The sequence below is a fragment of the Pedobacter sp. GQ55 genome (assembly GCF_059758925.1).
The window spans coordinates 113,001-170,671 of the sequence record NZ_JCAXEI010000010.1 but is presented as its reverse complement, the minus strand read 5'-3'; the positions used below and the strand labels follow the sequence as shown (position 1 = coordinate 170,671).

The window sequence follows — 57,671 nt, the reverse complement described above, 5'->3', positions numbered from 1 at the left end:
CAGAATTAATTAATAAAACTGCGATCAAACTGATTTTTATAAAATTTTTCATAGCAAAACTATTTAAATTGAACAATTAATTTATAGCTCAAAATTACCGCTGTTTTTAATCAAAAATTTATTGCATATTTCCATATATCTATGCTATATTAACCTTCAATTTGACATTAACTTCGGAAATCATATTTTATTCACTAAAAAAACGAATAAAAAGAAAATGAGGAACACAAAACCAGGCTTTGAAATCATTGAATCTTCTTTCGGAAGCTCCTTTTATTATTCAAAATATGCAGAGAACCTAAACAATAAGGCGCATGTATGGCATTACCACCCCGAAATAGAAATGGTCTTTGTAAACGGGGGATCCGGTAAACGGCAAATCGGAAGTCACCTTTCTTATTATACAGATGGAGATTTAATACTAATCGGTAGCAACCTACCCCATTGTGGTTTCACGGATACCACTACAGCTAACAAGAATGAAACGGTCATTCAAATGAGACCAACCTTCCTGGGGACCGATTTTTTAAACCTACAAGAAACAAAATATATCTCAGAGCTCTTTAATAAAGCAAAGGGAGGTATTGCTTTCGGAGCTGAAACAAAAAAAACAGTTGGCGAAAGAATCGAAAGTATGGATAACCAGCAACCATTTGACAGACTTCTGACATTGTTAAGTGTTTTAAAAGAATTGGAAAATGCTAAAGACTACAAAATTTTAAATGCCTCAGGCTTCTCCATGGAAATGCAAGTTCAGGACAATGACAGAATCAATATGATTTTTAACTACGTTAAGGATCATTTTCAGGACGAAATTAACCTGGCGGCTATAGCGGAGATGGCCAGCATGACTACCCCATCTTTCTGCAGGTATTTTAAAAAAATAACAAAAAAAACTTTTACCAGATTCGTAAATGAATATCGCGTGGTACATGCTGCCAAGCTTTTAGCAGAGAAGCAGATCAGTATAGCAAATATCAGTTACGAAAGTGGATTCAATAACTTCAGTCATTTCAATAAGCTATTTAAAGAGTTTACTGGCAAAAGCGCTTCGGAATACAGAAAAGAACTGAAATCCGTTTTCAAATAAGCAGCTTCCTACTTTTATAGTCAATTTTTCAACATTTCCAACTTACCACATTCCAACCTCAACAAAAATTCATATTTTCGTTGGCGAATGGAAAATTTTATAGTATCGGCCCGTAAGTACCGCCCGGCAACATTTGAAACCGTTGTTGGACAGCATCATATTACAGGTACGCTAAAAAATGCCATTAAAAACAATCAGCTAGCCCAGGCATTTTTATTCTGTGGACCTAGAGGTGTAGGTAAAACTACTTGCGCCCGTATTTTAGCTAAAACTATAAACTGTACTAATCTAACAGAAGATCAGGAAGCCTGCGGAACATGTGATTCATGTGTCTCATTTCAAACTGGTCATTCATTTAATTTTCATGAGCTCGATGCTGCGTCAAATAATTCTGTTGACGATATCCGCAGCTTAATTGAGCAGGTGCGCATTCCCCCACAGGCCGGGAAATATAAAATCTACATTATAGATGAGGTACACATGCTATCTGCAAATGCATTTAATGCATTTCTAAAAACGCTTGAAGAACCACCATCTTATGCTATTTTTATATTAGCTACCACAGAGAAGCATAAAATACTACCGACTATCCTATCGAGATGCCAGATTTTCGACTTTAATAGAATCCAGGTCGATGATATATCCAGCCATCTGAATAAAATTGCACAGCGTGAGCATATTTCAGTTGAAGCCGATGGATTACATATTATAGCCCAAAAAGCTGATGGTGGCTTAAGAGATGCACTCTCTATGTTTGACCAGATTGTAAGTTATACTAACAAAAACTTAACCTACAAATCTGTAATAGACAACCTGAATATTCTTGATTACGATTATTATTTTAAGCTTACTCAAAACCTAACCGGTGCTGATGTTAGTAATGCATTGATCTTATTTGACGAGATTTTAAATAATGGTTTTGATGGAAATAATTTCATAAACGGGCTGGCAGGTCACCTGCGTAATTTATTAGTGGCTAAGGACCCTCAAACTACAAAACTTTTAGAAGTAAGTGAAAATATTAAACAGAAGTACATTTCGCAAAGTCAGCAAACACCTGTTTCATTTATACTTACTGCGCTAAATCTCGCCAATCAATGTGATCTTAATTATAAAAACAGTAAAAATCAGCGATTACAGGTAGAACTGGCTTTAATAAAAATGTGCCACATCCCTTCGGTACTTCAACTCGCCCAGCAGCCTAATAACAACTCCGCCACTGACACAGATCAGATTAAAAAAAAAACTAATGTAAGTTCGTCTGCATCTACAAACACGGCCCCAGCAGAGGCCCCAAATAAAGTAGCTGAACAGGATTCATCTACTCTACCATCAATTCCAGCAGCAAAAGTAACCAACCCCGCACCTGCCACGAAGATTGTGCTGAAACCTCTTGCCGACGTTAAAAAAGTAGCTTCACTAATACCCTCGTTAAATGACATTGGCCGTGTAGCGGAGGGTGAGGAAGGTGACGAGCCGAAATACATAAGCGGGGATGCAAGAGAGGCTTTTACCTATGAACAGCTATCAGCGTTATGGACCCAGTATGCAAATAAGGCAAAAGATGATGGCAAAATAAACATATACACCCTGCTTAGCAGTTCAGCTCCAATACTTGATTCTCCTGAGGAAATTACTGTACACGTAGAACACAAACTACAGGAAGGCTTGTTACAGGAAGAAATGATAGATTTTCTTAATTTCTTAAGGCCAAATCTGAAAAACTTTAACCTAACCATTAAGGCTAAACAGGTAGCAAGAACTGTAGTCAACAGACTTTATACCAATACTGAAAAATACCAGTACCTGATTGAGAAGAACCCTAAACTGGAAGAAATGCGTAAACGCTTTAATCTCGACGTTAATTCTTAATGAGGTTTCGCAGGTGGCGTGTCATTAACAGGATACCCCTCTTCGTCCAAATCATCCCTTTCATCTTCAGGAGTGCGGGCCAGCAACTGATCTTCCGGCTCAAGCTCAAGGCTCTCTAAGGTGTCGATGTGCATAGCAGCACTTTCCAGGTTTTCTCCAATTTGTTGATCCTCATCATAAGCTGAACCATTATACGGATTTGCTTCATCATATGTAGAAATACTATCCTCACCATTTGGCGCAGAGGTATCATATGGCAATGGGTGATCATACTCACTATCTTCCCCCCTTACGTCAAATTCAAAACTGTTTCGGCTCTTATCATATGACAAATTATTAAAATCTTTAGTCTCTCCTAATTCGGTAGGATGAAGTTTGTCGAGTGCTTTTCTTGGTCCGGGAACATTGTTTTGGTCTGCGCTCATAATGGTAATTTTTATATAAACTTAGATAAAATTGTTTTTATATACAATAAGGTCTTCGTGGATATGATTTGTAAATAAAACCTAAAAAAACCTCGAATTGTTTTCGGTTTTTAAGTTAAAATAAGAAGCCCGTTTGCATTCACAAACGGGCTTCTTATTTTAACTTTTTTATCTTATAAGTTTGCCAAAGTAGCATTAAATGTTTCACTCGGACGCATTGCTTTAAATGCTAAATCGTCATTGGGATGATAGTAACCTCCAATATCTTGTGGTTTACCCTGCGCTCCTATCAATTCTCCTGAAATCTTTGTTTCATTTTCAGTTAAAGCCTTAGCTAATGGCGCAAATCTAGCCTGCAATTCTGCATCCTTAGTTTGCACAGCTAAACCCTCTGCCCAATATAAAGCCAAATAGAAGTGCGAACCTCTATTGTCTATCTGACCTACTTTACGAGCTGGAGATTTATCATTAGCAAGGAACTTCTCAGTTGCCAAATCTAAAGTTTCAGCAAGTACCAAAGCTTTTGGATTATTTTGAGTTTGCCCTAAATGCTCCAGGGAAACAGCTAATGCTAAAAACTCTCCTAATGAATCCCAACGCAAATAGCCTTCATGAATGAACTGCTCAATATGTTTTGGTGCCGAGCCACCTGCCCCGGTTTCGAACAAACCACCTCCGTTCATTAATGGAACTATAGATAGCATTTTTGCTGATGTACCTAATTCCAAAATCGGGAATAAATCAGTTAAATAATCACGCAACACATTACCAGTTACCGAAATGGTATCTTCTCCTTTACGAATTCTGTTTAGCGTAAACTTAGTTGCTTCAATTGGTGATAAAATACGAATGTCTAAACCAGTGGTATCATGATCCAATAAGTACTTATTTACTTTTGCAATAATCTCTCTATCATGAGCCCTATTTTCATCTAACCAGAAAACTGCTGGTGTAGCCGATAAGCGAGATCTGTTTACAGCAAGTTTTACCCAGTCCTGAATTGGTGCATCTTTGGTTTGACACATCCTGAAGATATCTCCTTTTTCAACTTTTTGATCAAAGAAAACTTTACCATTCGCATCTGTCACACGGATTGCCCCGTTGGCTGTTGCCTGGAAAGTTTTATCATGAGAACCATATTCTTCTGCCTTTTGTGCCATTAGGCCTACATTTGGTACAGAACCCATTGTAGTCACATCAAAAGCACCATGAGCTTTACAATCATCAATAGTAGCGGTATAAACACCAGCGTAGCAGCGATCTGGAATGATGGCAATCGTATCTTGTTGTTTGTTATCCTTATTCCACATCTGTCCTGAAGTACGGATCATAGCGGGCATCGAAGCATCAACAATTACATCAGATGGCACATGAAGGTTGGTAATTCCTTTATCTGAATTTACCATGGCTATTGCCGGGCCGTTTTCAATTGCCTGGGCAATTGCAGCCTCAACTTCTGCCTGTTTAGGATTTCCTGCAATTTTAGCATAAACATCTCCTAAACCATTGCGGGTATCTACATTTAGTTCTTTAAATAAATCTGCATATTTAGTAAAAACATCTGCAAAGTAAACTTCAACTATAGCCCCAAAAATGATTGGGTCAGAAACCTTCATCATCGTAGCTTTTAAATGCGCCGAAAGTAGAACTCCAGCCGCCTTTGCTTCTTCTATAGCTTTAGCCACGAAAGATTTTAATGCAGAAAGACTCATTGCAGAACTATCGATAACCTCACCGGCTTTTAATGGCGATAACCCCTTTAGTTCAGTAACAGATCCATTAGCATCTACAAATTCTATCTTAAATTGAGAGGCTTCTGTTAAAGTAACTGATTTCTCAGATCCATAAAAATCACCCTCACTCATGCTTACAACTTGGGTTTTCGAATCTGCAGACCACGATCCCATTGAATGTGGATTGGCCTTTGCATAATTCTTAACCGCTTTTGGTGCCCTACGATCAGAGTTACCCTCACGTAAAACCGGATTAACTGCTGAACCTAAAACTTTTGCATATTTTGCTTTGGTTACTTTTTCTTCCTCTGTTTGCGCATTATCAGGATAATTAGGAATAGCAAATCCTTGCGATTGTAATTCGGTAATCGCACCAACCAGTTGTGGAATAGAAGCCGAAATATTAGGCAATTTGATAATATTAGCCTCCGGTGTGGTTGCTAGCTGGCCCAATTCTGTCAACGCATCTCCAACTTTTTGGTCTTCCTTTAAAAACTCAGGAAAGTTTGCCAAAATTCTTCCGGCCAAAGAAATATCTCTGGTTTCTACATCGATACCTGCCGAGGCTGTAAAAGCTTGTACAATTGGTAATAATGAATAGGTTGCCAACATTGGGGCTTCATCTGTTTTGGTATAGATAATTTTTGATGTATTTGACATATTTTTATAAATACGATTATATGAATAAAAAAATAAAGCAGTATTGTTTATGATAAACGTGCTTTCTATTAAAATCGCCTAAAGATATAATAAACAGATGAATTTCATGGTGTTTAACTGAATATATTCAATAGTAAATAGCCAACAGATGATGGTAATTATTAGCGGGTAAATTTTAGCTTTGTTAAAGAATGAAAACATTTTTAACAGGACTATTTGCCCTCATAGGAGTTACAAACTTTGCTCAGGCACAACAGGATTCTACCAGAAGATTAAATGAGGTTACCATAAGACCTTATTTTTCCAACCAATCTTTAATCAGATCTACAGGCACAATTGGCCTGATTGATAGTGGAACCCTTACCAAACAATCTGGCAACTCATTTGTCTCAGCTGTAAATACAATTCCGGGGGTTAGAATGGAAGAACGTTCTCCTGGAAGCTACCGGTTATCTATAAGAGGCAGCTTACTAAGATCGCCTTTTGGAATAAGGAATATTAAAATTTACCTGGACGACTTCCCTTTAACTGATGCAGGGGGTAATAGTTATCTAAATGCTCTTGATGTTGCAGGTGCATCACAACTTCAAATTTTAAAAGGCCCACAGAGCAGTATATATGGGGCTAACTCTGGCGGTGTCATCTTGATACAACCTCAAGGTACTAACGCGGCAACCGATAGCACCTCTGTTGCATTAAAACTGGAGGGGGGATCATTTGGAGCTTTTCATCAAAATGCATTATTACAACATCAATCGGGAAAGTATAAATTAAACATCACACAAGCTTATCAACGAAGCAATGGCTATCGCGATCACAGCAATATGGACCGCAAGTATTTTCAGGCGCTGCAAAAGTGGGATTACAACAAAAACGCGAATTTAAAAGCGCTATTATTCTATTCCGACCTACACTATAATACTCCTGGTGGATTAACTGAGGCTCAATACCAACAAAATCCAAAATTATCTCGTCCGGCTGCAGGACAGATCAAAAGTGCAATAGATCAAAAAGCGGGTATCTATAGCAAAACCTTATATGGTGGCATCTCCAACAATTGGATAATAAACAGTAATTTCAAACATGTTGTCTCCGTATTCTCATCTTATACAGATTTCAAGAACCCCTTTATAACCAACTATGAAAAACGGAAAGAATTTACTCTGGGGCTCCGCAGTTATCTGGAATACACAAGAAACACATCTGATGTAGAATGGAAGTTTAACCTGGGGCTGGAAAGTATGAAAACCGGTACCGATTTTGATAACTATGATAACAATTACGGTCAGCCAACTGCAGTTCAAGCTTCTGATAAACTAAACGCAAATTCTAACTTCGCATTTGCCCATTTAAGTGTCGATCTTCTTCAAAAACTGCTCGTTGAATTATCTGCAAGTGCCAATCTCTATGGATATAACTACAAGAGCATTGCTCCAGTTGCCATTCCTAAAAAAACGAACAGGTTTGATATCCAGTTCATGCCAAGGTTAGCTTTGTCTTATAAAATCGATGATCAATTGTCGTTAAGAAGCTCCGTGAGCAAAGGATATTCTCCCCCGAGTCTTGCTGAAGTAAGGGCATCAAACAATGTAATTAATGTTGATTTACAACCTGAATATGGTTGGAATTATGAGACTGGAGTAAGATATGAAGGTGTGAATAAAAGGTTATTTGTTGATGTAACCGGATTTTATTACAATCTTAAAAATGCAATTGTTAGACGCACTGTTTTAGTTAATGAAAAAGAAGCAGAGTATTTTATAAATGCAGGAGGTACAAAACAATGGGGTCTCGAAAGTTCTTTTGCTCTCTGGATCATTCCTCTCAATAATATGCATTTTGTTAAAGGTCTGCAGTTAAGAAATTCATATACACTTAGTCATTTTAAATTTGATCAGTATCTTGACAAGACCAATAATTTCTCTGGAAACGACCTTACCGGAGTTCCTAAAACAACAATTGTTAGTAGCGCCGATATACAATTACCTAAGAGCTTTTCTGTATTTTTACAGCATAACTATACCTCTAGTATCCCACTTAATGATGCAAATACAGTTTACGCAAGGAAGTATCACCTGGTGCAAGCTAAAATTGGGAAAAAAAACTTATACATAGGAAATGTTCCTTTTGAAATCTACATAGGTGCAGATAACATATTAAATGAAAACTACAGCTTAGGCAATGACCTGAATGCACTCGGTGGTCGGTATTTTAATGCCGCAGCAACAAGGAACTTTTATGGCGGGTTGTTAATATGTTTATAACTAGTTAATAACTATTTTTTCCTCATCTTTCATTTTAAATTAAATGTTTGTAATTTGTTGTTAGACAATATGAAACATGAATCCTAACAACGAAACTCTATTTTCAGAAAAACAGCGATTTGGGCAAAAATGGATTTGGGCAATCCTTATTGGAGCTAACTCAATATTCTTTTACGGCGTTTTTTATCAGGTTTTTCAAAGAAAATCATTTGATGACAACTCGATGAGTAACATGCAGTTGCTAATTGCCTCGGGCTTAATGCTATTGTTTACACTTGCGGTTTTAACATTAAAACTAGAAACCTATATTAAGAAGGATGGCATTTATGTCCGTTTCTTCCCTTTCCATTTAACGTTAAAAAAATATTCCTGGGATAATATTCAAAGATTTTCTGTAAGGCAATATGATCCTATTACCGAATACGGTGGCTGGGGATTTAGATTTGGCTTCCTAACCAAAGGAATGGCATTTAACGTTTCTGGAAACAAAGGAATACAACTTGTTCTAAAAAATGGATCAAGACTGTTAATTGGGACTAATAAACCAGATGAAGCATCAGAAACACTAAAGAAACTGGAACAGAGATCTGTATTTAATTAGTTTACGCCTATTTTTTAAATATGCTATGAGTAGGATATCTTCTATGTCTTAAATTATTAAATATCAACGCTACCAAAAATAGGATCATTATTCCTGATAGTACCGGGGATAACACATACATATAACCCAGGGCCTTAATCTTTTCGCTGCCAATTATAGCGATTAATGCTGTTGCGCCGCCTGGAGGATGTAAGGTTTTCGTGATTTGCATTATAACTATTGATATTGAAACAGCTAAAGCACAAGCCAACCATGTCTCGCCTGGAAAAAATTTGGCAACTGTTACTCCAACTATTGCCGAAATCAAATGACCACCTATTAAATTTCTTGGTTGTGCCAGCGGACTATTAATGATGCCATAGATAAGGACAGAAGAAGCACCAAAAGAACCTATCAGATACAAATTATCATTAGCCACCAGATATTTGCTATTTAACAATCCTATTAAGCCTATACCAATAAATGATCCAATAAAAGTTAAGATGTGTTCTTTAGCATCAATTAAGGTTTCACGATATAGTACATACCTTGCCCTACGATAGTGCTTCCTAATTCTCTTTCTCGGCATTGCTCTTTAAAATATGGCGCAAAAGTAAGATTATATCTAGCCATTTACTAGTAATCATCTAAAAATCACCGCATCTTATAAACTAAACGATGAATAAAAGGAGATCCACCTTTTAGTTTTTCAATTAGTACCCCGCTGTAAAACGTTGATGAGGATGTTTGTTGGTTTCAAGTTCATCAACAATTACCATTGCCAAATCCTGAACCGACAGGGTGCTTCTCCCTTCTTCATTAAACACCGGATTATTTGCACCTAAACGATAGGTACCTGTACGACCAGTAGTAATGCCAGGGTGCATCTCAATAGCCGGACTAAAGAAACTCCACTCCAACTCTTCTTCTTGCTTAAGTGTGGTTAAATAATCTCTGGCAGCTGTAGCACCCGCTTTATATTCAGCTGGAAAATCTGGTCCGTCAACCAACTGTTTACCATCAATTTCCAAGCTACCGGCACCACCAACAACAATTAAACGATCAACTCCAGATGCTTTAACTGCTTTTTGAATGGCCTCAGAACCGGCTATAAAATCATCATACAAGTTAGGGTTTGCCCACCCACTGTTGTAGGCGCTGATTACTGCATCGGCTCCTTTTAATGTTTCTATTAAAGCCAACGTATCATTAACATCAACACCTTTAACAACCAATTTATTATTTTCAATTTTAATCTTTTCTGGGCTGCGTACAATAGCAGTAACCTCATGCTCACGATTAAGTAATTCTTCCAAAATAGCAGTTCCTACAAAACCACTTGCGCCAATTAATGCTGTTTTCATATCCTTATTTATTTTTAAATGTTATTGTAACAATTTTAATTACAGTTATGTATAAAAAAAATCAATCAAAATGATTGCTGAAATCTGCAAGTGTTTGAGAGGAAAGTTCTTTTACTAATGCGCGCTCTGTCGAATTATACAAGTTATTCAAATGTGTATTCATTTGTTTACCTACAGCACATTGCGGATTAGGTGTATTCTTTGAAATACCTAGCAAATTATTCTGCTTTACGGCCTTATAAATATCCGCCAGATTAATTTCTTTTGCTGATTTATTTAAATAACTCCCTCCATTTTTTCCCTCTTTACTATCCACAAATCCATGATTCCGTAAATTACTTAATTCCTTTCTTACCAACACTGGATTTATATTTATACTTCCTGCCATAAATTCTGATGACAACAATTCACCCTTAGCTCTTTCAAGCAAAGTAAGTATATGTAAAGAAATAGCAAATTTTGAGTTACTCATTCTGTAATTAAATTTATTACAGTACAAAGATAACCTAATAAAAGTAAATTCCAAATACCTCGCTCTGTATTAGAACGCTGATTCTTCGTTGATCCTTCGCCATTACTTCGTAAAACGGGTGTTTTTACCGAACAAACTCCGTGCTAATGCCGAATTATCCAATACTTAACACCAAATGTGCTATCACTGATTATAACATCCGTCATAATTTAATGATGAGCAAGTTTCGGGTTTTATTGTCGGGTTCTTCGGTGTAATTTTGTTATATTAAATTAAAGATCATGGAAACATTAAGTCAAATTGATTATAACAGAATTGCAGAGGCGATAGCGTATTTAAAACTAAATTTTAAACAACAGCCGTCGTTAGACGACATTGCTGAACATGTTAACCTGAGTCCATTTCATTTTCAACGCATGTTTAAAGAATGGGCTGGTGTTACCCCTAAGAAATTCCTCCAGTACCTTTCTATTGAATATGCAAAAAGCATACTTAAAGATAAAGAAACGACCTTATTTGATGCAGCTTATGAGACAGGATTATCCGGCACCAGTCGCCTGCACGACCTTTTCATAAATATAGAAGGAATGACTCCTGGTGAATTTAAGAATGGAGGCGAGCAGCTTACAATAAATTATAGCTATGCAGAAAGCCCTTTTGGACCTCTAATAGTTGCATCAACAAAAAAAGGGATTTGTTATATGGCTTTTGCTGATGACCAAATCGAAGCATTAACGATGTTAAAAAACACATTCCCAAATGCCAGGTATTGTCAACTATTAGATATGATACAGCAGAATGCACTTTATATCTTTACTCAAGACTGGAGCAGATTAAATGAGATTAAACTTCATTTAAAGGGCACAGCTTTTCAAATAAAAGTATGGGAAACTCTGTTAAAGGTTCCGATAGGAGGATTAACTACCTATGCTTCCATCTCATCAGCAATTAACAATCCGAAAGCGAATAGAGCAGTTGGTTCAGCTATAGGGAATAATCCGGTTGCATTTTTGATTCCATGCCACAGAGTCATCAAATCGACGGGAGAATTTGGACAGTATCATTGGGGCAGTTCTCGCAAAACAGCAATTATAGGATGGGAAGCTGCAAAAACAAATTCACATGAATAAATGCTTTAAGAATTCCCTACAACCTCTTTGCAAGGCTTCTCCAAAGATAAAATACCAGATAACTCTCCCATCCTGAATAATCGTTAAAGAATCTTTGAATTTCTGCGTGCTGCTTTTTATCTGTAATGATATTATGGTTTAACAATGAATTTAGAAGACCCGCATCCCCATAAGGAATACATGAATGTTCTTTTAAAGATTTCATAAGTGCGTAGTTGGCAGTCCAGACACCTATACCCTTTATACCATTCAATGCTTTTTGTCTTGCGTTAAGATCCGGCAAAGCAAGTAATTTATCTTTACTTATTTCTCCGCTAGCGAATGCTTTAGCAATTATAAGCAGATATTCAGCCTTACTTCTGGAAAACTGCATCTCTTTTAAATCTTCAGCATAAGCCCCTGCTAATATCTTGGGGCTCGGAAAAACATAATAATTGACGCCATTAAAAGAGATACAAGTTCCATACTTTTCTACAAGCCGTCTTTTTAATTTGTATGCAAAAGTAAGATTGATCTGTTGCCCTATTATTGCCCAACAAATAGCTTCAAATAAATTAGGAATACCTATTAATCTCAACCCACTATACGCTGTTATCATATAAGCTAACCTTTCATCATTTTTCATTAATTGATAAAAGGATTCCATATCTTTCTCAAGGTCAAACCAATCAGATACAAACTGTTTAAGTTTATATACATAATTTTCTTCCAGATCTCCTACAAGTACTTCGATCTGCAATTTACCTTCATAAAAGGCCACACTAACCAATAATTGCCGACCTTCAATTTCAATAACCTTTATAACCTGATCTGCATCTACCTTATGCATGCAATCATCAAAGTTCCTATCCAAAAACCATAAACACTCTTGAAAGTCAAAGTTCGTAGGAGCTTCAATAGATATGACAGGTTTATTCATATCTCAAAAGTATTCATTTGTTTATACATTAAAATCTGATTCTTGCTTATTAGTAGTATCAACTTACTCCCCTAATCTTTTACAACCTAACTTTAACCGACTTCTCATTTGCTCCACTAAAGTAAACTACCTGCTGTTTTGCTTTTCTTAATTCACCTCCGTCTATGTTTACAAACTCGTTACCTGTCCCTTCTAAACTAAGCAGTACTTTACATGGGGTTAAAACACGGACACCTGTAAGCAATATATCTTTAGAATTTGTGATCCTAAGCAATGAGGGAGCGTCTAAACTGCCTTGTAAACTTAGGCCATTTATAGAAGCATCATGAACATTATCAAAAACTATGGCAGGCCGGTGGTCATTCTTCTCAAACTCAAATCGCACATTATGCAAGCTTAAGCCTTTTACATTTCTGGCATATAAACCATAGGCTGGCGGACCACCTGGTGTTTTATCCCATACGCCAAAATATTCAGCTGCTATGTTTGGTATGTCTCGTTTTTCTCCCTGTTCAGCGGTTCCCCCGCCTGCATACTTTATATGAACATCGGTAAAACTGATATCTTCAATATAATATTCGCCCATTGCATTCAAGGTAATGCAGGAGTTTTTTTCGCCCTCCCATGTATGCAAATCAAAGTGAATGTCAGGATGAGGAACTGGCAATGCCACAACATTAGCCCTTATGTTATTAAATGAAATATTTCGGAGATAGGGCTTTCCGGCAAGTTGACTATTTCCCGTACTTTTACTATTTGTCCCACTGAAACCAATACCAATGGGACCAGTTACATTTTCCATAACTATATTTGAGAAGCTAAAGTTCTGTATACCTGCAACACCGGCACTGATCTTTATTGCACAACCATAAGTATCATAAATAAGGCAGTTAGTAATAGCAATATTTTGTGATTCACCACCCCCAAAACGAAATATTGACCATCGTGTACTGAAACTACAATTAGTTACCGTAATGAATTTATTACTACCAAATAAGGCACAGGCATCGTCCTGGCACTGAACATCACTGTTAATCAAATGAACATATTGACAGCTATTAAAATGAAAGCCATCATTATTCTTATTTACGCGATTGTAAATCCGTACACCATCAATATACACATGTTTACATTGCAATAATCGCACACAATGATATGCACTGGCAGCCATAAAAACATCATCCATCCGCAAGTTAGTGCACTGGTAAAATATTACCAGATGAGGCCGATCAAAATTGCCGTTTACGCCGTTTTGTCCAGGCCCGGTATTGTCACCCTTTCCTGTATAAAATGCAAGGCCATTTCCATCTATAGTCCCCTTGCCTTCTATACTAAGCTTTTCAGCATTAACGGCATATAAGAATACAATATTCCCATTTCCTTCGGGAATTCCTTTTCCTGCAGTATAATCCTCTCTTTTAGGACTTCCCAAAAGTTTTGCCTCTGCGGAAAGGTGCAAAGTTACATTAGATTTAAGCTCCAGAGTTCCCGACAGAAATACGCCGGCAGGGATCATCACCACCCCCCCTTTATTATCGCTACAAGTACTTATAGCATTCTGAATAGCATTTGTATCGAGTGCCTTGCCATCTCCTTTAGCCCCAAAATCTCTGATATTGTAAACGTCTGTTCTGTTTTCTGCCTGGGGTATCTTTGCACTAATTAACGAAGCTCCGGCTACCGTAAGTGCGGGCACAGAAACTCTTCCTAGCCATTGACGGCGGGATAATTGATCCATACTGTAGTTTGATTTATAAATGATTTTACTATCATAAATATACCGATCACGTTAAAACAATAACTCTCCCGAATAACCCTAATGATCAGCCGCATTGGCTTTTTCCGTAAAAAATTGCTCCGTTTTTCTGACATTTACCTTCCTTTTGGCAAGGCTATTGTAGTATCGATACTACCAACGAATATGACGATGAAAAAATCACTTCTACTTTTAACAGGCATTGCAATACTTGCAGCCGCTTGCAATAGCAGCAATACTGATGATAAAAGTGTCGACAGTACTTCGGTAACATCAATTGACACCTCTCTAACTCCATCCGTACCTGTTCAGGAAAAAATATCTGAGTGTTATATCTACACTAAAAACAGAGATACTGCCAAACTTAAAATAAATACAGAAAATGATGAATTGACCGGTGACTTGAGTTATAATCTATTCGAAAAAGATAGTAACAAGGGAACCATTTCAGGAGAGATTAAAGGCGATACGATTCTAGCAGAATACACTTTCGATTCGGAAGGGATGCGCTCAACTAGAGAAGTTGTATTCTTAAAAAGAGATAGAAAGCTATATGAAGGCTTTGGCGAAGTAGAAGAAAAAAAAGGCAAAACTGTATTTAAAGACAGAGCAAAGTTAAAATTTGGAGACGCAATAGTATTTTCTTTAACAGATTGTAAATAGCTTAAAAATTCTCAAAGCGTTCCCAAAAACCATCAACAGGTAGCTTAGCAAAGATGTTTACAGGCTCTTTTTTTACCGGATGAATAAATTGCAATCTACGCGCATGCAAGCAGATACTTCCTTTTCTACTTCCTCTGGGGTAACCATATTTGTTATCGCCAACAATAGGACATCCTAAAGTAGATAGCTGTACTCTTATTTGATGAGAACGCCCGGTAAGCGGATCAACTTCAATCAGGTAATAACCACCAAGCTCTCCTATTAACTTATAACTTAATTCTGAGCGCTGACTTCCGGGAACTTCCACGTTATGCGGGGTAACTACGTTCTTTTGAGGGTTTTTCACCAACCAATGAACAAGTGTTCCCGAAGCTTTAGCAGGCTTATTTCTAACAATGGCCCAATACGTTTTTTTTACTTCACGATTTTTGAATACTGCATTCATCCGCTCCAGTGCTTTACTGGTTTTAGCAAAAAGTATCACGCCGCTAACGGGTCTGTCTAAACGATGTACAACACCTAAAAAAGCACTATTGGGCTTATTATATTTTTTAGCAAGATATTTTTTAACCTGTTCATCAAGAGGCTCGTCTCCGGTTTCATCAATCTGCACAATGTCACCCGCGCGTTTCAGTACCGCTATAAGATGATTGTCCTCGTAAAGTACATCTTTATCAGTTACCGGCATTAATACTGCTCTTTTTCGTTCGGAAAATCTTTTGCCTTCACATCTTTAATGTACGATTGTGCAGCGCCCAATATACCATCATACAGATTTACATATTGACGCAAGAAGCGAGGTTTAAAACCTTTTGTTAAACCAATCATATCATTCACAACCAAGACCTGACCATCGCAATCCGGGCCAGCACCAATACCTATAGTAGGAATTTGTAAACTTTCAGAAACTACTTTGGCTAATTTTGCCGGTATCTTCTCAAGAACAATAGCAAAACAACCAGCCTCCTGAAGCGCAATCGCATCAGTTTTTAACTTCTCTGCTTCATCTTCATCTTTTGCCCTTACCGTGTAAGTTCCGAACTTATAAATAGACTGGGGCGTTAATCCCAGATGCCCCATAACAGGAATTCCAGCCGTAATGATACGCGATATTGACTCTGCTACCTCTGTCCCGCCTTCAAGCTTTACGCCATGTGCCCCAGATTCTTTCATGATCCTGATAGCAGAATTAAGCGCCTCTTTAGAATTGCCTTGATAACTACCAAAAGGCAGATCAACTACAACGAAGGCTCGTTTTGCCCCTCGAACTACACCTTGAGCATGATAAATCATCTGATCAAGTGTGATAGGTAAAGTGGTTTCATGTCCAGCCATTACATTAGATGCCGAATCACCAACTAATAATACATCCAAACCGGCATCATCTAGAATTGTGGCCATCGAATAATCGTAAGCGGTTAACATGGCTATTTTCTCTCCACTAGCCTTCATTTCCTGAAGGATATGAGTGGTTATGCGTTTAACCTCTTTGTTTACAGACATAGTTCTATAGTTTTGTAGCGACAAAATTAGTTTTTACATTCGAAATAAATACAGTTTTATCGTTTTTGTGACATTTTGTTAATGCCTTGATAAGTTTACACATAAGACTACATAATAATAGAGAGATTTACAATCATTGAATATTATACAAAACAATCTAAAAAAAACTCTTGATTTAAATCCTCAAAAACGTATCTTTGTATCCCGAAATGAAGGGGTCACTTAACAGCAGATTTGTTAACTACAAAAACGGCATCAAAGCCGCGCTAGAACCATCATTTTTTCCTTTTTTTATCCCAATAATTTCTCTTAATAATTACCATGACTAATTACACCAAGTTACCTGCAATCTTGTTACTGGCTGACGGCACAGTTTACCACGGTAAAGCCGCTGGAAAAATAGGTACAACAACAGGCGAGATCTGTTTTAATACAGGTATGACAGGATATCAGGAAATTTTTACGGATCCTTCTTATTTCGCTCAGATTATGGTAACCACCAATGCACATATTGGAAATTATGGTATCCACAAAGATGAAACTGAATCAGAAAGCATAAAAATTGCTGGTTTGGTTTGCAAAAATTACAACATCGGTTTTAGCCGTAAAGAAGCTTCTGAATCTATACAGGATTATTTTCAGAACGAAAATATTGTAGGGATCTCTGATATTGATACACGTGCTTTGGTTCGTCACATCAGAAATAAAGGAGCAATGAATGCGATCATTTCTTCAGAAATCGCTGACCTTGAAGAATTAAAAAGCAAATTAGCTGAAGTTCCATCTATGGATGGCTTAGAATTATCTTCTAAAGTTTCCACCAAGACACCTTATTTCTACGGTTCACCTGATGCTACCTATAAAATAGCAGCTCTAGATTTGGGTATCAAGAAAAACATTTTACGCAACTTCGACGACAGAGATATTTATGTTCAGGTTTTCCCAGCTAAGACCACTTTCGAGGAAATGGATAAATGGGGCGCGGATGGTTATTTCATTTCTAATGGCCCCGGCGACCCTTCAGCAATGCCATATGCTATTGAAACCGTTACAAAAATATTGGCTGCTGATAAACCTCTTTTTGGAATATGCTTAGGTCATCAATTGCTTGCCGAGGCAAATGGAATAGGCACCATGAAAATGTTTAATGGCCACAGGGGCTTAAATCACCCAGTTAAAAATATCATTAAAAATCATTGCGAAGTAACATCTCAAAACCACGGTTTCGGAGTTATCCCTGAAGATGTAAGAAAATCAGAGAAAGTAGAGATTACCCATATCAATTTAAATGATCAATCTATTGAGGGTATCCGAGTGAAAGGCAAAAAAGCATTCTCCGTACAATACCACCCTGAGTCTTCTCCAGGCCCACATGATTCTCGTTACCTTTTCGACGACTTTATAAATATGATCAAGAGCGAATTAGTCTGGTAATATTCACCGGCTCAAAATTATCATTTTACCGACATTTTAGAAGGTTTAGCAGAATAGCGTTTTCTATTCCTCTAAACCTTCTTACATTTATAACATGGATAAAACAAATGCCATTATCAGTGTAACAGAACTGGTAAAAAAGTATGACGATTTCACTGCCGTGCAAGGTATCAGCTTTGAAGTTTATGAAAATGAGATATTTGGCCTTTTAGGCCCAAATGGGGCAGGAAAAACCACCACACTCGAAATTATCGAGACCCTTCGCGAAAAAACTTCAGGAGAGATTATTGTTGATGGTTATTCTGTAGACAAAGATGCCAACAAAATTAAAAGGATTATAGGTGTACAATTACAGGCAGCCGGTTATTACCCAAACCTAAATCTGGTTGAGTTAATGGAGCTGTTTTCTGGCCTGTATGGTGTAGACATCAAGCCGATGGAGATGCTTGAAAAGGTAAATCTTCAGGACAAAGCAAAGGCTAAATATAAAGCGCTGTCAGGTGGACAAAAACAGCGTTTTTCTATAGCCACAACGCTTATTAACTCTCCTAAAATCATTTTCCTTGATGAACCTACTACTGGATTAGATCCTCAGGCACGCCGCAATTTATGGGATCTAATTATTGATATAAGAAATAACGGAACAACAGTAGTGATCACCACACACTACATGGACGAAGCAGAACAACTTTGTGATCGTGTTGCTTTTGTTGAACGTGGCGAGATCATCGCTTTAGATACGCCTGATAATCTGATAGACAACCTGATCAATAGTGGTTTTGAACGCACTAAAGAAGTTAAAAAGGCCAACCTGGAGGATGTTTTCATAAACCTGACAGGCAAAGAATGGCGCGAGGATAATTAATAAAGAACATGAGCAAACCTTATAATAATACTAAAGCTACGCTGGCCCTTGCAAAAGCAAGTTTCCGTTCTATTATGCGCAGCCCTTCAGCAGTCGTTTTTACACTTGCTTTTCCACTAATCTTCATTCTTGTTTTCGGCTTTTTAGGCCGCGGAGGTGTTAAGGTCGACTTAGCCATTGCTCCAGGATCGGATTTACAAAATCCTATTATTAATGCACTGGAACAAATCAGTGTTGTTCATATCATAAAGGATAAAGATCCTGGAGAATTAAAAACAGGACTTGAGAAAGGAAATATAGACGCTGTTATTAACGTTCAAAAAAATACGGAGGATGCACCTGCTTACCTTGCCAATGTTCAATACACATCTGCTTCTATAGACAAGGGAACTATACTTAAATCGGTGTTGAACAACCTGATGTATACTTTAAATTCAAAAGATATAAAACCTACTATTGCGCAATTAAACGAAAGTACAGTTCAGGGTAGAATTTACCGCACCATTGATTTTATCCTGCCTGGGCAACTGGGCTTTTCTTTATTAAGCACAGGTGTATTTGGAACAGCATTTGTATTTTTCAGTTTAAGACAAACCTTGGTTATTAAACGCTTCTTTGCAACACCAGTTAGCAGAGCTAGTATTGTATTTGGCGAAGGTATTGCAAGAATAGGTTTTGCGCTTTGCGGTGCCGTATTCATTATACTTATTGGACATTTTTTTTTCCATTTCACCTTAATCCATGGTATCATCACAGTGTTGAATATGCTAATACTTGCAATCATAGGCCTCATTGTTTTTATGGGCTTTGGTTTTGTAGTTTCTGGAATAGCAAAAAGTGAAAGTACTATCCCCCCCATTTCAAATATTATAACATTGCCTCAATTTTTACTGTCAGGCACTTTCTTTTCTATAGATGCATTTCCGTCATGGCTTCAGCCAATAAGTCGTGCGTTACCTTTAACCTACCTTAACGATGCCATGAGAAAGGTAGCCTTTGAGGGGGCTGGCTTATGGGATGTAAAGCATCAGATTCTTATTATGATAATTTGGGGCATCGGCGTATACGCTGTTGCTGTTAAGGTGTTTAAATGGGAGTAGCTCACAGATAATCTGCATTTTTTTTCTAGGAAAATTGAATAATTGTTTTTAAATTTCATTATAAAAACAAATATTCTTCAATTAATTTAACAACCAGGTAGTGGTAAAACCAAACCTTCATTACCACTAAACTAAATTAAACTTCTATGAAAAAACTAGCAGCAGAATTTATCGGTACATTTTGGCTCGTGCTTGGCGGTTGCGGTAGCGCCGTTTTAGCCTGTAATTATCCAGGTGCAGGCATTGGCTTTGCGGGGGTAGCACTCGCTTTCGGACTAACAGTAGTAACTATTGCTTATGCTCTTGGCCATATCTCCGGGGCACATCTAAACCCGGCAGTTTCAGTCGGTTTATGGATCGGCGGGCGCTTTGATGGAAAGGATTTGGTGCCCTACATTATTTCACAGGTTCTTGGAGGCATTGTGGCTGCGGGTGTGTTATATGTTATCGCTACTGGAAATGGCAACCCTATTGGTGGATTTGCTTCCAATGGTTATGGAGATTTATCACCCGGAAAATATAGTATGACAGCAGCGTTGGTTACCGAAGTTGTAATGACCTTCATTTTTTTAATCATTATATTGGGTGCAACAGATGATAGAGCTCCCAAAGGATTTGCCGGATTAGCGATTGGCCTTGGGCTTACACTAATACACCTGATCAGCATACCTGTAACCAATACTTCAGTTAATCCTGCAAGAAGCACAAGCCAGGCGCTTTTTGTTGGCGGAGAAGCACTAAGTCAGCTTTGGTTATTTTGGGTTGCACCTATAGTTGGAGCCATTTTAGCCGGAATAGTTTATAAAGCTATCTTTGCGGCTAAAGGCGAAACCACATAAACTTAACTGACTAAAAAACAACACAATAACAGCAAAACAATTAAATATTCACCAATGAAAAAGTCGTAATTAAATTAATTACGACTTTTTTGCGTTTAATTTTTAACTTTGGATATCGCCTTAGTAATTGTAAATTTTACACTAAGGGTTATTTACAAATAAAAACCAATAAAAATGAGTTTAATAATTGATGTTCATGCGCGGCAAATACTTGACTCCCGCGGCAATCCTACGATCGAAGTAGATGTAATTACAGAAAATGGTATCCTTGGTCGTGCGGCTGTACCATCAGGAGCTTCTACTGGTATGCACGAAGCTGTGGAGTTAAGAGATGGTGATAAAAAAGTTTACTTAGGTAAAGGTGTTTTAAAAGCCGTTGCCAATGTGAATGATAAAATTGCTGATGAATTAAAAGGTATTGATGTATTTGAACAAAATGCTATCGATAGCTTAATGATCAAGCTTGATGGAACAGAGAACAAAGGAAATCTTGGTGCTAATGCTATTTTAGGTGTTTCTTTAGCCGTTGCTAAAGCTGCAGCTCAAGAAAGCCGCCAGCCTTTATACCGCTATATCGGAGGTGTTAATGCTAACATTCTGCCCATCCCGATGATGAACATCGTAAACGGTGGTTCTCACTCCGATGCTCCTATCGCTTTTCAGGAATTTATGATCATGCCTGTTGGTGCATCTTCATTCTCTGAAGCGTTAAGATGGGGAACAGAAGTATTTCACAACTTAAAAGCTATTTTGCATGACAGAGGTCTTTCAACAGCTGTAGGTGACGAAGGTGGATTTGCTCCAACTTTTGATGGTACAGAAGATGCCGTTGAAACCATTATCAAGGCTATCGAAAAAGCAGGATACAAAGCTGGTGAGCAAATCTTCTTAGCATTTGACTGTGCTGCCTCTGAGTTCTACAAAGACGGCAAGTACGACTATACCAAATTTGAAGGTGACAAAGGAGCTATCCGCACAAGCGCCGAGCAAGCTGACTATCTTGCATCTTTAACTGAAAAATATCCAATTATCTCTATTGAAGATGGAATGGATGAAAATGATTGGGATGGCTGGAAAATGTTAACTGATAAAATTGGCGATAAAGTTCAGCTTGTAGGTGATGATTTGTTTGTTACAAACGTAACTCGCTTGCAATCTGGAATCGACAAAAAAACTGCTAACTCTATCTTAGTTAAAGTAAACCAAATTGGTTCATTAACTGAAACCATCAATGCCGTTTCTTTAGCTCAAACTAATGGCTATACCTCAGTAATGAGTCATAGAAGTGGTGAAACTGAAGATACTACCATTGCAGATCTTGCAGTTGCATTAAACTGTGGTCAGATTAAAACAGGTTCAGCTTCTCGTTCAGACAGGATTGCAAAATACAATCAATTGTTACGTATTGAAGAAGAATTAGGTGCTGCAGCGCGTTTTATTGGTAAAGACTTCAAGTTCTTAAAGAAGTAAAAATAAAAATCTTAAATATACTTTAGGATAAAATTTCAATAACAAACAACCCCATTATCAGAAGTATTGGGGTTGTTTGTTATTATCAATTACCAGGCTCATACAACATTAAATCTTCAATTACTGTAGAAATCTTTTCATAAGGATATTTATGAGCTAGAAAATAATGTCCGGCATTAATATCCGCATCCCATCGATTAGATCCATCTTTATTTACAATAAATTTCCCTGGACCATTTACATAAAAATATTTTTCGGGGTTTCTGACTGCACATAAAACTGCTGTTTGATCCCAAGATGGTCTATTGGTTTGTGGATTTTTATCATAGGTTGCCAAGTTATATTGATATGCCCATGCTGCAGGATTTTTACTAATATTTCGCATTGCCACTTTTCCTCCTGTAAGTAATTTATCTCCAATTTCAAACCCACTCAGCAATATCGGCTTCGGCCATCTACTAAAAGCCTCATAAGCCGCTGCCTTATGTTCATTTACATTAAATTCAATTCCATTTGGTATAATTCCAGCCATTGCTACCCAATTTTTTACTTTCCTTTTAACAAGATCCATTCCCGATAGGTTGGAAAATTTATCAGGCTTTGAATTGAGCAGGTCTGCTATATTAGAGGTAAAGCCAACTGTAACTATCGTTACGTTATTGTCTTCCTGCCTGGCCAATACTTTTCGATAAACTTCTAAAGCATTGGGATATTCAGTGGGCTTTCCCTTAAGAAAATGTAAAACCAACGAATCATTCCAGTTATTATGGGCTATGAAGCCCGGGGCTTTTGCAGATGCCATACCTATCGGAATATTGGGTTTCCCAAAATATTGATTAAAAATTTCTATAGTCGGTGCAACAGACGCATGGCTATCACTGGATACTGTAGCAAGTATCTCACATTCGCCTCTAGCGGCCAATGCGTGCAAAACTGTTATTGCGCCTACATCATCAAAATCTGGCCCCATATCTGTGTCGAAGATGATCATAGGTTTTCTATCCGCTTTCCCGTGTTCAACGGTCAAGCCACAAAAAATGCAAAACACCAATAATGAGCAGAGAATTACTTTCATATCTATATTAATTAACCCCACACAATATCTGATCTTTTATCTAATACCTTACTATTGAAACACATAAATTACGACCAGCTAAATCCAGTATGTTAATAAGTGGAGAATACGCATTTGAATAAAAGGCAAAGGTTTTAAATCTTCGGGTGTTATTTTATATATTTGTCCCTATGAATCGTTTTTTAGAACTTTTACGTAACAAATACTTCCTGAGCATAGCCGCATTCGTAGTATGGATGTTATTTTTCGATAAAAACGATGTAATAGCGCAATACGAATACAGATCACAAGTAAGCAAGCTTCAGGAAGAAAAAGACTTTTATGTAAAGGAAATTGCTAAGGTCAAGAAAGATCTTAACGAATTAAATACAGATTTGAATACAGCAGAGAAATTTGCCCGCGAAAAGTATTTTATGAAAAAAGATAATGAAGATATTTTTGTGATCATCAAGGAAGCCCCAAAAGACTAATAGCCAAACTTAGGCAACGTTACTTTATACCTTACCACCACTATTCTCACAGTAAAAATAAACGCAATCACGGCAACCTTTGCCAGATCTTCTTTCAGGTTAAAATATAAAAGCGTAAAATATAATATTCCCCCCATAATGCAAGCGGTGGCATAAACCTCTTTTCTGAATATTACAGGGATGGTATTTAATAGCGTATCTCTTATTATACCTCCAAAGCATCCTGTAATGGTACCAAGGGCGATACAAATACCCGGACTTAAACCAAAAATAATTCCTTTCTGGATACCCAACATGGTAAAAAGACCAAGTCCTAAAGAATCAAACAAAAAAAGAGTTACTTTAAACTTCTTGATATGTGTTTTAAAAAAAATCGTAGCAATTGAAGTCAACAAGATCAACAAACAATAATTTACATCCCTCATCCATGCAACAGGGGTATCGCCTAGCAATAAATCGCGGACAGTTCCTCCACCAATAGATGTTACAAAAGCAATGATCAGTACCCCGAAAGGATCTAATCTTCTTTGCATGGCTGCAAAAGAGCCAGATATCGCAAAAGAGATAGTTCCCAAAATCTCAATGGCATCTATGGTATTTATTTGCATACTTTTGCGCTTAAATTTCTCCGTTTCTTTTTCTTAAAAACCACTCCAGGGTAAGCAACATAACTATCATTGCAAACACCCACTTAAAGTTAATCAATTCCTCATATTTACGGTCTTCATAACTCAGGGTTTTTACCTGTTCATTAGCTTCAATATCTTTTAATATCTGGGATAAATTCTGCGGCATATACATCTTGCCACCTGTTTGAATAGCCATGGTATTAAGCAACAGATGGTTTGCGATTGTTTGCTGATATTCCGCAACAAGTGTATTTACAAAGAGAACACCTTGCGCAGTGTGTTTTTCACCCCCAAGATTAGTTGTAGCTGTATAAGTATAATTTCCCGCAGGCAACATCCCTGCATCAAGCTGATAGGCTGTTTCTGTTCTGGAGAACAGAAAATTATAGACCTTCCCCTCTTCATTCTTTATTTGAATACTCACATCCGGCGTATTTACCGAAACATAGCTATCATTATAAAGAACTGCATTAATCGGCACATTTTCATTTTCATCAAAAGTGTTCTTGGCAGTGTAAACTTTAAACTTACGCTTATCGTCTTTTGTAGAAACATATTGGACAGCATTTGAAATTAAAGTATTAAAAGCATTTGACTTCTGATCATTTTGGGCCTCTGCCAGCCTCCAGCGCCATATGCCCTCTCCTATTAAATAACCTGTTTTTTTCCCCTCACCGTTCATAAAAAACAATTGTGGCGATTCGGTCTTGATCTTGCCTATTCGCTGCTTCAAAGCCACTAATGCCGTTCCGTTTATTCTCATCTCGCCAAAAGGCGCTTGAAGAGGATCAAATCCTTCAATTTGTTTATCGAATGTCGCACTCATTTCAAAGGCAGTAAAGCCAGTATTAACAGTGGCAAAAGCCTCTTGCAAAGTATTATTGCTTCCATTAAAATTTACAGCACTTTGCATCTTATTAAACGCATACAAATTACTTTGAGCGCCCAAAATGTACCACAACGGCACATTACTTAGCTGAACCTTATTAATAAATGCCCCACCGTCATTTTGAAGAGCCGGAAATTGGTACAGAATAATTAAACTATAGTCCTTCGGATTAATCACATTCAGATCCTCTCCCAAAGCAATTTTCAAATCATAATGTTTGTTTATGGAAATGGCCTGTTTTAGTGCAGCAATGTCCGGATGCGGGCCAGCAGAGGCAATCAATATTTTTTGCCTTGCATCAATTACCTCTATAAAAATACTTTGCGCGTTGTTACGATCCGATATCTCATTTTTTAACGGGCTAAGTTGAATGGTATATTTTTGAAGTCCTAACCTCGAAGCCTTTAACTTAATAGGAATATTTTTTACAAATGCATTTGAATTAATTTGAACCTGCTCATCGTAAATCTTTTTACCGCCCTCCATAACTAAAACCCTCGACATTTCACCTTTACTTTCAAAGGCTTGTGCCTGAACCTCAAGGGTAAATTCATTATCAAGATAAACCAAACTGTTGTGATTTACATTCGAAATCATTAAATCCTTTTTCGGAATCGTATCCCCTAATGCGATTGTATAAACCGGAGCTTTAAGTTTGTTTAAATCATAAAGTGGACTCCCTCCGCGATTAAAAATACCGTCTGAGGCCAAAATAACTGACCCCACATTCCGATTTAATAATTCATCATTTAACTGATTGATGAACTTCGAAGCGTTACTTACCTGCCCTTGATTTTTGAAATCATAGTCAGATTTCACGCTATCGCTGAAATTATAAACTTTAACTTCATACTTTTCCGACAGCTTATCGGCTAAGGTCTGCATATCCTTCTCATACTGCTGCTTATTAAAACCATTAGGCTCAATAGCTCCAATCGATAGTGAATTATCCTGTCCAATAACAATAACTGGTTTTTCGAGGTTATAGGAAACACTTCTTACCAAAGGAAAGAATAGCAATGCAGCTATTACCGTTACTGCAACTGTGCGTATAACGAACAATCCATAACGCAGCCGTTTGTCTAAATGGTCCGTTTTACGGTACAATAACCAGGCAAAAAGAATACCTGCAAGCAAGCACCCCAGTAAAGCCAATAAAATGTATAAGCTAAAAGAATCGTTCATACGTATTTGGGTAAAGATGCTAAATTTTAAAATGCTCGCACAATTTTATATAAGTTTGTTCATAGTAAAACTAACGCCCTATAATGAAAAGCTATTTTTACATTATTCTTCTAATGATTATGTCTACATCTGTACTGGCCCAGTCTGATTTCAAAACACAGCAATTAACATTTGAGCGCGTGAAACAAGCCTATGAAGAGAAGTGGAATAGCCTGCAAAAAGAACTTAAGAAAGATCAGATAACCGGAAAGTTCAGTTTATATATAGCTGGCTACAAAGCCGAAGGAAAGTTAGAGATTTGGTTAAAAGGGGATACTCAAAAGCAATTCAAGCTATTCAAAGTATATCCGTTTTGTCAGCACTCAGGCGTTCTGGGCCCTAAATTAAAGGAGGGAGATCTGCAAACCCCCGAGGGGTTCTATTACATTACCGCATTTAATCCTCTAAGCAATTTCCATTTGTCTTTAGGAATAAATTACCCCAACAGCATTGATTTGTTAAGAAGTGCGGATGAAAAACCGGGCAGCGACATTTACATTCATGGAAAATGTGAAACTGTTGGATGTATTCCTATTACAGACGACAAGATAAAAGAGGTTTACGTATTAGCTGTTGAAGCACAAAATGGAGGACAAAATCAAATCCCGGTTCACATCTATCCGTTCAAAATAACTAATGCTAGTCTCAGTAAATATCTAGCACAATTCCCACAACACAAAGCTTTCTGGACAAACCTTCAGCAAGGGTATAATTATTTTGAAAAATACAGGCGAGTACCATAGGTGATAGAGCTTACTAATGCCTATCACAGGGCACAAAAAAAGGGGTGTCAGAATCAATCCCGACACCCCTTTAGATCTATTTAAGCTTACAACATTCCGCCACAAACTGACAATACCTGCCCGGTAACATAAGAACTCATATCAGACGCAAGAAATACGCATGCATTCGCTACATCTTCAGTCTCACCAGCTCTTTTCAAAGGTATACCATCTTCCCAACCTTGTACCACTTTTGGATCTAACACATCTGTCATTTCTGTGCGGATAAAGCCAGGAGCAATAACATTGGTACGTATATTGCGTGACCCTAGTTCCTTGGCCAGCGATTTAGAGAATCCAATTATCCCTGCTTTAGATGCGGCATAGTTAGCTTGCCCAGCATTTCCCTGCACACCAACTACAGAGCTCATGTTAATGATAGATCCCTTGCGCGCTTTCATCATCACCTTAGAAGCTGCTTTAGACACATTAAATACAGATTTCAAGTTTACATTAATTACTTCATCCCAGTTCTCTTCACTCATACGCATCAATAAACCATCTTTCGTTATACCTGCATTATTTACTACGATGTCTAATGCACCAAAATCAGCTACAATATCATTGATCAGTTTCTCTGCTTCATCAAACTTAGAAGCATCAGAACGATATCCTTTTATCTTTGTACCGAAATTTTGCAACTCCTGCTCTAAAGCCTCACCCTTTTCTACTGATGATAAATAAGTAAAAGCCACATTAGCTCCATGCTCTGCAAACTTTTCCGCTATTTTGCGACCAATCCCTTTAGATGCACCTGTAACAAGTGCTGTTTTTCCTTCTAATAACTTCATCTGTATTTCTTGTTTGGTTATATTCAATTAATTATATCAATTATAAAAAACGATTAGATTGCCGGTTCTTGTTGACTAAGGCAATGAAAACTTCCTAATCCCCAAATAATATCTGTAGAGTCAATTCCTACAACTTTTCTATCGGGGAAAACTCCTTGTATAATTTCCAACGCTTTTTCATCATTCACATCTCTAAACGTGGGCACAATTACCGCAGCATTTGCAATATAAAAATTTGCATATGATGCAGGCAACCTGGTATCCTCGTGTATTACCGGCGAAGGCATTGGCAATTTTACAATATTCAAAGGTTTCCCGTTTAATAATAGTAAAGTCTTTAAAGTCTCCAGGTTCTCCTGTAACAGCAGATAATTTTCATCCAGAGGATTACTCTCTACAACTGTTAAAACGGTGTCCTCGTTAACAAAACGGGTAATGTCGTCAATATGGCCATCTGTATCATCTCCAACTATTCCATCTCCTAACCACAACACCTGTTCAGCACCATAAAATTCTTTTAGGTACTCTTCAATCTGCTCCTTACTTAAATGAGGGTTTCTGTTTTCATTTAACAAACATGCCGTTGTTGTAAGTACTGTTCCTACCCCATTAAATTCAACAGATCCACCCTCCATCACAATATCAGGATGATAAACAGGTAAATTAAAATGTTCAGCTATTTTGGTTGGAATTACGTCATCAAGCTCATACGGAGGATATTTACCTCCCCACGCATTATATCCCCAATCCACAATTGCTTTTTTCCCGGTTGCCCTGTTTAATAAAAAAGCCGGCCCATGATCTCTGCACCAGGCATCATTGCTTGGATTAAAATAAAACTCTACCTGAGTTAAATCAGCGCCCACCTTTTCCAATTCAGAAATAGCAAAAGTTTTAGTCTCCTCATTGTTGATATTAATCCTAACTTTTTCACCTGTTGCCACAATTTTAATAAACTGGCAATAAGGCTCATATATAGTTTCAATCTTACCTGGCCATGATTCTTCCTTATGGGGCCAACTTAACCATGTTGCATCATGTTTTTCCCATTCAGCAGGAAAGCTAAAGCCTAGTTTTTTCGGACTGCTGTTAAATATTACTTCGTTAAAAGATGACATTCTCTATTTCTTAATCTTCGTCAATATACCTTTTTGTGATTTGCGAGTAGCTGTCAATACGTCTATCACGTAAAAAAGGCCAGTGCGTTCTATAGCTATCAGATTTAGATAAATCCAATTCCACAACTTTCAATTCCTCGTTGCTGTGAGATGCCTGATATAAAACTGTTCCGAAAGGATTAGATACAAATGATCCACCCCAGAAAGCAACTCCAGCCTCTTCACCAACACGGTTTATACTAACCACTGGAACACCGTTAGCTATAGAATGTGATCTCTGTATGGTTTGCCACGCATTATATTGCTCTACATTGGTTTGCTCATCTTGCGTAGTTGCCCAACCTATAGCGGTAGGATAAACCAGGAAGTCCGCTCCCATCAAAGAAGTAAGTCGCGCGGCTTCAGGATACCATTGATCCCAACAAATCAACACTCCTATTTTTGCGTATTTAGTCTTAAAAACTTTATAGCCCAGATCACCAGGGGTGAAATAGAATTTTTCGTAAAAGCCTGGATCATCAGGGATATGCATTTTACGGTATTTACCAAGGTAAGCACCATCAGCATCCAATACAGCAGTTGTATTATGATATAAACCTTCTGCTCTTTTTTCAAATAACGAGGCTATAATTACTACATTTAATTCAGCAGCAACTTTCGATAGAACATCCGTTGAAGGACCAGGAATAGACTCTGCCAATTTAAAATTATCGTAGTTCTCTTCATCACAAAAATAAAGAGATGTAAACAATTCCTGCAAACATACTACCTGAGCACCCTGTGCAGCAATTTCTCTTATCTTAACGATTGCTTTATCTAAATTTTCTTGTTTATTACTGGTACAGCTCATCTGCACCAATCCAACTTGTACTTTTGCCATTCTTTGTTAACAAATAATTTGACGCAAAGTTAGCCAAAAAAAATAAAAGATAGGAGGCTCAAAACCGGCTAATACTTACGAAGCAACGGCATCCCTGTACTCCTGCTGGAGCTCAAAAAGGCATTTAGCGCATAAACAACCATCGTGTAATTCGCTAATGTACTGTACCTCATTTAAGTCTAGCTGTACAACACTACACTGGCATTTAGTGTACGAGTTAGCTTTACACTCTATTGGTGTACCACAACGTTCGCAGGGTATGATTTCGTGTTTAGCCATCAACCACAAAGATACAAGATCAGAAACTAATGACACTTGGTTGCCTGCTAAAAATGACAAATAGGATATTAAACATAAACCTCGTTGCAAATTATGTTCAGAGTTAACTACTCGCCCACGCTAGGCGATGAGTGGGTTTCCGCAGTCTTTTTATGAAAAAAGAATTTTGTTAGACAATAGTCTAACAAAGTCTAAGGTGTGTGTTACCTGTTATTATCTTCTATTTGATTTCGTTATAGTTTATTTAGTTCGTCTTTCTGAGAGCCTAGCCTTAGAAAAAACACAAAAAACGGCAATGACAGCATGATATATCTCTTATCGTCAAGATGACGAAAGTTTTAAATAACCTGTCATTGGTAATTTATTTCAGAACCCCTCACATGACATTAAAAAACTGCTCAAACAAGATCCTGAAATAAATTCAGGATGAGGAAGTACAAAAAAGAGCAGGCACCAAAATACCTGCTCTTTAAATATATCAATTATTAAATAGTTATTAACCTGAACAGCTGATGCAGCCTTCTTCCATCGAGCAAACCGGTCCTTCAACAATCTCTTCGGCGCTTTGTTCAATATGCTCAGGAATTACAGGCTCCATGTTTTTACCTGCCTGGTTCTCTACTGTAAATTTAACAGCTTGAGAAGCTGCTTGAGTACGCAGATAATACATACCCGTTTTCAATCCTTTTTTCCAGGCATAGAAATGCATTGAAGTTAATTTAGAAGTATTTGGTGCATTAATGAATAAGTTTAGAGATTGAGACTGGCAAATGTAAGCACCTCTGTCGGCAGCCATATCAATAATGCTACGCATTTTTATTTCCCAAACTGTTTTGTATAATTCTTTAATGTAGTCAGGAATCTCAGCAATGTCCTGAATAGAACCATTAGCTAAAATAATTCTATCTTTCATAGCCGGAGTCCATAAACCTAAAGCTACAAGGTCTTTTAATAAGTGTTTATTAACAACAATAAACTCACCACTCAATACCCTTCTGGTATAGATATTAGAAGTATATGGCTCAAAACACTCATTGTTACCCAAAATCTGCGAAGTAGAGGCTGTCGGCATTGGAGCAACAAGCAATGAATTGTAAACACCATCTTTAACCACTTTCTCACGCAAAGTTTCCCAATCCCATCTACCACTATCTGGCTTCACATTCCAAAGGTCGAATTGGAATTTACCTTCAGATAAAGGAGATCCTTTAAATGTTTGGTAAGGACCATTTTTAACCGCAAGATCATGAGAAGCAGTCATTGCAGCAAAATAAATTGTTTCAAAGATTTCTTTGTTCAATTCACGCGCACCTTCACTTTCAAAAGGCAAACGCATTAAAATAAACGCATCAGCTAAACCTTGTACACCTAAACCAATTGGCCTGTGGCGCATGTTTGAATTTTTAGCCTCTTCTACCGGATAGTAGTTATAATCGATGATCTTGTTCAGGTTTAAAGTAGCCTGATAAGTAACATCATATAATTTTTGGTGATCAAATTCACCATTAATTACATATCTAGGTAAAGCTAAAGATGCAAGATTACAAACTGCAACTTCATCTTTAGATGTATACTCAATAATTTCTGTACAAAGGTTAGAGCTCTTAATTGTACCCAGGTTTTGCTGATTAGACTTACTGTTCGCAGCATCTTTATACAACAAATAAGGCGTACCTGTTTCAATTTGTGAATCAAGGATAGCAAACCATAATTCCTGAGCTTTGATAGTTTTACGTGCTCTTCCCTCTTTTTCATAACGCTCATATAAAGCATCAAACTCTTCGCCAAAGCAATCAGCTAAGCCTGGTGCTTCATGCGGGCAGAACAAACTCCAGTCGCCATTCTCTTCCACGCGTCTCATGAACAAATCACAAACCCAAAGTGCATAGAACAAATCGCGCGCGCGCAATTCTTCTTTACCATGGTTTTTACGCAAGTCTAAGAAGCTAAATACATCAGCATGCCAAGGCTCTAAATAAATTGCAAAAGCACCTTTACGCTTACCTCCACCTTGATCTACATAACGCGCAGTATCGTTAAATACCTTTAGCATCGGTACAATGCCATTACTTGTTCCGTTAGTACCACCAATATAAGATCCAGTAGCACGAATGTTATGGATACTTAAACCAATGCCACCAGCACTTTGAGAGATCTTAGCTGTTTGTTTCAATGTATCATAAATACCTTCAATACTATCATCCTGCATGGTTAACAAGAAGCACGACGACATTTGAGGCTTAGGAGTAGCGGCATTAAATAAGGTTGGTGTAGCATGTGTAAACCATCGCTCGCTCATCAGGTTATAAGTAGCTATAGCACTTTCAATATCACCTTTATGGATACCCACAGACACGCGCATAAATAAATGCTGAGGACGTTCAACTATCTGTCCGTCTACCTTTAACAGGTAAGATTTTTCGAGTGTTTTAAACCCGAAATAATCAAAACCAAAATCTCTGTCATATATAATTGTGCTGTCAAGCGTGTCAGCATTTTCTTTAATTACTTCCCAAACATCATCAGCAATAAGAGAGGCCGATTTACCTGTTTTAGAGTCAATATAGTTATACAACATCTCCATCGTTTTAGAGAAAGATTTAGTTGTATTCTTATGAAGGTTAGATACAGCAATACGTGAAGCCAGTAAAGCATAATCCGGATGTTTGGTTGTTAAAGAGGCTGCGGTTTCAGCTGCAAGGTTATCCAATTCAGATGTTGTAACCCCATCATATAAACCTTCAATCACCTTCTTGGCTACATCTATCGGATCTACAAGTTCAGCATTAAAACCATAGCATAACTTTTCAATACGGGCAGTTATTTTGTCAAACCTTACCGCTTCCTTGCGGCCATCTCTTTTTATTACAAACATATTTTTCAGGTATTTATAGTGCATATTGGATTTGTGATGAGCAACCCCAGCATCGGCACCGAATTAATTATTTATTTATATTACTTATCGCCTAACCCGATAAGTTTTAAAAATCATCGTCTAAAGAGAAAGCCGCAGCTTTATCTTCTGTAGAGGTCAAAACACCACTTTTCTGGTAATCACCAACTCTTTTTTCAAAGAAATTCGTTTTACCTTGTAATGATATCATCTCCATAAAATCAAATGGGTTGGTTGCATTATAGATCTTAGTATAACCAAGCTCTTGCACCCATCTGTCTGCAACAAACTCAATGTACTGCGACATTAGTTTTGCATTCATTCCAATCAGTGCCACAGGTAAGGCATCTGTAATAAATTCTTTTTCTATTTCTACAGCATCTTTAATGATACCGTGAACTTGTTCTTCAGTAAGCTTATTCTTAAGCATACCATACAACAAACAAGCAAATTCGCAATGTGAACCCTCATCTCTGGAAATCAGCTCATTACTGAATGTTAAACCTGGCATTAGACCACGTTTCTTTAACCAGAATATAGAGCAGAAACTTCCGCTAAAGAAGATACCTTCAACAGCCGCAAAAGCTACCAGACGTTCAGCAAAATTACCGCCTTCTATCCAGCGTAATGCCCATTCCGCTTTTCTCTTAACACAAGGAACGGTCTCTATTGCGTGGAACAATCTATCCTTTTCATCAGGATCTTTTATATAAGTATCAATTAGCAATGCATAAGTTTCTGAGTGGATGTTTTCCATCATGATCTGGAACCCGTAAAAGCAACGCGCTTCAGGCAACTGAACTTCACTCATGAAATTTACTGCAAGGTTTTCGTTTACAATACCATCACTGGCAGAGAAGAAAGCCAAAATATGAGAAATAAAATGTCTCTCTCCGTCATTTAGGTTATCCCAATGTTTCTGGTCATCAGAAAGATCAATTTCTTCTGCCGTCCAAAAACTAGCCTCACTCTTTTTATACATCTCCCAAATTGCCGGATATTTAATCGGTAAAAGAACAAAACGGTCTTTGTTTTCTTTTAATAATACTTCTTCTTCTTGCATAAGCCTTTGTTTAACGTAGTGAATGATTGAACTATGAAAAACCCTTAATAAACGCTAACAGTCGACAAAACCATACTTAATTTAAAGATTTTAAAAGACTTGAATTTCTCTGACAACCTTAATCAACTAAATATTAAACCTTTAACTGAAAATCTACGTGTGATTTATTAAAGAATTTTACTTAAACAAATATAAAGTATGAGGCCTTTTTTGCAGAACAAAGTTGTTAACACGTTGTTAGATTTGGCTGATTAAAAGATCAGATTTCAGTCATAATCAACCACCAAAAAAGCTAATTATTTCTTTTTAAGGGGATAGTAAAAACTTTTGAATGTTAATAATTTAAAAAAGCTGACTTTATATCCCCTAAAGTTTAAAAATTACTCGGTATCCGGCAGATAGCTAATTTCAAGTTTAGCAACCCCTTTTCCATAGAACCCAAGCTCTTTTGCAGCACCTTCAGAAAGGTCTATTTTGAATTTTCTGGAATGTGGACCTCTGTCATTTATTTCCACATCCACAGATCTACCATTTGCTGGATTAGTAACTGTTACAATTGTCCCAAATGGTAAGGACATGTGAGCAGCAGTCATTTTTTTACCCCGATACCTTACACCGCTTGTAGTTCTTCGTCCTTCAAACTTCTTTGCGTAATATGTAGCGTAAACGGTTTTAGAGATTAATTTAGAAGATAGATTGGATGACGATTTTGCTGTTGCTTCAGGGGCCGATTCTGATGTCGTTCCGTCTAAAGTACCCTGGGAAAAACCCATAAAAGAAATCAGCATACCGCATAACAATAAACAATACTTCATATTTACTATAGTTGGTGAACGTGCAAACATAAGTAAACTAAACACTTATAAACAAGTAATGCCCGACAAGTTATCATCGGGCATTATACTTATGTCATTCCAAAAGATTTTATTTCTTATCGGGCACAAAACTCATAGAAATCGAGTTCACACAGTTGCGAGTATTTTTAGATGTGAAGCCTTCTCCCAAAAACACATGACCCAAATGTGCTTTACAATTCGCACATACAATTTCGGTACGTTGTCCGTCTGCATCAGGCACCCTTAACACTGCCCCTTTTATTTCATCATCAAAACTTGGCCATCCACAATGCGATTCAAATTTTGATTCTGAGCGATACAATTGGGCATTACATCGTCTGCAGACATAAGTTCCTTTTTCTTTGTTATTCAACAACGCACCGGTTCCGGGATATTCAGTACCCTTACGTACTATTACATCCTCTTCTTCTTTAGTTAATTTATTCCACTCCATATTATTGGTTGTTTTTTTGACTTCTTCTTTTTTTGGCTTTTGGGCACAGGCTAGAAAACCAGTTATCACTAACAAGCCCGCTAGCATAAATGTTTTATTGATTAAAGCTTTCATTTGCGTATTATTTAATACAAGGTACGAACTAAAGCCTCCTGCGGTTTCATAATTGAAGTAATAATAATGTCAGTTATAAAAAAAGCTCCGATGAATGATATCACCAGAGCCTTTGCATTATACAAGAAGATCTTTATTATTTCTTTAACAAGGCAGCCATAGCTTCACCGATTTCAGCAGGGCTTGCCACAACGTGAATACCGCATTCTGCCATGATTTTCATTTTTGCTGCAGCAGTATCATCCGCACCACCAACAATTGCACCAGCATGCCCCATTCTACGCCCAGCAGGAGCAGTTTGACCAGCAATAAAGCCTACAACAGGTTTTGTGCCATTTTCTTTAATCCAGCGGGCTGCTTCAGCTTCCATACCACCACCAATTTCACCAATCATGATGATACCTTCAGTTTCCGGATCGTTCATCAACAACTCAACCGCTTCTTTAGTAGTAGTACCAATGATAGGATCACCACCAATACCAATAGCAGTAGTAATACCTAAACCTGCTTTTACTACCTGATCAACAGCTTCGTAAGTTAACGTACCAGATTTAGAAACTACACCAACAGTACCTTTTTTAAAGATGAAACCTGGCATAATACCAATCTTAGCCTCGTCAGCAGTGATAACACCTGGACAGTTCGGACCGATTAAACGACAGTCTCTATCAGAAATATATTCTTTAACCTGAATCATATCCTTAGTAGGAATACCTTCAGTAATACAAACAATAACTTTAATACCTGCTTCTGCAGCTTCCATAATAGCATCTGCAGCAAACGCAGGGGGAACAAATATAATAGATACATTAGCACCGGCCTTATCAACCGCATCCTTTACAGTATTAAATACTGGTTTATCTAAATGAGTTTGGCCACCTTTACCTGGTGTAACACCGCCAACAACGTTCGTTCCGTACTCAATCATTTGAGAAGCATGATAAGTACCCTCATTTCCTGTAAAGCCTTGAACAATAACTTTTGAATCCTTATTTACTAAAACACTCATGTATCTTTATTTTTTTGTGCAAACTTAGATAAAATAGTTTTCAATTACAATTTTATCCGCCTCTCCATTAAGCTATCTTTTTTTCCACTCTTCTTTCAGGTATAAACCAGATTATTGCAATAAAAATATAACATGCTATACCTACCTGCGGGGTTATAAAACTGCCTCCGATTGCAACTACATAAGTTAAGCGGGAAATAGTGTCTTTTATGGTTGCGCCAAATGTATTCGCAAACTCAGAATCTGGCCCATGTAACTTTTTCAATGTACTTTCCAGAATAAAATAAGCCATGGCTGCCATAAACATTATACAACCATAAATTACCACTGGCCAGGTTTCATAATGTTTCTCTCCCATCCATGCGGTAGCAAAGGGGAACAGTGAGAGCCAGAAAAGCAGATGCAGGTTAGCCCACAATACCTTTCCATCAACCTTTTTAGCCAGCTGCATCATATAATGATGGTTGTTCCAATAGATACCAACAAAGATAAAGCTGAGCACATAACTCATAAAAACAGGAATGAGTGGCGTTAATGCCTGCAAAGAACTTCCATGGGGGACCTTCAGTTCCAAAACCATAATGGTGATAATGATAGCTAAAAACACCATCACGAAATGCTTCTAATCTGCTCTTATTCATAAATTAAAGATAAATTAATTCAATATTTTTTCAAACTACGCCCAAATACTCATTTATTTGTAAGGCTAAGATTAACCTTATCGCAAAAAACACAATATGAAACCGCTTAAAATTTATTTTAAAATTCTGCAAACAGGAAATGGAAAATACCTCAAAACCAAAAGTGAGGTAAACAATCTTATTGTTGATGTGATTGACAGAAACCCGACTAAATCATCATCTGCAATAAGGGAAATAGCTATCGAGGACTTTAAAAATAATGATAAAGCTCAAAAAGTATTATGTACAAGCGCACGCTTCTTTATTCAAAGCATTTCTGATATTGAAGTTGCCATCACTTTCCTACCACAGGAAAAATTAGTACAGGAACAATTTTACACACAATGGAGATATGTTCAAAAATCTGAACCTTACAGGCTTATACAGTATTTAGATGAAAGCAGACTTGTAGCATACAGCGAAAAAACAAAAGTGCTGCATACCGTAAAGCTCGACAAAGATGTTTCTGTAATAGTTGAAGAAGAATAACTTCTTTAATTCTTAGCAGGTCTCTTTACACGAGACAAGTCTTTTATTTCGATGTTTTTAAAGTCAACAGGCTGACCTTCGCTTTGCAGCGCGATAAAGCCGCTGCTTAATAATTTGCCATCTATTTTGATTTTAGGGTCATATCCATTTGCTACGCCTCCGCCGATCTGGGGTTTAGAGTATTGCAATACTGTATCGCCATTAATAACATGGGTGATTAAAGAATCGCCAAGAACAATCAACTCTCCCCGTACCCACTGATCGCCGTCATAGGTTTTTGACGTAGAGTTTAAGCAGTGTGAATCTGCTATTTTGCCTTTATAAACCACATTGGTTCCCGGCGAGCACATATTACCCGTAGGTCTTGGATTTCCATCACCCAGGCCGGCAAGAAGTTGCATCTCGATAGAGATTGGCCAGTCCTGCTCCTTTAACATTGTTCTCGGATCCTGCGAATGAAACATTACACCGCTATTTAACAAAGTATAATCAGGGGCTCCTTTTTGCAGTTTTCCTACAAAACGATATTCAAATTTCAAGTGATAGTAGGAGAAGGGTGTTTTATAATACAGGTGTGCAAACTGATCATTAAAATCTCCATATTGATCATATCGTACCTTAATAATACCATCTTCAACCCTAAAAGTATTTCCAAAATTCACACCAAATTCATGATGATGCACCTTTACAAACCAATCCTTAATGTCTTTACCATTAAACAAAGGAACCCAACCTTTTTTGTCATCAGATTGGTTTGAGCTTTGCTTAATCCCTCCGCAGCCGGCAAAGATAAGGCAAGAAATCAGGGCTATAAATGTGTATTTTTTCATATTGTGTGTGGTTTTTATTTAGTTGGAGGCAAAATACAATAAAAAATTAAATATCCGATTCCTCCATACTTTCAATGGAAGCAGGTTGAATCGCAAGCTTATATTTCTCTTCATCAAATTCGTTTTCGCTTTTGGCAATTACAATCGTTGCAATTCCATTTCCAATCATATTTGTTATAGCCCTGGCCTCAGACATAAATCTATCTACTCCTATTAAAATCCCAATATGTTCAACCGGCATTAGTTTCAAAGCGGTTAAGGTAGACACTAATACAATAAACCCACTGCCAGTAACCCCGGCAGCTCCTTTTGATGTGACCATCAAAACAGCAAGCACACCTAACTGTTCTCCTATGGAAAGATCTACATTAAAGACCTGACACAAAAATATAACTGCCATAGAAAGATAAATTGCTGTTCCATCCAGATTAAAGGAATAACCGGTAGGTATAACCAAACCAACAACAGACTTATCGCAACCAATGGCTTCCATTTTCTTCATCATACTAGGTAAAACAGATTCAGACGAGGAAGTACCCAAAACAATCAAAATCTCCTGTCGGATATATTTCAAATACTGCAATAAGCTAAATTTATAAAACCTGCAGATGGTGTTTAACACTACAAAAATGAATAAGAAGCAGGTTAGGTAAACTGCCCCCATTAGTTTCGCCATGGGCAACAACGTGTTTAACCCATAGGTACCTATGCTAAATGCCATCCCTCCAAAGGCACCCAAAGGAGCAAGCCGCATCACTATCTTCATAATATTAAAAAACACCTTTGCCATTTTATCAAAAAAACTAAGCAATGGCTGGCCACTTTCGCCAAGCTTGTTCAAACCATAACCAAATAAAATGGCAAAAAAGAGTATCTGTAAAATATCTCCTTTGCTAAAGGCCTCAAAAACATTATGAGGTATTATGTTGGCAAAAAATTCTAACCAATTAATTTTACCGGCTTGTTCAGTATATGCTTTTATTTTACTCACATCTCCTGTTGCAGGATGAACGCCGATTCCTGGCTTTAATAAATTGGCAACCACCATTCCAATTAAAATGGCTACAGTAGTTACTACCTCAAAATACAAAAGGGCTTTTCCTCCAACACGCCCCACTTTCTTCATATCGCCCATATGGGCTATCCCCAGAACTATTGTTAAAAATATGATGGGGGCAATGAGCATACTAATCATTTTAATAAAACTGTGGCTTATAAGTTCAGCATGTGGTGCGAAACCCGGGAAAAAAGTACCGACAATAATGCCCAAAGCGATAGCCACTAAAACCTGAAAAGTAAGATTTGAAAGGATAGATTTCATTATACTATAATAGTAAAATTTTGTTTAATGTATTAGCTTTATGGCATGGAAAGCGAAAACAAAAATCCTTACGTACAGTTCAACGATAAAATCCTAAAGGATTGGAAAGACAATGGAGTAAAATACATCAAGCTTGTTGAGCTGGAAACTGACCTTACTGTTAAATTCTTCGAGCTTATTCCCGATTCTGAGATTCCTGATTCTGGTGAAACCATATATCACATAGAATCAGACGATATCACCGAACTTTTAGAACCGGTAGCTAAAGTGAAGTTTTTAGTACACGAAATCTATCTTGAAGAGGAGGAGTAAATGTATCCTACACTTTTAACACACATTAAAAGATATGTAAAGCTTGAGTTACATGAAGAGCAATTGTTATGCGACAGCATCGAGCTTAAAATCCTTAAAAAGAAAGAGTATCTTCTGGAAGCAGGTAAATTATGCAAGGGAGATTATTTTATTATCAAGGGCTGTTTAAGGCAATTTTACATTAATAAAAAACTGAACGAACAGATTGTAAACTTCGGTCTGGAAAACTGGTGGATAGCAGATCAGGATAGCCTGCTGAATAAACGACCATCTACAACCAATATCCAGGCTATAGAAGCCTCAGAACTTTTGTTTCTGAGTGAAAAGAATAAAACAGTCTTGTTCGAAAAAATACCTCGATTGGAAAGTTACTTCCGCATAATGATGCAAAAAGCATTTGTTGCCTCGCAACGTCGGATAGGTTATATTTTTAACCAAACTGAAGAAGAACGTTACAGACATTTCTCAAGTTTATTCCCTGATTTCATGCAACGTGTGCCACAATACATGCTAGCTTCTTATCTAGGCTTTACTCCGCAATTTCTTAGTCGCTTAAGGGCTAAAAAGCATTAAGCTTTCTTAACTACAGTTCATTTTTCCGAGGCGCTTTATTGCTCAACTTTGGGACAACAAAAACAAATAGGTATGAGTAATAGAATTAGAATTAACCAGGTAGAACCGGCGGCTTACAAAGCAATGTTGCCTTTTGATAACTATGTGGAACAAAGCAATCTTACCACTAAACACAAAGATCTCATCAAAATAAGAGCCTCACAAATTAATGGATGTGCTTACTGTATCGATCTGCACACCCGCGATGCACGCAAAGCGGGTGAAACAGAACAAAGAATTTATGCTCTTAATGCATGGAGAGAAACTCCATTTTTTGATGAGCAAGAGCGTGCCTTGTTAGCACTTACAGAAGAAATAACCTTCATTAGCAATAAAGTATCTAATGAAACTTACAATAATGCTGCTGCACTTTTTGACCATGTTTACCTTGCTCAGATAATCATGGCCATAATTAGTATCAATGCGTGGAATAGAATTGGGATCAGCACCGGAATGGAGCCGAAATAACTACACCCCCTCCATACCGTATTGCTTCAGCACATCTGCCGGCACACCTTCCCACCGGTTAGGTACATTGCCAACATAACCGAGGTCCTTAACACCGATCTCGGTTGTAAAAAATCCTGAAGCAGTAAGGTCACGCATCAAGCTAAAGAAAGCAACGCCTTGCTGCATTCCTGGTTTTACTTTCTTTGGATATGCAATATCATCAACCATCTCAATTTGCTGAGTTGATGATGCGTCTTTAAAAGTTTTCTGATAGCGGTTTAAACATTGCAGATCAAGCCACTTTAGTCCACCACGCATCGGAGTTTGATGTCCTGGCATATCCTTAACAATAAACTCAATAAAATCAGGCACTTTGGCATCCGAAGCACTTCCTGATTTGTCATCCTTAGGAATAATAATATCCGCTAAAAGCGTTATTGTTGCCATTTCATGTTCTGTAAAGAACTTCCATGAATTTAATTTCTTATCACGTTCTACTTCAAACTCCTGTCTTCCAGGCTGAGCTTCGCCATCAGCCCCTTTGGCAACAACTTCCGGTTCTTTTCCCGGCTTACAGGCTTCAAGCACCACCCCTGCACTAATTGCAGTAAGGCCCAAAGCTTTTAATGAATCACGTCTGTTCATATATATTGATTTGAGATCAGCTAATGTTTAAATTTTTCTTTTGTTCTAAAATATACTCTGCAGTACGCATAGAAAGGGCAAGAATTGTCCAGGTAGCATTTTTATCGCCTTGTTGTACAAAAGGAGCAGCATCTACTACAAAAAGATTTTTACAATCATGAGCCTGGCACCATCTGTTTAATGCAGATTTTTTAGGATCATCACCCATTCTTACTGTACCAACCTCGTGGATAATCTTTCCGGGTGCTTCTAATCCGTAGTTTGTTTCCGCACCAGGAGGCTCAGAGGCAACAGCCCCCATTGCATGCATAATTTCCTTAAAGGTTTCCTGCATGTGTTTGGCTTGTTTTACCTCTTCGGGAGCCCATTTATAGTTAAATCTAAGTACAGGTATTCCATATTTATCTACTACACTTGGGTCTATTTCGCAATAGTTACTTTCTCTAGCGATAGCGGTTCCCCTGCCTGCCATCCAAACTCCGGTTCCATAAAAACGCCTGTAGTCATCCTTCAATCCAGCACCATATCCGCCTGCTTCTTTCATTTTACCATCTCTGCCAGGTATAGACCCATTCATTCCCTCTATGCCCGAGCCAAATCCATAACCAGGCATATCAAGTCCACCGCCATATTCTATGTGATAGCCTCTGGGGAAATCAAGTTTTTTATTATCAAGCCACCATGGAGAATAGATATGTATACTCCCTGCACCATCTTCATTATATCTTTTACGATCTACCAACTGAGGCAAATACCCCCCCATACTAGCTCCGGTAGAATCATGCAGGTATTTACCAACTATTCCACTGCTATTTGCCAATCCATCCGGATGGGCAGCAGATTTAGAGTTAAGTAACAATCTTGCCGACTCACAGGCACTGGCCCCCAGAATAACGGTTTTGCCGTTTACCTGGTATTCTTGCATATCCTTTGTATTTACATAAGATACTCCCGTTGCTTTTCCACTCTTATCAGTTAACACCTCTCTTACCATCGCATTGGTAATAACAGTTAGATTTCCTGTTTTTACTGCCGGAATCACCAGGCAAGATGATGATGAAAAGTCGGCATAAACTTTACATGATCTTCCGCACTGACCGCAATAAAAGCATTGCCCTCGATCTTTATTGTCTTTTAATCCTTCTGTAAGCACAGAACCTCTGCCAGGAATTACAGTTACCCCAACTTTCTGTGCCGCTTTCTTTATAAATAACTCGTTAAGCCTCGGTTTCGGAGGTGCCATAAATATCCCATCGGGTTCACTTTCTATGCCTTCTACTGTACCATAAAGACCAATCATCCTATCTACTTTATCGTAAAAAGGTTTTAGCTCCTGGTAAGTAATAGGCCAGGGATCGGTAAGTCCATCTTTAGGTTTAAAATCATCCGGTCCCATTCTCAAAGAGATACGACCCCAGTGATTTGTTCTTCCACCAAGCATTCTGGAACGAAACCAGGCAAACTCCGAATTATTCTTCTGAGTATACGGTTCTCCATCTAGTTCCCATCCGCCATAAGCAGCATCAAAATCACCAAAATGTCGGGTAGTACCCGCTCCCCTTCTTGGCGACTCCCATGGCCATTTCAGTTGTTGAGAGTCTATTCTCGGATCAAAATAAGCACCAGCTTCCAGCATTAAAACTTTCAAACCTGCATTGGCAAGTACATATCCGGTCATACCTCCTCCGGCACCTGATCCTACAATGACAGCATCATATTCGACGCCCGATTTCTTGATTTCAAATTCGCTCATTTATAATCTGATTTTTTTTTAAAATAACGATTTACGGAGCATTTTATTCCTAAAACCACTGTCTGTAACAACAATAATGGCTTAGGCTAAAATAAGCACTTAATAATAAGTAATATACAAATTTTAACAATCCACAGAAAAATTAGAACTTATTTATAACCACTCTAATTAAAGTCCATCATAGATCATCGAGCTAACATTAATCATACAAAACTCATAATTAACAACATAACTTTATAAATAAATCCATATGTCTAAATTTGCTTTAATGAAAGTAGATATTTGGTCGGACGTGCGTTGCCCGTTCTGTTATATAGGAAAAAGAAAATTTGAGGCTGCTCTGGAACAATTTGAGCATAAGGATAACGTTGAAGTTGAATGGCATAGCTACGAGCTTGATCCACATGCTGAAACTGCTCCGGAAATTAGCGCTTATGATCACCTTGCCAACAGATATGGCAGGTCAAGAGAGTGGGCTATAGAAACTCATGAACATGTAACAGAAACCGCTGCAGCAGTTGGTTTAGATTTCAATTTTGACATCTCGGTTGTAGCAAATTCTTTTGATGCCCACAGATTAATTCAACTGGCTAAGTCAATGGGACGGGGTGATGAAGCTGAAGAGCAATTATTTAAAGCCCATTTTACAGATGGCATTAATATAAGTGATCATCAATCACTAATTGAAATAGGCGAAAAGATTGGTCTCGACAAATTCTCTGTACAAACCATGCTGAACAGCACCGATTTTACAGACGAAGTAAGATATGATGAAAATGCAGCCCAAACCATCGGGATTAAAGGGGTTCCTTTTTTTATATTTAATCAGAAACTAGCTGTATCAGGAGCACAATCACCGGAAACATTTTTAGGTGCATTGAATCAGGCATTTCAAAATAATACCGAAAAATAAGCATTCTCTTCGAAGACATACAGATTTTTCCATTCAAAAATCTGAGGAGGAGAAGAATTAAGATTTTTTTCCTCTCGTTTTAAACTGAAGTAGAAATGCCGGTAGAGTTAAATTGCAAATCGTACAATTTCTTGTAGTATCCGTCAAGTTTAAGTAATTGCTGATGTGTTCCCATTTCCTTGATCTCGCCCTTCTCCAATACAAGAATTTTATCTGCTTTCTGTATCGTTGACAGGCGGTGTGCAATAACAATCGAAGTACGTCCCTTCATTAAGTTCTCAATAGCACGCTGAATAAGCATTTCCGTTTCCGTATCTACAGAGGATGTAGCCTCATCAAGCACAAGAATTGCGGGATTGTAAACCAACGCTCTGATAAAGGAAATCAATTGTGCCTGCCCTGCCGATAATGTTGCGCCGCGCTCCATCACATTGTACTGATAGCCCCCAGGCAATCGCTCAATAAAATCATGAGCCCCTACTTTTTTTGCGGCATCAACAACCTCTTCCATAGTAATCGCATCATTATTGAGCGTTATATTATTAAAAATGGTATCCGAAAAGAGGAAAACGTCTTGCAACACAGTCGCAATTTTATTCCTTAAATAACTTAATTCATAATCCTGTATCCTTGTTCCATCCACTTTAATCTCTCCTTTTTGAATTTCGTAAAAGCGGTTCAAGATATTTATTGTCGAGGATTTCCCGGCACCAGTTGCCCCAACAAGGGCAACTGTTTTACCTGCTTCAACTTCAAAGGATATATCTTTCAATACATAATTCTCATCATTATATGCAAACCAAACCTTTTCAAAGGAAATATTACCTTTCATGATTTCAGGAGCATAAGTACCTTTATCCTCTGTAACCTCATTCGTGTCCAAAACCTTAAATACACGTTCGGCACCAACCATCCCCATTTGCAGGGTATTAAACTTATCCGCGAGCTCACGGATTGGTCTGAAAAGCATACCGATGTACATAATGAACTCGGTAATAATACCCGGCTTAATTGTTGGATTGCTAAGAATTGTTCTGGCTCCATACCATACTAACAAACCGAGCGACATAGCAGAAATAATTTCCACTACTGGAAAAAATATAGAATAATACCAATTAGAGCGGATGTTTGCATCGCGATAGCGACCATTAATTTTCAAAAACTTATTATATTCCTGTTTCTCCCTGGCAAAATATTGAATAATTGAAACCCCGGTAATATGTTCTTGTAGGTAGGTATTCAAGTTAGATACTTCCGTTCTGATTTCTTGAAAGGCAGACTTGATTGCTTTCTGAAAAATTGAAGTAGCAATAATAAGTAAGGGCATTGGCAACAAAACCACAAGTGTTAAGGCCCAATCTTCATATATCATCACGCCTATAATCACAATCACCATTAAAATATCTCCTATAATTACAATTAAACCTTCCGAGAAAATCTCGGCAATGGTTTCGAGATCCGAAACTGTCCGGGTAATTAACTGACCAATAGGTGTATTGTCAAAGTACTTCAATCGCAATTTGGTAATATGATTAAACACATTTATCCTTAAGTCCCGAATTGCCGACTGCCCCAGCGTATTTGTAAGTAGGGTATGACTATACTGTACCCCGGTTTGAACAACAAGCAGGATAAGCATTAGTATGGTCATATTTAGTAAGCCGCTGTAATCTCCCGTAACAATATGATGATCCAGTGTGTACCCAATAAGAATTGGTCTTAATGGAGCAAGTACGGCAAGGAGTATAGTAAGGATTACCGAAATTATAAAGATGCGCTGATACGGTTTTACATATTGAAAAACCCTTTTCAACAACCCTACATTCATTACATCACCGGTTATTTTAGACATATTTTATTTTACAAAGGGGTAGATTACGCTTACAAGATACAAACCACATGCAGGTACTGATTGTCCTGCATTCCTTCTGTTCTTGCTTTCTATTATTTCTTTAAACTGTTCCAGGTTAATTTCATTTTTACCAATCCGCACCAAGGTACCAACAATTGCGCGAACCATATTTCTTAAAAAGCGATCTGCTCTGATGGTAAACAATAAAGAATCATCCTTTACCTGAAAATGTGCTTCGGTAATTTTACAATTATTGGTAAATGTTTGAGTATTAGATTTACTGAAACAAGAAAAATCTGTATGTTTCAACAAAATTTCTGCAGCCTCATTCATTGCTGCAACATCAAGATCTCCTTTATATAGCCACGACCTATCTAGCTTAAATGGATCTTTATGAAAATGTATATGATAATGATAAGCTCTTTCTGTTGCACCAAAACGTGCATGGGCCGTATTTTCAACCTCAAAAATACGTTTCACTGATATTTGGTATGGCAATAGAGAATTTATACCCGTAACAGTACGCTCAAAATTTAATGGTTTAACCTCATTCGTTTCGCCGTCTTTTGCAATATCAAAGTGCGCATAAAACTGGGTAGCATGCACACCAGCATCTGTCCGTCCGCAGCCAAGTGTAATTATAGGTTGCCTAAAATATGTAGACAGCGCCTTGTCCAGACATTCCTGTACAGTAACGGCATTAGGCTGTACTTGCCAGCCATGATAACTTGTTCCGTTGTACGACAATTCAATAAAATACCGTTGCATATTCAATTGTACAAAATTATCTTTTTAATCGGATATCGGATTGGTTACTATTTGCCTTTTAATATATTTGTTGAAATTATTGAACTGATATGATACAACGCATACAATCTATATGGCTGCTTTTAGCTGCACTCACCTTAATCTGTCTGTTTTTCATTCCTTTAATAACTAAAAGCGTGAATAACACAGAATATCTTTTATATCTAGATGGTCAACAACAATCAATTAAGGAGGCAAATGACACCACTACCGATATCACCCCCTTGGGAGCAATGATCATAAATGGAATTGCAGTATTAGTGTGCCTTATTTGTATTTTTCAGTTTAAAAATCGCGCTATGCAAAAACGACTGATCATGATCAATATCGTACTGATCGTCGTGACAGCCATTTTATCAGCTTTAAATGCTTCACTTTTACCAGGAGGAATAAACGGCTCGTCTATCCATTTCGGCTCTTCGTTATTCGTTCTGGCAATAATATTTTGTCTACTTTCAATACGCGGAATCCGCAAAGACGAACAATTATTAAGGTCGGCCGACAGACTAAGATAATTAATTAGCTCATTTTTATTTAGTTACGCATCTGTAAAATACCAAATATTAAGCTTACCTTTGCGGCTTAATAAATTATTATACATGATAAACCCATTTAGTAAATTGGGGATAAGTGATGACGTTGTTAATGCTGTAAAGGATTTAGGTTTCGAAAATCCAACACCTATTCAGGAACAAAGTATTCCTGTGCTGTTAGAGGGCAATAACGATTTTGTTGGTTTGGCCCAAACAGGAACAGGAAAAACAGCCGCATTTGGTTTGCCGCTGTTAGAATTGATAGACTTTAAAAGCAATAAGCCTCAGGCATTGATTTTATGCCCTACAAGAGAGCTTTGCTTGCAGATTACCAGCGACATCAAGAATTTCTCAAAAAACATCTCTGGTGCTAATGTAGTTGCCGTTTACGGTGGCGCAAACATTATGCAACAGTTGCGTGAAATTAGAAACGGTGTACAAATTGTAGTGGCTACACCCGGCCGTATGTTGGACATTATTGGCCGTAAGGCTATAGATTTCAGTAATGTGAAATTTGTAGTTTTAGATGAGGCTGATGAAATGTTAAACATGGGCTTCCAGGAAGACATCAACGACATCTTGTCAACAACTCCTGACGACAAAAAAACATGGTTATTCTCTGCAACTATGCCTCCAGAGGTTAGAAGAATAGCTAAAAATTACATGGACCAGCCGGTTGAGCTAACCATGGGAACAAAAAACACCGGTAATGTAAACATTGAACACGAATACTATATCGTTCGTGCAAGAGATAAATACGCTGCCTTAAAACGTATTGTAGATTTTAATCCTGAAATTTTTGCAGTAGTATTCTGCAAAACCAAATTGGATACTCAAGACGTTGCTGAACACTTAATTAAAGATGGCTACAATGCCGATGCATTGCATGGAGATCTTTCTCAGCAACAACGTGATAAAGTTATGCAACGTTTCCGCGATCGTAACATGCAGTTGCTTATTGCTACTGACGTTGCTGCACGTGGTATCGATGTAAATAATGTTACTCACGTAATCAATTACTCTTTACCTGACGAAATTGAAAGTTATACTCACCGTAGTGGCCGTACTGGTCGCGCAGGTAAAACAGGTATTTCAATCTGTATCGTTAACTCTAAAGAGATTGGTAAAATCCGTCAAATTGAAAGAATCATCGGTAAACAGTTTACTAAAGCTGAACTACCTACGGGTTTTGATGTTTGCGAAAAACAATTATTTGCTTTAGTACACAAAGTTCACAATGTTGAAGTTAACGAAAACCAAATCGAGCAGTACATGCCTCGTATTATGGATGAGTTTGCCGAACTAAGCAAAGATGAGGTAATTAAACGTTTTGCGTCTTTAGAGTTTAACCGCTTTTTAGAGTATTACAAAAATGCACCTGATCTTAATTCATCTGCTGATGACAGAGGTGAGCGCGGCGAACGTGGTGAGCGAGGAGAAAGAAGTCACAGAGGTAGCGAAGGTTACACTCGTTTATTTATAAACCTGGGTTCTGTTGATGATTTTACAAGAGGTGATCTATTATCTTTTGTATGTAACAACGGTAAAATTAGCGGAAAAAGCATTGGTAAAATCGACCTAAAAGGTGTTTATTCATTCTTTGAAGTTGAAAATGCAACTGTTGAGTCTTTATTCAACAACTTTAAAGGAGTTGAATTTAACAACCGTGGTGTAAGGATTGAAAAAACTGCCGATGGTGATGGTGGCGGCCGTAGTCGTGGTGGTTCAGGCGGTGGCAGACGTGAAGGCGGAAGCTATGGCGGCGGAAGACGCGAAGGCGGAGGAGAGAGAAGAAGCTACAGCGGTGGCGGTGGTGGAAGACGTGAAGGCGGAAACAGCAGCGGTGGCGGTGGTGGTTTCAGAGATTTCTCTGGAAGAAGCCGTGAAGACAGGGGCGGAAGTGGAAGACGCGAAGGCGGAAATGACAGAAAACGCAGATCTTAATTACAGATCTTGATATAAAAAAGCCCTCCAGAAATTCTTGGAGGGCTTTTTTTATACTCTCTTAAGGTTTTACCGGTCTGTCTTTAATCTGAGAAGCTTTAAGGTATACCTTTGCTCCTTTTTTATTAATATAATACTTCTTATTCTTACCGTCAATATATATATCTGTGCCATCAGGTGCCATTTTTCCTTTATAGGTCTGATCAACAACTTTAGCACTGCCTTTTACAGCTACTTCAGCAGTTTTATTCCCTACCTTTTTCGCTGTTTTACCTATTGCTTTACCTGTTTTATCGAGTGCTCCCCCTACCGTTTCTTTTTTCTTATCCTGTGCATTACTGTTAAAAGAAACGGTTGCGCATAACGCCAGAGCTAGTAAGCCCATCGCAAATTTTGTTTTCATAGTTATCTGTTTATATAAAAAACAACTATATCCACATTTTGTTTACTTAATTGAGCTGCTCTGTAAGCAAGCGCATTTCAATATGGGGCGAGTGCTTTTCGTACAAAATAGCATAAACAGCCCTGCTAATGGGCATATCAACCTTATATTTCTTGTTTACATGATGCATGGAGTTTACCGCGTAATAACCTTCGGCTACCATGTTCATCTCTAATTGCGCCGATTTTACAGTATACCCCTTACCAATCATATTTCCAAAGGTCCGATTACGGCTGAACTGGGAATATGCTGTAACCAGCAAATCTCCAAGATAGGCCGACTCTTTAATATCTCTCGAAATAGGATGGACAGCATCTACAAATCTTTTAATCTCCCTGATAGCATTAGATATTAATACCGCCTGAAAATTATCTCCATAACCTACGCCGTGGCAAATCCCACTGGCTACAGCATAAATATTCTTCAGAACGGCAGCATATTCAGTCCCAAAAATATCATCAGAGATATTGGTTTTAATATATCTTGTGCTCAACAGTCTTGCAAATGTTGCTGCAAGTTCTAAATTGGTAGAAGCAATAGTTAGATAAGACAATTTCTCCAGAGCAACCTCTTCTGCATGGCAAGGCCCACTTATAACTACAATATCCTCATACGGCACATTATATTTCTGATTTAGAAACTCACCAATGATTAGATTTTCATCTGGCACGATACCCTTAATTGCAGAGATGATCTTCTTGCCGTTTAGTTGTTCCGGACTCACACCATCCAGCGTTTCCTTTAAAAAGGCTGCCGGCACATTTAAAATGATGTAGTCTGCCTTTTCAATAATATCAGAGATGTTGTTGGATATATTATCTTCAGGAATCCTGATTTCAACAGAACTCAGATAATTCGGGTTATGCTTATATTTCTGCAAATGCGTTATCGATTCCTGATTGCGCATCCACCAATAGATTTCCTTAGCAGTAAAATTATCTGAAAGCATTTTTATGATTGCAGTAGCCCAACTACCGCCACCAATCATTGCAACTTTAGGTATCATAACTTATAAATAAAAAACCCCGGTTTATTGTTTTAAACCGGGGGCAATTTACTTATTTTAATGACTGATATTGCTTACTTTCTATTTGGGAGCAGCAAACAATTGATCCTTAGTGGTTTTTTCTACTTTCATGCCATCCTTTAATCTGTTTTGAATTGCCGAGTAAGGACCTGTTACCACTTCCTGATTCGCTTTAAGTCCAGATTTAATAATGATGTATTGATCATTTTGAATTCCTGTAGTAACCTCAGCACGTTTTACTGTACCATTATTAAACACATATACGTACTGTTTAATGGTTTTATCAGAAAGCTTAGATTTCTGTTTGTCTACATTTTGATCATTATCAGCAGGCTTTTCAGCTTTAGCCTTATCTTCTGTAAATACAGATTGAATAGGAATTGCTAACCCTTTTAAAGATTCACTTTCGATATCCACTGTTGCAGACATTCCTGGTCTGAATGGAGATGGAAGATCTTTTGCTCCTCCTTTAATATTACTGTACGAGTCAGCTAAAATACGAACCTTAACGTTGAAGTTCGTGACCTGATCCACAGTGCTTGTGGCAGTACCCACATCTTTAGACGAACTTGCTATTTCAGTTACAATGCCTTTAAATTTTGTGTCCGCAAACGCATCAACCTCTATAATAGAGCTATCTCCTACATTCACCCTGTTAATATCGTTCTCGTTCACATCTACGTTTACTTCCATAGATGACAAGTTAGAAATACGCATAATCTCTGTACCTGCCATTTGAGCTGTACCAAGAATACGATCTCCCAATTCAACTGATAGTTTAGAGATTACTCCATCAACCGGAGCGTATATAGTAGCTTTAGCAAGGTTAGCGCCTGCTTCTTTAACATTGGCGCCACCTTCCTGCAAACTGTATTTCGCACTGGTAACCATAGCTTTCAGTCTGGCAATATCAGCTAAGGCACCAAAATATTGCGCTTTGGCGGCATCAAATTCTGAAGCTGAGATCACTTTTTTAGTAAAAAGTTCCTGGCTTCTTTTATAGCTGGCTTCAGTATTATCAAAATTTGCATTGGCTTGTTTCAACTGTTGCTCTGCAGCCACTACCTGGGCTTTCTGAGTATTATTTGAAGCTACAGCTCTTTCGAATCCCGACTGAAGCACATCTGGTCTAACTTTAATCAGCAATTGACCTTTTTTAACCACATCGCCTTCTTTAACCAAAAGTTCAGTAACCTCACCCGATACTTCAGAGCTTAGTTTTACTTCAGTTTCAGGCTGTACTTTTCCGCTGGCAGTAACAGTTTCAACAACTTTTCTGTCAGCCGCCTTTTCAATCGTCACCTTCTCGGTTTTATCTGCTCCTATTAAGCCGGTAAATTTTGCTACCGCCAATAATACGAGAATAACTCCTATTGCAATTAGTATGGGTTTTAGTTTCATTTGAATTTATTTATTTTTTATCATTTATAATCAAGGAGGAATAAATTGTGCGAATCTATAATGCTGCTCCTAGAAAACTATTTGTTTGCCTAAGTAATAGTCAATCACCTTTGCTTTAAAAAGCAAATCATACTTAGCTCTGATCATGTCTATTTCTGCTTTATTCTTATTTGTTAACGAAGTGTTGTAATCTAAAGAGTTGACTAAACCAACATTATAACGTTGCTCAATTACCGAAAACGCCTCTTTTCTTGCATTAAAAGTATTGGTTGTAGATTCGTATGTACTTTCCGCTGCTTTTAAATCAGCAACAGCCTGATAAATAATTTTATTTAAGTTGTTTTTCGTCAACTGTTCATCAGCCTGAGTCTGCAAAAAGTTAATTCGGGCTTTCTTTACACCTATTCTAGACTGTAAGCCATTGAATATTGGAATACTTAAACCTATACCAACTCCTTTCGAAACATTATTTTTTATCTGGTTGCTAAAAGACAGATTCTGAATATTTGCCGGAAGATTGTAATTATAGTTATAGAACGACCCATAACTTCCACTTAAAGTCAATCTTGGATATAAACTACCTTTTGCTACATCTATCCCCTTTTTCGCAGAAGCAGTTTGAAGTGCAGCCAGTTTAATATCCGGGAAAAGATTTATTGCATCTGAATATACCTGCTCGGCATTATAATTTACAGATGGCTTATTGAATTCAGCTATTACTGGAGCCTGTACATCGTATCTCGTCGAAGAAGGAATATCCATTAACTGAGCCAGAGTCAAATAAGAAATGCTAAGTGCATTTTCTGCAGTAGTAACATCCAACTGAGCAGTAGCAGTTTGCGATTTGGATTCAGCTAAATCAGCAAGTGTTTTATTTCCAACATCCAAAAGTTCTTGCTGCTGTTTCTGTTGTTGCTGTGCTACAGATAATTGTTGTTTTGCAGCAGATAAACGATCTTTATTATATAAAATCTCCATATAAGAGGTAATTACCTGAAGGATTAAATCATTCTTAATTTTATCCGTATTGGCTTTTCCCGCCTCAAGAAGTATTTTATTTTGCTTGATCTGGTTTATTTTTGAAAGGCCATTAAACAAATCAAGACCTAAACTTGCACCCGGACTAAAGCTATAATTCTGTGTATTCTCATAAATACCCGTATTACCAAGATTATTACGTCCCCAACCCATATTCTGATCAGCACCTGCATTCAATGTTGGATATAACGCTAATTTTGACTGCTTCAAATTTTGACCGGCAAGATCCTCACTCAGCTGTGATTTCTTTACCTGAAGGTTATTATGTAAAGTTTCTTCTATTGCTTGTTGTATGGTAATAATCTCTTGAGCGTTAGATTTTTGCACAAAGCCCGTAATAAAGATAAGAGAGAGTGCTAAGGTTAATTTGGGCAATGTACTATAAGGGTTAATTTTTTTCATAATTTAGTTTTCACAATATTAATATAAACAACTTATTCGTTTTGTAAATTTTCAGGTACAACAACTGTATTTTGTTGCTTCTTCTCTTCCTCTATTTTCTCTTAAGGCTTAAAAGAAGCCAATAAAACTAAAATTTTCTCTAAGTTTGAGCATGTACCTGATAAAATCCCCGCTTTTATTAAAATGGTATTACCCATCATTAACCTGGCACAAGAACCGGGATCAAAAAGTTATTTATTTAACCTTTGACGATGGACCCATACCAGATGTTACAGACTTCGCATTAAAAACTTTAAAAAGCTTTAACGCGAAAGCAACATTCTTTTGCATCGGAGATAATATTCACAAACATCCTGATATTTTTGAGAAGATAAAGAACGAAGGCCATCGCATCGGCAACCATACTTTTAACCATTTAAAAGGATGGAAAACGCCGGATGAAATATACACTAAAAACTTCCAAAAGTGTCAGGAATTAACTAACACGAATTTATTTCGTCCACCTTACGGCAGAATTAAAAAATCTCAGATCACCAACATCCGCGCAATGAACCCGGAAACTCAGATCATTATGTGGGATGTACTTAGCGGCGATTTTGACATCAACCTGGCACCTCACAAGTGCTTCAACAATGTAATTAAGCATACAGGCAACGGATCCATTGTAGTTTTTCACGACAGTTTGAAAGCCTATGACCGGATGCACTATGCATTACCTAGAGTGTTGAAACATTTTTCTGAACTGGGTTATCGTTTCGATTCTCTTTAATTTTTCACGATCTGAACAGCTAAGGTTAGGCCAAAATACAAAACCATTTCAACACGCTAAAAAACAGATAATTACAAGCACTACAAAAAATAAAAGTGTTCATAAATGAACAGCAGTGTTCAGAAATGATCGCAACTATTTTGCAGATATTTAAGCCATTAAGCCTTTTACATTATTTAGAATAGGTATAAATAATATAATGATATGCAGATGATGTCCTACCCCTGTTTTTTTTTGTAAATTCGCTACAAAATAATAAGAATAACTTACCCTTTTAACACATATTATCAATGGCTTTTGATATAGAAATGATCAAAAAGGTGTATGCAAACTTTGGCCCCCGCGTTGAGGCGGCCCGTAAATTAGTAGGCAGACCTTTAACACTCTCAGAAAAAATTCTTTACGCCCACCTTTGGGATGGTAATACAAATACCGCTTACACAAGAGGTACTGATTATGTAGATTTTGCTCCTGACCGTGTGGCCATGCAAGATGCTACTGCACAAATGGCTTTATTGCAATTTATGCAGGCAGGCAGACCAAGAGTTGCTGTTCCTTCTACCGTTCATTGCGATCACCTAATCACTGCAAAGAATGGTGCTGAAATTGACTTACCGGCTGCAAACACTGAAAGCAAGGAAGTATTTGATTTCTTAGCTTCGGTTTCAAACAAATATGGTATTGGTTTCTGGAAACCAGGTGCAGGTATTATTCACCAGGTTGTTTTAGAAAACTATGCTTTCCCGGGTGGAATGATGATAGGTACCGACTCGCACACTGTAAACGCAGGTGGTTTAGGTATGGTTGCCATAGGTGTTGGTGGTGCTGATGCTTGTGATGTAATGGCAGGATTACCCTGGGAACTAAAATTCCCTAAATTAATCGGCATCAAACTTACAGGAAAATTAAGTGGATGGGTATCTGCTAAAGATGTAATCCTTAAAGTTGCAGGTATTCTTACTGTAAAAGGTGGAACAGGTGCAATTGTTGAATATTTTGGCGAAGGCGCAACAAGCATGAGCTGTACCGGTAAAGGAACCATTTGTAATATGGGTGCCGAAATTGGTGCTACAACTTCAACATTTGGTTACGACGAAAGCATGGAACGTTATCTACGTGCCACCAGCAGAGCTGAAGTTGCTGACGCTGCAAACGCAATAAAAGAACACTTAACCGGCGATGCTGAAGTTTATGCAGAGCCTGAAAAATACTTCGATCAATTAATCGAAATTAACTTATCTGAACTTGAGCCTTATTTGAACGGCCCATTCACTCCGGATTTAGCTACTCCTATCTCTAAAATGAAAGAAGTTGCTGCAGCTAACGGATGGCCAATGAAAATCGATGTAGGATTGATCGGTTCTTGTACCAACTCATCATACGAAGATATTTCCCGTGCAATCAGTATTGCCAAACAAGTATCAGAAAAAGGCTTAACTGCTAAATCTGAATATTGTATCAATCCTGGTTCTGAGCAGATCCGTTACACCATTCAACGTGATGGATTTTTAGACGTATTCAAAAGCATAGGTGCCAAAGTATTTACAAATGCCTGTGGACCATGTATTGGTATGTGGGACAGAGTTGGTGCTGATAAACAAGAGAAAAACACTATTGTACACTCATTTAACCGCAATTTTGCAAAACGTGCCGATGGTAACCCTAATACTTTTGCCTTTGTTGGGTCTCCGGAATTAGTAACAGCATTAGCTATTGCAGGCGATTTAAGCTTTAACCCATTAACAGATACGTTAACAAACGATAAAGGCGAACAAGTAAAACTTGATGCTCCAACCGGATTTGAATTACCTACTAAAGGTTTTGCTGTTGAAGATGCAGGTTACCAGCAGCCAGCTGAAGATGGAAGTAAAGTAGAAGTACTTGTTTCTCCAACTTCACACAGGTTACAACTACTTGATCCGTTTACTCCTTGGGAAGGCACAGACCTTAAAGGACTTAAATTGCTGATCAAAGCAAAAGGAAAATGTACTACCGACCATATCTCAATGGCTGGTCCATGGTTAAAATTCCGCGGTCACCTGGATAACATTTCTAACAATATGTTAATTGGTGCTGTAAACTACTTTAACGACAAAACTGATTCAGTTAAAAATGAGATTACTGGCGAATATGGTCCTGTACCAGCAACCCAGAGAGCTTATAAAGCTGCCGGATTAGGTTCTATCGTTATCGGTGATGAAAACTATGGTGAAGGATCAAGCCGTGAGCACGCTGCTATGGAACCTCGTCATTTAGGCGTACGTGCCGTATTGGTAAAATCATTTGCCCGTATCCACGAAACCAACCTTAAAAAACAAGGTATGCTTGGTTTAACCTTTGTTAACAAAGAAGATTACGATAAAATATTAGAAAATGATGTTATCGATATCATTGGATTGACAACATTTACACCTGATGTTCCGCTTACTTTAGTGTTAAACCACGCTGATGGAACTAAAGAAGAGATATCTGTTAATCACAGTTACAACGAACAACAAATCGAATGGTTCAAAGCAGGTGGTGCATTGAATATCATTCGTAGAGAAGCCGCAGCTAAAAACGCTTAGCAGCTTACATCTCAATATAAAGAAAGGGGTTGATATTTAAAATATCAACCCCTTTCTTATATCATTTGCCCAGTTACATAATTACTGCAGCCCAACCCCCATTGCGAACCATCTTAATATCAATCTTGTCTCCCGATTTAACCTGTACCGTTTTCTTTCTATAATCCATTGCCTGGCGACCGGCATTAATTCCATCCTCAAAATAAGTCATTGTATAGGTTTTACCTTTTTCAAGGAAA

General features: G+C 37.7%; 56 protein-coding genes (2 of these 56 cut by a window edge). 22 read left to right on the top strand and 34 right to left on the bottom strand.

The window, feature by feature from the left end:
- Nucleotides 1–52, bottom strand: partial view of a T9SS type A sorting domain-containing protein gene (locus AC6CH7_RS21905; protein ID WP_498264725.1) — the start only. Its footprint begins 539 nt before the window's first position; 52 of the gene's 591 nt are visible here — the first part of the coding sequence; its start codon is at nucleotides 50–52; its stop codon lies beyond the left edge, outside the window.
- Nucleotides 53–217: 165 nt separating this feature from the next.
- Here AC6CH7_RS21905 and AC6CH7_RS21900 point away from each other — a divergent pair, with 165 nt between their 5' ends.
- Together AC6CH7_RS21900 and AC6CH7_RS21895 are read left to right on the top strand one after the other, a co-directional pair.
- The gene (locus tag AC6CH7_RS21900; RefSeq protein WP_498264724.1) at nucleotides 218–1,090 is read left to right on the top strand and encodes an AraC family transcriptional regulator; all 873 of its coding nucleotides are present in this window, start codon (nucleotides 218–220) and stop codon (nucleotides 1,088–1,090) included.
- An 87-nt stretch (nucleotides 1,091–1,177) separates the two neighbouring features.
- The gene (locus tag AC6CH7_RS21895; protein ID WP_498264723.1) at nucleotides 1,178–2,962 is read left to right on the top strand and encodes a DNA polymerase III subunit gamma/tau; all 1,785 of its coding nucleotides are present in this window, start codon (nucleotides 1,178–1,180) and stop codon (nucleotides 2,960–2,962) included.
- On the opposite strand, the gene AC6CH7_RS21890 is transcribed toward AC6CH7_RS21895, so the two are convergent.
- Nucleotides 2,959–3,387 carry a hypothetical protein gene (locus AC6CH7_RS21890; RefSeq protein ID WP_498264722.1) on the bottom strand — a complete coding sequence of 143 codons (429 nt, stop codon included), beginning with the start codon at nucleotides 3,385–3,387 and terminating at the stop codon, nucleotides 2,959–2,961. The genes AC6CH7_RS21895 and AC6CH7_RS21890 overlap by 4 nt on opposite strands.
- Before the next feature lie 173 nt (nucleotides 3,388–3,560).
- Nucleotides 3,561–5,780, bottom strand: coding sequence for an NADP-dependent isocitrate dehydrogenase (locus tag AC6CH7_RS21885; protein WP_498264721.1), 2,220 nt, complete (start codon nucleotides 5,778–5,780; stop codon nucleotides 3,561–3,563).
- Between the two features lie 191 nt (nucleotides 5,781–5,971).
- Here AC6CH7_RS21885 and AC6CH7_RS21880 point away from each other — a divergent pair, with 191 nt between their 5' ends.
- Both AC6CH7_RS21880 and AC6CH7_RS21875 read left to right on the top strand, forming a co-directional pair.
- Nucleotides 5,972–8,044, top strand: a complete 2,073-nt coding sequence (locus AC6CH7_RS21880; protein ID WP_498264720.1) for a TonB-dependent receptor — start codon at nucleotides 5,972–5,974, stop codon at nucleotides 8,042–8,044.
- 76 nt (nucleotides 8,045–8,120) lie between these two features.
- On the top strand, nucleotides 8,121–8,645 hold the full coding sequence (locus tag AC6CH7_RS21875; RefSeq protein WP_448104777.1) for a DUF6141 family protein: 525 nt from the start codon (nucleotides 8,121–8,123) through the stop codon (nucleotides 8,643–8,645).
- A 7-nt stretch (nucleotides 8,646–8,652) separates the two neighbouring features.
- Here AC6CH7_RS21875 and AC6CH7_RS21870 read toward each other — a convergent pair whose 3' ends face one another.
- From AC6CH7_RS21870 to AC6CH7_RS21860, 3 genes are all read right to left on the bottom strand, one after another.
- Complete coding sequence (locus tag AC6CH7_RS21870; RefSeq protein WP_498264719.1) at nucleotides 8,653–9,213, bottom strand: HPP family protein; 561 nt, start codon at nucleotides 9,211–9,213, stop codon at nucleotides 8,653–8,655.
- Nucleotides 9,214–9,337: 124 nt separating this feature from the next.
- Nucleotides 9,338–9,988 (bottom strand): NAD(P)-dependent oxidoreductase, encoded by a 651-nt coding sequence (locus AC6CH7_RS21865; protein ID WP_498264718.1) that lies wholly within the window; start codon nucleotides 9,986–9,988, stop codon nucleotides 9,338–9,340.
- A 61-nt stretch (nucleotides 9,989–10,049) separates the two neighbouring features.
- Nucleotides 10,050–10,460, bottom strand: coding sequence for an RrF2 family transcriptional regulator (locus AC6CH7_RS21860; protein WP_498264717.1), 411 nt, complete (start codon nucleotides 10,458–10,460; stop codon nucleotides 10,050–10,052).
- 281 nt (nucleotides 10,461–10,741) lie between these two features.
- Between AC6CH7_RS21860 and AC6CH7_RS21855 the strand changes: the two genes are divergently transcribed.
- Nucleotides 10,742–11,590 carry a bifunctional helix-turn-helix domain-containing protein/methylated-DNA--[protein]-cysteine S-methyltransferase gene (locus AC6CH7_RS21855; protein ID WP_498264716.1) on the top strand — a complete coding sequence of 283 codons (849 nt, stop codon included), beginning with the start codon at nucleotides 10,742–10,744 and terminating at the stop codon, nucleotides 11,588–11,590.
- A 16-nt stretch (nucleotides 11,591–11,606) separates the two neighbouring features.
- Here AC6CH7_RS21855 and AC6CH7_RS21850 read toward each other — a convergent pair whose 3' ends face one another.
- Both AC6CH7_RS21850 and AC6CH7_RS21845 read right to left on the bottom strand, forming a co-directional pair.
- Nucleotides 11,607–12,509 carry a DNA-3-methyladenine glycosylase family protein gene (locus AC6CH7_RS21850; RefSeq protein WP_498264715.1) on the bottom strand — a complete coding sequence of 301 codons (903 nt, stop codon included), beginning with the start codon at nucleotides 12,507–12,509 and terminating at the stop codon, nucleotides 11,607–11,609.
- A gap of 79 nt (nucleotides 12,510–12,588) precedes the next feature.
- Nucleotides 12,589–14,247: a glycoside hydrolase family 28 protein gene (locus AC6CH7_RS21845; protein WP_498264714.1), complete on the bottom strand. Its 1,659-nt coding sequence runs from the start codon at nucleotides 14,245–14,247 to the stop codon at nucleotides 12,589–12,591.
- Between the two features lie 189 nt (nucleotides 14,248–14,436).
- On the opposite strand from AC6CH7_RS21845, the gene AC6CH7_RS21840 reads away from it, so the two are divergent.
- Complete coding sequence (locus AC6CH7_RS21840; protein ID WP_498264713.1) at nucleotides 14,437–14,928, top strand: putative periplasmic lipoprotein; 492 nt, start codon at nucleotides 14,437–14,439, stop codon at nucleotides 14,926–14,928.
- Nucleotide 14,929: 1 nt separating this feature from the next.
- Here the strand turns inward: AC6CH7_RS21840 and AC6CH7_RS21835 are convergent, their stop codons facing one another.
- Together AC6CH7_RS21835 and panB are read right to left on the bottom strand one after the other, a co-directional pair.
- On the bottom strand, nucleotides 14,930–15,616 hold the full coding sequence (locus AC6CH7_RS21835; RefSeq protein ID WP_498264712.1) for an RluA family pseudouridine synthase: 687 nt from the start codon (nucleotides 15,614–15,616) through the stop codon (nucleotides 14,930–14,932).
- Complete coding sequence (panB, locus tag AC6CH7_RS21830; RefSeq protein ID WP_172661457.1) at nucleotides 15,616–16,431, bottom strand: 3-methyl-2-oxobutanoate hydroxymethyltransferase; 816 nt, start codon at nucleotides 16,429–16,431, stop codon at nucleotides 15,616–15,618. Before panB ends, AC6CH7_RS21835 begins: the two co-directional genes overlap by 1 nt.
- A gap of 321 nt (nucleotides 16,432–16,752) precedes the next feature.
- On the opposite strand from panB, the gene carA reads away from it, so the two are divergent.
- The 5 genes from carA (at nucleotide 16,753) to eno (ending at nucleotide 22,139) form a co-directional block, all read left to right on the top strand.
- The gene (gene carA / locus AC6CH7_RS21825) at nucleotides 16,753–17,865 is read left to right on the top strand and encodes a glutamine-hydrolyzing carbamoyl-phosphate synthase small subunit (RefSeq protein ID WP_498264711.1); all 1,113 of its coding nucleotides are present in this window, start codon (nucleotides 16,753–16,755) and stop codon (nucleotides 17,863–17,865) included.
- A 94-nt stretch (nucleotides 17,866–17,959) separates the two neighbouring features.
- Nucleotides 17,960–18,730, top strand: coding sequence for an ABC transporter ATP-binding protein (locus AC6CH7_RS21820; RefSeq protein ID WP_498264710.1), 771 nt, complete (start codon nucleotides 17,960–17,962; stop codon nucleotides 18,728–18,730).
- Nucleotides 18,731–18,738: 8 nt separating this feature from the next.
- Complete coding sequence (locus AC6CH7_RS21815; protein WP_498264709.1) at nucleotides 18,739–19,830, top strand: ABC transporter permease; 1,092 nt, start codon at nucleotides 18,739–18,741, stop codon at nucleotides 19,828–19,830.
- A gap of 146 nt (nucleotides 19,831–19,976) precedes the next feature.
- Nucleotides 19,977–20,669 carry an aquaporin Z gene (aqpZ, locus tag AC6CH7_RS21810; protein ID WP_498264708.1) on the top strand — a complete coding sequence of 231 codons (693 nt, stop codon included), beginning with the start codon at nucleotides 19,977–19,979 and terminating at the stop codon, nucleotides 20,667–20,669.
- A 174-nt stretch (nucleotides 20,670–20,843) separates the two neighbouring features.
- Nucleotides 20,844–22,139, top strand: a complete 1,296-nt coding sequence (gene eno, locus AC6CH7_RS21805) for a phosphopyruvate hydratase (RefSeq protein WP_048907372.1) — start codon at nucleotides 20,844–20,846, stop codon at nucleotides 22,137–22,139.
- An 85-nt stretch (nucleotides 22,140–22,224) separates the two neighbouring features.
- On the opposite strand, the gene AC6CH7_RS21800 is transcribed toward eno, so the two are convergent.
- Nucleotides 22,225–23,214, bottom strand: coding sequence for a nucleoside hydrolase (locus AC6CH7_RS21800; RefSeq protein WP_498264707.1), 990 nt, complete (start codon nucleotides 23,212–23,214; stop codon nucleotides 22,225–22,227).
- 170 nt (nucleotides 23,215–23,384) lie between these two features.
- Here AC6CH7_RS21800 and AC6CH7_RS21795 point away from each other — a divergent pair, with 170 nt between their 5' ends.
- The gene (locus AC6CH7_RS21795; RefSeq protein ID WP_498264706.1) at nucleotides 23,385–23,684 is read left to right on the top strand and encodes an FtsB family cell division protein; all 300 of its coding nucleotides are present in this window, start codon (nucleotides 23,385–23,387) and stop codon (nucleotides 23,682–23,684) included.
- Here the strand turns inward: AC6CH7_RS21795 and AC6CH7_RS21790 are convergent.
- Both AC6CH7_RS21790 and AC6CH7_RS21785 read right to left on the bottom strand, forming a co-directional pair.
- Complete coding sequence (locus AC6CH7_RS21790; RefSeq protein WP_498264705.1) at nucleotides 23,681–24,292, bottom strand: trimeric intracellular cation channel family protein; 612 nt, start codon at nucleotides 24,290–24,292, stop codon at nucleotides 23,681–23,683. The genes AC6CH7_RS21795 and AC6CH7_RS21790 overlap by 4 nt on opposite strands.
- Before the next feature lie 10 nt (nucleotides 24,293–24,302).
- Complete coding sequence (locus AC6CH7_RS21785; protein ID WP_498264704.1) at nucleotides 24,303–26,387, bottom strand: hypothetical protein; 2,085 nt, start codon at nucleotides 26,385–26,387, stop codon at nucleotides 24,303–24,305.
- Between the two features lie 83 nt (nucleotides 26,388–26,470).
- Between AC6CH7_RS21785 and AC6CH7_RS21780 the strand changes: the two genes are divergently transcribed.
- Nucleotides 26,471–27,169, top strand: coding sequence for a L,D-transpeptidase family protein (locus tag AC6CH7_RS21780; protein WP_498264703.1), 699 nt, complete (start codon nucleotides 26,471–26,473; stop codon nucleotides 27,167–27,169).
- Nucleotides 27,170–27,255: 86 nt separating this feature from the next.
- Here the strand turns inward: AC6CH7_RS21780 and fabG are convergent, their stop codons facing one another.
- The 10 genes from fabG to AC6CH7_RS21730 form a co-directional block, all read right to left on the bottom strand.
- Complete coding sequence (fabG, locus tag AC6CH7_RS21775) at nucleotides 27,256–27,999, bottom strand: 3-oxoacyl-[acyl-carrier-protein] reductase (RefSeq protein ID WP_498264702.1); 744 nt, start codon at nucleotides 27,997–27,999, stop codon at nucleotides 27,256–27,258.
- A gap of 53 nt (nucleotides 28,000–28,052) precedes the next feature.
- On the bottom strand, nucleotides 28,053–29,117 hold the full coding sequence (locus AC6CH7_RS21770; protein WP_498264701.1) for an agmatine deiminase family protein: 1,065 nt from the start codon (nucleotides 29,115–29,117) through the stop codon (nucleotides 28,053–28,055).
- Nucleotides 29,118–29,127: 10 nt separating this feature from the next.
- Nucleotides 29,128–29,997, bottom strand: a complete 870-nt coding sequence (locus tag AC6CH7_RS21765) for a carbon-nitrogen hydrolase (protein ID WP_498264700.1) — start codon at nucleotides 29,995–29,997, stop codon at nucleotides 29,128–29,130.
- 75 nt (nucleotides 29,998–30,072) lie between these two features.
- Complete coding sequence (locus tag AC6CH7_RS21760) at nucleotides 30,073–30,276, bottom strand: cysteine-rich CWC family protein (RefSeq protein WP_084498425.1); 204 nt, start codon at nucleotides 30,274–30,276, stop codon at nucleotides 30,073–30,075.
- A gap of 496 nt (nucleotides 30,277–30,772) precedes the next feature.
- Nucleotides 30,773–33,151: a ribonucleoside-diphosphate reductase subunit alpha gene (locus tag AC6CH7_RS21755; protein WP_048907701.1), complete on the bottom strand. Its 2,379-nt coding sequence runs from the start codon at nucleotides 33,149–33,151 to the stop codon at nucleotides 30,773–30,775.
- A gap of 106 nt (nucleotides 33,152–33,257) precedes the next feature.
- Nucleotides 33,258–34,232, bottom strand: coding sequence for a ribonucleoside-diphosphate reductase small subunit (locus tag AC6CH7_RS21750; protein ID WP_068893168.1), 975 nt, complete (start codon nucleotides 34,230–34,232; stop codon nucleotides 33,258–33,260).
- A gap of 380 nt (nucleotides 34,233–34,612) precedes the next feature.
- Entirely contained in the window at nucleotides 34,613–35,047 is a 435-nt protein-coding gene (locus tag AC6CH7_RS21745) for a septal ring lytic transglycosylase RlpA family protein (RefSeq protein WP_498264699.1), read from the bottom strand.
- Between the two features lie 109 nt (nucleotides 35,048–35,156).
- A complete protein-coding gene (locus AC6CH7_RS21740) occupies nucleotides 35,157–35,636 on the bottom strand; it encodes a methionine-R-sulfoxide reductase (RefSeq protein WP_498264698.1) in 480 nt (159 codons plus the stop codon).
- Nucleotides 35,637–35,772: 136 nt separating this feature from the next.
- Nucleotides 35,773–36,645 (bottom strand): succinate--CoA ligase subunit alpha, encoded by an 873-nt coding sequence (gene sucD, locus AC6CH7_RS21735; protein WP_048907383.1) that lies wholly within the window; start codon nucleotides 36,643–36,645, stop codon nucleotides 35,773–35,775.
- 67 nt (nucleotides 36,646–36,712) lie between these two features.
- Nucleotides 36,713–37,255 (bottom strand): TMEM175 family protein, encoded by a 543-nt coding sequence (locus AC6CH7_RS21730; RefSeq protein WP_498264697.1) that lies wholly within the window; start codon nucleotides 37,253–37,255, stop codon nucleotides 36,713–36,715.
- Nucleotides 37,256–37,382: 127 nt separating this feature from the next.
- On the opposite strand from AC6CH7_RS21730, the gene AC6CH7_RS21725 reads away from it, so the two are divergent.
- Complete coding sequence (locus AC6CH7_RS21725; RefSeq protein WP_498264696.1) at nucleotides 37,383–37,814, top strand: hypothetical protein; 432 nt, start codon at nucleotides 37,383–37,385, stop codon at nucleotides 37,812–37,814.
- Between the two features lie 5 nt (nucleotides 37,815–37,819).
- On the opposite strand, the gene AC6CH7_RS21720 is transcribed toward AC6CH7_RS21725, so the two are convergent.
- Both AC6CH7_RS21720 and dctA read right to left on the bottom strand, forming a co-directional pair.
- On the bottom strand, nucleotides 37,820–38,644 hold the full coding sequence (locus AC6CH7_RS21720; protein WP_498264695.1) for a 3-keto-disaccharide hydrolase: 825 nt from the start codon (nucleotides 38,642–38,644) through the stop codon (nucleotides 37,820–37,822).
- A 46-nt stretch (nucleotides 38,645–38,690) separates the two neighbouring features.
- Entirely contained in the window at nucleotides 38,691–39,965 is a 1,275-nt protein-coding gene (gene dctA / locus AC6CH7_RS21715) for a C4-dicarboxylate transporter DctA (protein ID WP_498264694.1), read from the bottom strand.
- A gap of 45 nt (nucleotides 39,966–40,010) precedes the next feature.
- On the opposite strand from dctA, the gene AC6CH7_RS21710 reads away from it, so the two are divergent.
- From AC6CH7_RS21710 to AC6CH7_RS21700, 3 genes are all read left to right on the top strand, one after another.
- On the top strand, nucleotides 40,011–40,277 hold the full coding sequence (locus AC6CH7_RS21710) for a hypothetical protein (protein WP_294875296.1): 267 nt from the start codon (nucleotides 40,011–40,013) through the stop codon (nucleotides 40,275–40,277).
- Nucleotides 40,278–40,850 carry a Crp/Fnr family transcriptional regulator gene (locus tag AC6CH7_RS21705; RefSeq protein ID WP_498264693.1) on the top strand — a complete coding sequence of 191 codons (573 nt, stop codon included), beginning with the start codon at nucleotides 40,278–40,280 and terminating at the stop codon, nucleotides 40,848–40,850.
- 72 nt (nucleotides 40,851–40,922) lie between these two features.
- Complete coding sequence (locus AC6CH7_RS21700) at nucleotides 40,923–41,357, top strand: carboxymuconolactone decarboxylase family protein (protein WP_498264692.1); 435 nt, start codon at nucleotides 40,923–40,925, stop codon at nucleotides 41,355–41,357.
- On the opposite strand, the gene AC6CH7_RS21695 is transcribed toward AC6CH7_RS21700, so the two are convergent.
- Nucleotides 41,358–41,984 (bottom strand): gluconate 2-dehydrogenase subunit 3 family protein, encoded by a 627-nt coding sequence (locus AC6CH7_RS21695; protein WP_498264691.1) that lies wholly within the window; start codon nucleotides 41,982–41,984, stop codon nucleotides 41,358–41,360.
- A 16-nt stretch (nucleotides 41,985–42,000) separates the two neighbouring features.
- Nucleotides 42,001–43,737 (bottom strand): GMC family oxidoreductase, encoded by a 1,737-nt coding sequence (locus AC6CH7_RS21690; protein WP_498264690.1) that lies wholly within the window; start codon nucleotides 43,735–43,737, stop codon nucleotides 42,001–42,003.
- Nucleotides 43,738–44,005: 268 nt separating this feature from the next.
- Between AC6CH7_RS21690 and AC6CH7_RS21685 the strand changes: the two genes are divergently transcribed.
- Entirely contained in the window at nucleotides 44,006–44,650 is a 645-nt protein-coding gene (locus tag AC6CH7_RS21685; RefSeq protein ID WP_498264689.1) for a DsbA family oxidoreductase, read from the top strand.
- Nucleotides 44,651–44,729: 79 nt separating this feature from the next.
- On the opposite strand, the gene AC6CH7_RS21680 is transcribed toward AC6CH7_RS21685, so the two are convergent.
- Both AC6CH7_RS21680 and truA read right to left on the bottom strand, forming a co-directional pair.
- Complete coding sequence (locus tag AC6CH7_RS21680) at nucleotides 44,730–46,502, bottom strand: ABC transporter ATP-binding protein (protein WP_498264688.1); 1,773 nt, start codon at nucleotides 46,500–46,502, stop codon at nucleotides 44,730–44,732.
- A gap of 3 nt (nucleotides 46,503–46,505) precedes the next feature.
- Nucleotides 46,506–47,270 carry a tRNA pseudouridine(38-40) synthase TruA gene (gene truA, locus AC6CH7_RS21675; protein WP_498264687.1) on the bottom strand — a complete coding sequence of 255 codons (765 nt, stop codon included), beginning with the start codon at nucleotides 47,268–47,270 and terminating at the stop codon, nucleotides 46,506–46,508.
- A gap of 89 nt (nucleotides 47,271–47,359) precedes the next feature.
- On the opposite strand from truA, the gene AC6CH7_RS21670 reads away from it, so the two are divergent.
- Both AC6CH7_RS21670 and AC6CH7_RS21665 read left to right on the top strand, forming a co-directional pair.
- A complete protein-coding gene (locus AC6CH7_RS21670; RefSeq protein WP_498264686.1) occupies nucleotides 47,360–47,824 on the top strand; it encodes a DUF4293 domain-containing protein in 465 nt (154 codons plus the stop codon).
- Between the two features lie 84 nt (nucleotides 47,825–47,908).
- The gene (locus tag AC6CH7_RS21665; RefSeq protein ID WP_498264685.1) at nucleotides 47,909–49,786 is read left to right on the top strand and encodes a DEAD/DEAH box helicase; all 1,878 of its coding nucleotides are present in this window, start codon (nucleotides 47,909–47,911) and stop codon (nucleotides 49,784–49,786) included.
- Nucleotides 49,787–49,847: 61 nt separating this feature from the next.
- Here the strand turns inward: AC6CH7_RS21665 and AC6CH7_RS21660 are convergent, their stop codons facing one another.
- From AC6CH7_RS21660 to AC6CH7_RS21645, 4 genes are all read right to left on the bottom strand, one after another.
- A complete protein-coding gene (locus AC6CH7_RS21660; protein WP_498264684.1) occupies nucleotides 49,848–50,189 on the bottom strand; it encodes a hypothetical protein in 342 nt (113 codons plus the stop codon).
- A gap of 46 nt (nucleotides 50,190–50,235) precedes the next feature.
- Nucleotides 50,236–51,234, bottom strand: a complete 999-nt coding sequence (locus AC6CH7_RS21655; protein WP_498264683.1) for an NAD(P)H-dependent glycerol-3-phosphate dehydrogenase — start codon at nucleotides 51,232–51,234, stop codon at nucleotides 50,236–50,238.
- An 81-nt stretch (nucleotides 51,235–51,315) separates the two neighbouring features.
- A complete protein-coding gene (locus AC6CH7_RS21650; RefSeq protein ID WP_498264682.1) occupies nucleotides 51,316–52,656 on the bottom strand; it encodes an efflux RND transporter periplasmic adaptor subunit in 1,341 nt (446 codons plus the stop codon).
- A gap of 69 nt (nucleotides 52,657–52,725) precedes the next feature.
- Entirely contained in the window at nucleotides 52,726–54,096 is a 1,371-nt protein-coding gene (locus tag AC6CH7_RS21645) for a TolC family protein (RefSeq protein ID WP_498264681.1), read from the bottom strand.
- A gap of 151 nt (nucleotides 54,097–54,247) precedes the next feature.
- Between AC6CH7_RS21645 and AC6CH7_RS21640 the strand changes: the two genes are divergently transcribed.
- Nucleotides 54,248–54,865: a polysaccharide deacetylase family protein gene (locus tag AC6CH7_RS21640; protein WP_498264680.1), complete on the top strand. Its 618-nt coding sequence runs from the start codon at nucleotides 54,248–54,250 to the stop codon at nucleotides 54,863–54,865.
- A 290-nt stretch (nucleotides 54,866–55,155) separates the two neighbouring features.
- On the top strand, nucleotides 55,156–57,432 hold the full coding sequence (locus AC6CH7_RS21635; protein ID WP_498264679.1) for an aconitate hydratase: 2,277 nt from the start codon (nucleotides 55,156–55,158) through the stop codon (nucleotides 57,430–57,432).
- A gap of 73 nt (nucleotides 57,433–57,505) precedes the next feature.
- Here the strand turns inward: AC6CH7_RS21635 and AC6CH7_RS21630 are convergent, their stop codons facing one another.
- Nucleotides 57,506–57,671, bottom strand: the final stretch of a protein-coding gene (locus tag AC6CH7_RS21630) for a glycoside hydrolase family 97 protein (RefSeq protein ID WP_498264678.1). It continues 1,799 nt past the right edge of the window; 166 of the gene's 1,965 nt are visible here — the last part of the coding sequence; its start codon lies beyond the right edge, outside the window — the gene reads right to left on this strand; its stop codon occupies nucleotides 57,506–57,508.

Bases quoted from the DNA above. Each gene is read 5' to 3' on its own strand.
- AC6CH7_RS21900 (WP_498264724.1), top strand. From the start codon at position 218: ATGAGGAACACAAAACCAGGCTTTGAAATCATTGAATCTTCTTTCGGA.
- AC6CH7_RS21895 (WP_498264723.1), top strand. From the start codon at position 1,178: ATGGAAAATTTTATAGTATCGGCCCGTAAGTACCGCCCGGCAACATTT.
- AC6CH7_RS21890 (WP_498264722.1), bottom strand. From the start codon at position 3,387: ATGAGCGCAGACCAAAACAATGTTCCCGGACCAAGAAAAGCACTCGAC.
- AC6CH7_RS21885 (WP_498264721.1), bottom strand. From the start codon at position 5,780: ATGTCAAATACATCAAAAATTATCTATACCAAAACAGATGAAGCCCCA.
- AC6CH7_RS21880 (WP_498264720.1), top strand. From the start codon at position 5,972: ATGAAAACATTTTTAACAGGACTATTTGCCCTCATAGGAGTTACAAAC.
- AC6CH7_RS21875 (WP_448104777.1), top strand. From the start codon at position 8,121: ATGAATCCTAACAACGAAACTCTATTTTCAGAAAAACAGCGATTTGGG.
- AC6CH7_RS21870 (WP_498264719.1), bottom strand. From the start codon at position 9,213: ATGCCGAGAAAGAGAATTAGGAAGCACTATCGTAGGGCAAGGTATGTA.
- AC6CH7_RS21865 (WP_498264718.1), bottom strand. From the start codon at position 9,988: ATGAAAACAGCATTAATTGGCGCAAGTGGTTTTGTAGGAACTGCTATT.
- AC6CH7_RS21860 (WP_498264717.1), bottom strand. From the start codon at position 10,460: ATGAGTAACTCAAAATTTGCTATTTCTTTACATATACTTACTTTGCTT.
- AC6CH7_RS21855 (WP_498264716.1), top strand. From the start codon at position 10,742: ATGGAAACATTAAGTCAAATTGATTATAACAGAATTGCAGAGGCGATA.
- AC6CH7_RS21850 (WP_498264715.1), bottom strand. From the start codon at position 12,509: ATGAATAAACCTGTCATATCTATTGAAGCTCCTACGAACTTTGACTTT.
- AC6CH7_RS21845 (WP_498264714.1), bottom strand. From the start codon at position 14,247: ATGGATCAATTATCCCGCCGTCAATGGCTAGGAAGAGTTTCTGTGCCC.
- AC6CH7_RS21840 (WP_498264713.1), top strand. From the start codon at position 14,437: ATGAAAAAATCACTTCTACTTTTAACAGGCATTGCAATACTTGCAGCC.
- AC6CH7_RS21835 (WP_498264712.1), bottom strand. From the start codon at position 15,616: ATGCCGGTAACTGATAAAGATGTACTTTACGAGGACAATCATCTTATA.
- panB (WP_172661457.1), bottom strand. From the start codon at position 16,431: ATGTCTGTAAACAAAGAGGTTAAACGCATAACCACTCATATCCTTCAG.
- carA (WP_498264711.1), top strand. From the start codon at position 16,753: ATGACTAATTACACCAAGTTACCTGCAATCTTGTTACTGGCTGACGGC.
- AC6CH7_RS21820 (WP_498264710.1), top strand. From the start codon at position 17,960: ATGGATAAAACAAATGCCATTATCAGTGTAACAGAACTGGTAAAAAAG.
- AC6CH7_RS21815 (WP_498264709.1), top strand. From the start codon at position 18,739: ATGAGCAAACCTTATAATAATACTAAAGCTACGCTGGCCCTTGCAAAA.
- aqpZ (WP_498264708.1), top strand. From the start codon at position 19,977: ATGAAAAAACTAGCAGCAGAATTTATCGGTACATTTTGGCTCGTGCTT.
- eno (WP_048907372.1), top strand. From the start codon at position 20,844: ATGAGTTTAATAATTGATGTTCATGCGCGGCAAATACTTGACTCCCGC.
- AC6CH7_RS21800 (WP_498264707.1), bottom strand. From the start codon at position 23,214: ATGAAAGTAATTCTCTGCTCATTATTGGTGTTTTGCATTTTTTGTGGC.
- AC6CH7_RS21795 (WP_498264706.1), top strand. From the start codon at position 23,385: ATGAATCGTTTTTTAGAACTTTTACGTAACAAATACTTCCTGAGCATA.
- AC6CH7_RS21790 (WP_498264705.1), bottom strand. From the start codon at position 24,292: ATGCAAATAAATACCATAGATGCCATTGAGATTTTGGGAACTATCTCT.
- AC6CH7_RS21785 (WP_498264704.1), bottom strand. From the start codon at position 26,387: ATGAACGATTCTTTTAGCTTATACATTTTATTGGCTTTACTGGGGTGC.
- AC6CH7_RS21780 (WP_498264703.1), top strand. From the start codon at position 26,471: ATGAAAAGCTATTTTTACATTATTCTTCTAATGATTATGTCTACATCT.
- fabG (WP_498264702.1), bottom strand. From the start codon at position 27,999: ATGAAGTTATTAGAAGGAAAAACAGCACTTGTTACAGGTGCATCTAAA.
- AC6CH7_RS21770 (WP_498264701.1), bottom strand. From the start codon at position 29,117: ATGTCATCTTTTAACGAAGTAATATTTAACAGCAGTCCGAAAAAACTA.
- AC6CH7_RS21765 (WP_498264700.1), bottom strand. From the start codon at position 29,997: ATGGCAAAAGTACAAGTTGGATTGGTGCAGATGAGCTGTACCAGTAAT.
- AC6CH7_RS21760 (WP_084498425.1), bottom strand. From the start codon at position 30,276: ATGGCTAAACACGAAATCATACCCTGCGAACGTTGTGGTACACCAATA.
- AC6CH7_RS21755 (WP_048907701.1), bottom strand. From the start codon at position 33,151: ATGTTTGTAATAAAAAGAGATGGCCGCAAGGAAGCGGTAAGGTTTGAC.
- AC6CH7_RS21750 (WP_068893168.1), bottom strand. From the start codon at position 34,232: ATGCAAGAAGAAGAAGTATTATTAAAAGAAAACAAAGACCGTTTTGTT.
- AC6CH7_RS21745 (WP_498264699.1), bottom strand. From the start codon at position 35,047: ATGAAGTATTGTTTATTGTTATGCGGTATGCTGATTTCTTTTATGGGT.
- AC6CH7_RS21740 (WP_498264698.1), bottom strand. From the start codon at position 35,636: ATGAAAGCTTTAATCAATAAAACATTTATGCTAGCGGGCTTGTTAGTG.
- sucD (WP_048907383.1), bottom strand. From the start codon at position 36,645: ATGAGTGTTTTAGTAAATAAGGATTCAAAAGTTATTGTTCAAGGCTTT.
- AC6CH7_RS21730 (WP_498264697.1), bottom strand. From the start codon at position 37,255: ATGGTGTTTTTAGCTATCATTATCACCATTATGGTTTTGGAACTGAAG.
- AC6CH7_RS21725 (WP_498264696.1), top strand. From the start codon at position 37,383: ATGAAACCGCTTAAAATTTATTTTAAAATTCTGCAAACAGGAAATGGA.
- AC6CH7_RS21720 (WP_498264695.1), bottom strand. From the start codon at position 38,644: ATGAAAAAATACACATTTATAGCCCTGATTTCTTGCCTTATCTTTGCC.
- dctA (WP_498264694.1), bottom strand. From the start codon at position 39,965: ATGAAATCTATCCTTTCAAATCTTACTTTTCAGGTTTTAGTGGCTATC.
- AC6CH7_RS21710 (WP_294875296.1), top strand. From the start codon at position 40,011: ATGGAAAGCGAAAACAAAAATCCTTACGTACAGTTCAACGATAAAATC.
- AC6CH7_RS21705 (WP_498264693.1), top strand. From the start codon at position 40,278: ATGTATCCTACACTTTTAACACACATTAAAAGATATGTAAAGCTTGAG.
- AC6CH7_RS21700 (WP_498264692.1), top strand. From the start codon at position 40,923: ATGAGTAATAGAATTAGAATTAACCAGGTAGAACCGGCGGCTTACAAA.
- AC6CH7_RS21695 (WP_498264691.1), bottom strand. From the start codon at position 41,984: ATGAACAGACGTGATTCATTAAAAGCTTTGGGCCTTACTGCAATTAGT.
- AC6CH7_RS21690 (WP_498264690.1), bottom strand. From the start codon at position 43,737: ATGAGCGAATTTGAAATCAAGAAATCGGGCGTCGAATATGATGCTGTC.
- AC6CH7_RS21685 (WP_498264689.1), top strand. From the start codon at position 44,006: ATGAAAGTAGATATTTGGTCGGACGTGCGTTGCCCGTTCTGTTATATA.
- AC6CH7_RS21680 (WP_498264688.1), bottom strand. From the start codon at position 46,502: ATGTCTAAAATAACCGGTGATGTAATGAATGTAGGGTTGTTGAAAAGG.
- truA (WP_498264687.1), bottom strand. From the start codon at position 47,270: ATGCAACGGTATTTTATTGAATTGTCGTACAACGGAACAAGTTATCAT.
- AC6CH7_RS21670 (WP_498264686.1), top strand. From the start codon at position 47,360: ATGATACAACGCATACAATCTATATGGCTGCTTTTAGCTGCACTCACC.
- AC6CH7_RS21665 (WP_498264685.1), top strand. From the start codon at position 47,909: ATGATAAACCCATTTAGTAAATTGGGGATAAGTGATGACGTTGTTAAT.
- AC6CH7_RS21660 (WP_498264684.1), bottom strand. From the start codon at position 50,189: ATGAAAACAAAATTTGCGATGGGCTTACTAGCTCTGGCGTTATGCGCA.
- AC6CH7_RS21655 (WP_498264683.1), bottom strand. From the start codon at position 51,234: ATGATACCTAAAGTTGCAATGATTGGTGGCGGTAGTTGGGCTACTGCA.
- AC6CH7_RS21650 (WP_498264682.1), bottom strand. From the start codon at position 52,656: ATGAAACTAAAACCCATACTAATTGCAATAGGAGTTATTCTCGTATTA.
- AC6CH7_RS21645 (WP_498264681.1), bottom strand. From the start codon at position 54,096: ATGAAAAAAATTAACCCTTATAGTACATTGCCCAAATTAACCTTAGCA.
- AC6CH7_RS21640 (WP_498264680.1), top strand. From the start codon at position 54,248: ATGTACCTGATAAAATCCCCGCTTTTATTAAAATGGTATTACCCATCA.
- AC6CH7_RS21635 (WP_498264679.1), top strand. From the start codon at position 55,156: ATGGCTTTTGATATAGAAATGATCAAAAAGGTGTATGCAAACTTTGGC.